This window comes from Chryseobacterium balustinum, assembly GCF_900168205.1.
GTDB lineage: Bacteria > Bacteroidota > Bacteroidia > Flavobacteriales > Weeksellaceae > Chryseobacterium > Chryseobacterium balustinum.
The window spans coordinates 1-57,671 of sequence record NZ_FUZE01000018.1; the positions used below are offsets into that span (position 1 = coordinate 1).

A 57,671-nucleotide genomic window follows, 5' to 3' on the forward strand; every position below is an offset into this window, starting at 1 on the left:
TCGTTTTTCAGTGGGGCAAAAGTAGAACTTTTTAATAACACAATCCTAATTTAATTAAACTTAAGTTTAAGTTTAATTAATATTTAAACTTAAACAACTGGTTACGTGGAACAATCATTTTAAAGGATTAAATAGAAGTTGTTGGAGCGTTGGAGTCTTGGAGCGTTGGTGTGTTGGTGTGTTGGTGTGTTGGTGTGTTGGTGTCGCTCCTACGGAACTCATAATATAATCATATCATTAGGTTACAAGATGCGCTCAATTGTACGAATTACTTTTTCTGCACTGATACTACTTCATACAAAGGGAAAGATATTGTTTGTGTAAAGGGTATTGAGATAATATTTAGAATAAATGAAAGGAGTATAAGAAAATAATGAATAGATCGTATCGCAACGATAGACTAAGATTTATTACAGCATAATCTTTATAAGGTAAACAAGGGGCGCTTCGCTTAACAAACACAAACAAAGGGGGATTTGATAAAGGTTATTCTGTTCTTCGATAATCCTCGTTGGGCAAATATGAAATTTGAATAACACCCAAGGTTTTGATTAAACAATAAAGAGGTTTTTAGAGAAAATACTTTAATGACTATAACTGAAAATTTTGATCAATACCTTCTTTATAATAGACAGGTCGCTCCTCCGGAGCTTAATCTCTTATTTTTGTTACTCCTCCTATTAACTGGTCGCCACTCTGTGGCTTTTGAAAAAATTGAGTGAAAATCAGAGGTGATAAAAAAAAGCTCTAAATAGGTTCTTCTTTACATTGTGGTTAAAATTTGAACTGTAAACTCTGGTATGTTTACTTAGGAACTCTTTCCTAGCCCGGATTGAACGGTATGTTTGAGCTCTTTTTGCATAAAAGGAAAGGCAAGGCGCAAAAAAGCGAGTAGTGAAAGCTGGAAATAGCTACTGAAGAAAAATCTATATATAAGGATAGATGAAATTGTTACAAATCTTTAGGCAAAGCGATATTATTTTGTTTCATATATTCAATAAGCTCATTGTATTTGTCTTCGTAATCATTTGTACCACATTTGTGGGAGATGCTACAGATATCAGATGGTTTTATATCTAGAATGTTTGAAACTTTTGTGAGAATTTCGAGATTGATTTTTACTTTTGAATTTTCGATATCAGAATATGCTTTTTGTGAAATCCCCATTTCAAACGCCATGTATTCCTGAGTAAGGTCACGGTCACGTCTTATTTTTCTGATATTTTGTCCACAAATTTTCATTACACAATAGCTTTAGTAGTTTTCGGTATATTTTAGAAGTATATCTAATAGCCTTAGACAAAGTTAGTAAATACCTTTGTCAAAACATTACACAAGCAGCATGATATTTATTTTCAGGCCCTCGAAAACCTTTATGTAAGGGAGGTTCTGCAAAAAAATATTGTTCGCTGCGAGACACAAGACTTATGGAGACGCAAAAATTTAATTATGACAATAATATTGTCAGAGCATTCCTGTATGCTACAATCGTATTCGGAATTATTGGTTTTATTTTAGGATTAACCGCTGCTTTGATGCTATTTTATCCTGAATTACCTGAATTTTTATTTGGAACTGACGATACGACCATTCAGAGTTTAAGAAGTGGGAATATTCAGGGGCTAGTTAATTCGCAGGGTGCTTTAGGATTTGGAAGGATCAGAATGCTTCATACCAGTGCCGTAATTTTTGCCTTTGTTTGTAATTCTTTCTTCTGCGGTGCTTATTACAGTATGCAGAGACTTTTGAAAACAAGAATGTACAGCGATACTTTATCATGGATCCATTTCTGGACGTGGCAAATTATGATCATTGCGGTTGTCATTACTTTTTTAATGGGGATCAATACTTCAAAAGAATATGCTGAACACGAATGGCCGATCGATATTTTGATCACTTTCTCTTGGGTAATTTTCGGTATCAATATGTTTGGAACGATTGCCAAAAGAAGAGTACGTCATTTATATGTAGCCATTTGGTTTTATATTGCAACTTGGATCGCGGTTGCAATGCTTCATATCTTTAATAATTTAGAAGTTCCATTATCTTTTACAAGCTGGAAATCATATTCTGCTTATGCAGGAGTAAAAGACGCGTTGGTACAATGGTGGTACGGTCATAATGCGGTTGCATTCGTCTTGACGACACCGGTTTTAGGTTTAATGTATTACTTCATGCCTAAAGCTGCAAACCGACCAGTCTTTTCATATAAACTTTCAATTATTCACTTTTGGTCATTGATCTTCGTATATCTTTGGGCAGGACCTCACCATCTTCAATATACGGCTTTACCAGCATGGGCTCAAGCAGTAGGAACAGGTTTCTCAATCATGTTGATCGCTCCGTCTTGGGGTGGAATGCTGAACGGGTTATTAACCTTACGAGGAGCTTGGGATAAAGTAAGAGAAAATCCTATTCTAAAATTCTTTGTCGTTGCTGTAACGTGTTACGGAATGGCAACCTTCGAAGGACCACTTTTAGCAACAAAATCTTTAAATAAAATTGGACACTATACAGATTGGGTAATTGGTCACGTTCACTTAGGAGCTTTAGGCTGGAATGGTTTTATGGCATTCGGAGTTATCTATTATTTGATTCCTATTATGTGGAAAACCGAACTTTGGTCTAAAAAATTAGCCAACTGGCATTTCTGGCTGGGAACTTTAGGAATTATTTTCTATGCCGTACCAATGTATATCGCTGGGTTTACTCAAGGTTTGATGTGGAAACAATTCAACCCGGACGGAACTTTATTGTGGAAAAACTGGCTAGATACCGTTACTGCGATTATTCCATACTTTAAAATGAGATTCTTAGGGGGATTATTTTATCTGAGTGGAGCCATTTTAATGGTTGTCAATGTTTACAAAACAATCAAAGCCGGGTCATTCCAGAAAAATGTTCCTGCAGAAGCACCAGCTTTAGCAAATGTTGGTTCAGGCAGAAAAGAAGGCGAAGGTGTACATCTTTGGCTGGAAAGAACTCCTCACCTATTATCAATATTAGCTTTTGTAGCAATTGCAATCGGTGGATTGGTCGAAATTGTTCCTACGCTAACTGTAAAAAGCAACCTGCCAACAATATCTGCTGTAAAACCCTATTCACCGTTAGAACTTGAAGGTAGAGATCTCTATGTAAGAGAAGGCTGTAACTCGTGTCACTCACAAATGATAAGACCATTCCGTGATGAAGTAACAAGATTTGACGGTAAAAACGGGCAGTATTCTAAAGCTGGGGAATTCGTTTACGACAGACCATTCCTTTGGGGATCAAAAAGAACAGGACCCGATCTTCACAGAGAAGGTGCAAGAAATCCAGATTCATGGCACTTTAAACATATGTACAACCCAAGAATTACTTCTGCAGGTTCTATTATGCCGCGTTTCCCTTGGTTGATTACCAATAGACTGGATCGTTCTCAAATGATTGATAAAATGAAACTGATGAAAAATACTTTTGATGTTCCGTACACCAAAGCACAGATAGACTCAGCAGATCAATGGGCAAATAATCAGTCACAAGCGATTGTAAAAAGAATTTATTCTGAAGCTACCGATGTAAAAGACCAAATGGATAAAGAAAAAATTGCCAAAGGAAACAATTTTGTACCAATGGAGCAAAGAGAAATCATCGCAATGATTGCCTATCTGCAAAGACTGGGGACAGACATCAAAACGACAGATATCAAAACAGCAAGCGTAGATTAATTTTAAATATCAATTAAAATGAAAACGAGAACCCCCATATCTATATATATAGCAATAACGATTGGTATTACCATAATGGCGTTCGAAATGTTCGCACAAGATGCCAATTATTTTTCTACTCCTTTCTTTTGGGCATTGTTGATTATCATCACTATTTTATTGCTCATTATGAATTCTATCGGAGATTTGGTAGAAAACGAAAAATTCGCCAGACTCACCGATGAAGAAAAGCAGGAATATATCACCAACGACACAACCCCATATTTTCAGAAGCTTTGGAATTCGGCTTTTAAAAAACAATCTCAAACTGAAGAAAAAGATATTCTGATCGATCACGGTTTCGATGGAATTACCGAGCTCGACAACTCTTTACCCAAATGGTGGATTGGTCTCTTTTATTTCGGGATGATATTCTGCGCAGTTTATCTTATTGCTTTTGCCTTTACAGATTATGCTCATCCTGAAGCAGAATATGATAAAGAAGCCAAATTACAATTGGCATCTATTGCAGAATACGAAAAAAATGCGCCACCTGTTAATTTAGAAACCGCAAAATACAGTGCAGATTTTGTAGCAGAAGGTGAGCAACTTTTTAAAACCAATTGTGTAACCTGCCATGCAGACGGAGGAAAAGGCGGCATCGGACCAAACCTTACCGATACACACTGGATCAACATCAAAGAGAAAAGTTTGTTTAAAAATGTTTTCTGGATGCTTGAAAACGGCTCCCCCAACAATCCTACAATGCGTCCTTTCATAAAAGACGGAACCATTACCGGAAGAGACGCAGAAAAAATCGCATCCTATATTTATCACATCAATCAGGAAAAATCTCCTATTACAGAAAAACAGGGTGGCGCAGCGCCACAAGGTGAACCTGTAAAATGGCAAGAATAATTAACTCATCTAAATATATATAAACTATGAATTGAATCTCCATCAGATGTATGTCACGGTTGTAACTCAACTAACATCTGAAAACCTATTCACTTTAAATATTCCATAATATTTAATAGCAACCGAGACATACATCAACACAAAAACCTGTTCACTGAGCAGGTTTTTGTATTTAAAAGATACCACATCTTTAGTAAATTTTAACAATTTTACGGTGTTGGCAAACATATTGCTCATGTTTTAAACAAAGCCCTTTCAGCGGGCTTTTTTCAAAAAAAGTAAATCATGGTACAGCTCATCAAATTTCAAATTTTTAAAATTTAAGTTAAAATGCGTATTTTTAAACATCGATGATCAAAACACTCATCAATCAAAAAAAGTATTTATTGGCTAAATCACAGAAATTTTGAAAATAAAATTTAATAAAAGAAAAATTCTCAGAGGTATTGTTATTACAATTATCTCTTTTATCGTTTTAATCATCCTGCTCATCTTAAGTTTAAGACTTCCGGCAGTTCAAAACTTTGTAAAAGATAAACTGATCGTTTACCTCGAGAAAAAAATAAAAACCAAAGTAAGCCTCGAGAAAGTATATATTGGTTTTCCAAATAGTTTGGTGATGGAAAACCTGTATCTGAAAGGTCAAAATATTGACACATTGCTTTCTGCAAGAAAAGTAGACGTAGGTTTAGATATGTGGCAGCTTATGAATTCTAAAGCCGATCTTACTTCGATCGATTTAGAGGGTGTTCGTGCCAATGTGGTTAGAAATCCTCAGGGAAAATTTAATTTCGATTATATTATTGATGCGTTTGCGACTTCAGATAAAGAACAGGAACAAAAACCTTCAAAACCTTTTATTATCTCTCTTGATAAAATTAAATTAAAAGATATTGGGATCACTTTCAACGATCAGCAATCCCGAAATGATATTAAAGTATATTTCAAATCTTTTGATACCCGAGTAAAAACTTTTGACCTTCAAAACAATTCGTATGCAGTCAACGATATTAATCTTGACGGATTAAAATTAAAACTGAAACAAGATTTGGTGAAGGAAGTTGCTGCCAATGTTGAACAAAAGGTAGATTCTCTGAATCAGAAAAAGGCGATGAAATTAGGTTTAAACAAAATAAACCTGACCAATTTTGACATTGACTACGGCGACGACAATACCAAAACTTTTGCAAAAGTTATTTTTAAAGAATTAAGCACGAAGGTTAACAACATTGATCTTGAAAACAATGATTATAATGTTGGAAATGTTTATTTAACTGGAGCAAATATTAATGCCAACTTATTTCTTCCGACTGAAAACGCCAATCCTAAAAATGAAGAAAAACCTGAAGTTTCAAAAAATTCTGCAAAAGAAAAAGCAATGAAAGTTCTTTTGGGGAAACTTCTTTTGGACGATGTGAAAGTTGTTTACAACAATACAGCCATTGCTCCCACAAAAAGCGGAATGGATTTTAACCATCTTAATTTTGCTACATTAAATATTGACGTCCGAGATTTCAAAATGGAAAACAATGGTTTTGCAGGAAGTGTAAAATCAGCAGAAATACAGGAAGCAAGAGGTTTGAATATACAGAAATTCAACACCGATTTTGTGTATGCAGAAAAAGAAGCCTATCTAAAAAATCTTTATTTACAAACTCCGAAAACTATTCTGCGAGACGAAGTTATTTTAAATTACAATTCGATTGATCAATTATCATCTAATCTTGGAGCGGTAAAAATTTCTGCCGACATCCGTGATTCTAAAATTGGTTTTGCTGACATTTTAAATATTGTTCCTACTTTAAAAAACACGGCACCGTTCAACAAATATCCGAATGCTACATTGAATGTAAATGCTTTGGTCAACGGAACAGTGAATGATTTAACAATTCAAAATTTAAAAGTTTCTGGTTTAGACCAATTGAGGGTTTTGGCTTCAGGGAAAATCAAAAATGCGATGAATCCGGATCAGTTGTATTATGATTTAAAAGTAGCAGAACTTGCGTCTTCATCCAAAACCATTTATAATTTAGTTCCAAAAAATACAATTCCGAACAATATTACTCTGCCTTCTTCATTTACAATCCGAGGAACGGCAAAAGGTACAACGAAAGTGGTGGATACCAATTTACGTCTGACTTCCACTTTAGGAAATGCTGCCGTTATTGCTAAAGCCGATATGCGCAGAAAAAACAGAGAAACTTTTGATGTAAAAGCAAACCTGCAGAGTCTTCAAATCGGAAAACTGATTCAAAATAAAGATATAGGAAGCATTACTGCCCAGATCAACGCAAAAGGACAAGGTTTTGATCCGAAAACAATGTCTGCAAATCTTTCGGGTGATGTACAATCTGCAACTTACAACGGCTATACCTATCAGAATCTGAATCTGAAAGGGAAAATAAACCGTGGTGCTTATGATATCGATTTAAACTCAAAAGACCCGAATGCCAATCTACATCTTGCCGCTTCCGGAGTTTATGATGAGAAAAATCCTACCGTAAAAGTTAATGGAAACATCAATAAATTAGATCTTAATAAATTAGGATTCTACAGTTCACCAATGATTATTGCAGGTGGAATTGACGGAGATTTTAAAAGTCTCGATCCTGATAATTTGAACGGTTATCTTAATTTAAAAGATTTTGCCATTTCAGATGCCAAAGAAGTCTACCCTATTCAGGAAGTTAGGCTGAATGCGGTTTCTACGGCAGACTCAACTTTAATTAAATTCAATTCGCAGATTGCAGATGTTGAACTGAACGGTAAATATAAACTTACACAGATTTTCGGAGCTTTAAGCCAGACGATCAATCAGTATTATCAGTTTCAGAAACCCGGCAAAGCGCAGAAAATAGATGCCGGACAATTTTTCACCATCAATGCAACGATTAAAAATGATGATCTGATTAGAAAATTTGTACCAGATCTGAAAAGCTTTGAAACCATCAATATCACAGGAAATTACAACGCAGATTCTCAGAAAATAGAATTGGATGCAAAAATTCCACAGGTTTTGTATGGCGCAAATTCTTTGGAAAATACAAGCTTAAAAATCACTAACGAAAATCAGGCTTTACAATACAATCTTGATGTTGCGGCTTTGAAAAGTGAAAGTTTTGCTATAAATAAAGTGAATATCAATGGTGATGTTGCCAATAACATTATCAATTATAATATCACCACAAAAGATGATAAAGATGCCACGCAATTCCTGATTGCAGGGAATGCCAAATCGTTGAATGATGTTACCGAAATATCGCTGAATCCTAATGGTTTAAAATTAAATTATATGGATTGGACGGTTGCTGAAAACAATAAAATTCAGATTTTCAGTCAGGGAATTGTTGCAGATAATTTTAAACTTTCCAATTCGGGAGCAGAAATTTCTTTGCAGTCTGAAAGCAGCTCACCAACCAGTCCGCTGAATGTTTCTTTAAAAGATTTTAAAATAGAAACGATTACAGAGATCATCAAAAAAGATTCATTGTTGGCTAAAGGAACCATCAACGGAACAGCACAGTTGAGAGATTTAACCAAAAACATGACCTTCACTTCAGACATCAATGTTTCTGATCTGATCGTTTATGGAAGTCCGGTTGGGAATTTAGCGATAAAAGTCAATAACCAATCAGCCAATCTTCTGAACGCCGATATTGCACTTTCCGGGAATAATAATGATGTGAAAATCTTAGGAAGTTACAACACTTCTTCGAGTACGTTTGATTTAAACTTAGATATGAATCAGCTTCAGATGAAAACACTTCAGGGCTTTTCTATGAACGCGATTACAAATACGGAAGGGTATCTTTCGGGAGATCTTAAAATTACCGGAACGACGACTGCACCGAAAATTCTTGGTGATATAAAACTTAATAATGTCGGCTTAATGATTGCTCAAACCGGAAGCGATTTCAGAAACATCAATGATAAAATAGGATTTACCAACCGCGGAATTGAGTTTGACAACTTTAAAATTAAAGACAAAGACGGAAATTCTTTGAATATCGACGGACAGATTTTAACGCAGACCTACAGAGATTTTGCATTTAACTTAGATTTAAAAGCTAAAGACTTCAAGGTCGTAAATTCTGAAAAATCAAATGACGCCATGATGTACGGAATTCTGGCGATCGATGCGGCATTAAAAGTTGGCGGAAATTTAGATTTACCAAAAGTTGACGGAAGGTTATCTGTTTCAGAAGCGACTGATTTTACTTTTGTGCTTCCGCAATCGAGCCCATCGTTACAGGAGAGAGACGGAATTGTGGAATTCATCGATCAGGATCAGGTTGCTTTAAATAAAACCATCAAAGCCGATTCTCTCAATGCGCAAAGCCCAATCAAAGGATTGGATGTAAGTGTGAATATAGAAGTTGATAAAGAAGCAAAAATGTCGATCATTATTGACAAAGCCAATGGAGATTTTGTGAAACTTCAGGGTGAAGCAGATTTGACAGGCGGAATTGATCCTTCGGGAAAAACTACTTTAGTAGGAGTTTATCAGGTAGAAAAAGGAAGTTACGAAATGTCTGTAAGCCTTCTGAAAAGAAAATTTGACATCCAAAAAGGAAGTACTATAACCTGGACTGGTGAACCTACAACCGCCAAACTGGACATTACCGCTATCTACAAAACCAATGCGGCACCTATTGATCTTGTGGAACAGCAGTTTGGAGGTAATCCGGCAGATCTCAATCAGTTTAAACAGAGAATTCCGTTTAACACATTACTGATTCTGAAAGGAGAACTTTTGAAACCTGAAATATCTTTTGATATAACTACAGACGAAAAAAACAATGCGGTATCTTCTACCGTGACAGAAACAATAGACGGAAAACTTGCCCAATTGCGACAAGATGAAAACGAAATGAACAAACAGGTTTTTGCCTTGCTTTTATTGAATCGTTTTATCGGAGAAAATCCTTTTGAAAGCAATTCCGGAGTTTCTGCTGAAACCATGGCGAGACAGAGTGTGAGCAAAATTCTTTCGCAACAGCTTAATAATATTGCCTCGAATCTTATCAAAGGTGTAGACCTGAATTTTGACCTTGAATCTACTGAAGATTATTCTACCGGAACTCAAAATACAAGAACCGATCTGAATATCGACATCAGCAAAAAACTACTGAATGATCGTTTGAAAGTTACTGTAGGAAGTAATTTCGGATTGGAAGGTGAAGCGAGACAAAACGAAAACACGACCAATATTGCCGGAGACGTCACCATAGATTATAGTCTTTCGAGAGATGGCAGATATATGTTGAGAGCGTACCGAAAAAATGATTACCAGGTTGCTTTGCAAGGACAGATTGTAGAAACCGGAGTTGGATTTATCATCACTTTAGATTACGATAAATTCTGTGATATCTTCCGTAAATCTAGAAATAATAGAAACAAGGAAAACAGAGAAAATAAAAGAAAACAAGATAACCAAGTTGTAGAATTTAAATAATGAAGAATAAGTTTAACATATACTGCAAATATTTTTTGGCATCGGGAGTTACGGTGGCTGTTATTTCTTGTAGCAATACCAAATTTCTGAAAGACGGACAAATGCTCTACACCGGAGCCGAAGTGAAAATAGAAAGTGATAGTCTTACAAAAAAAGAAAAAAGCGAATTACAGTCTGCACTCGAAGAAAATCTTACCCCAAAACCTAATTCTACTTTTCTTGGCTTAAGACCCAAATTGTATGCTTACAATACTACGAAAGAACCCAAAAAAGAAAAAGGTTTAAAATATTGGCTGAAATATAAATTTGGTGAAGAACCTGTATTACTAGGAGATGTTGACAGAGAATTTAACAAAGATATTATTGTAAATTATTCTGAAAACAAAGGCTATTTTAATGCAAAAGCAAAATACGACACGGTTTCAAAAAATAAAAAAGCGCAGGTAATTTACACCTTAAATCCTGGAGCAAGATATTTAATCAGTAATGTCAATTTCCCACAAGATTCTACGCTTATTAATACTGAAATTCAGAATTTAAAAACGAAAACTTTACTTAAATCCGGAAATCCTTTTGATCTTGATGTCATCAAAAACGAACGACAAAGAATTGATGATGGTTTAAAAGACAAAGGTTTTTATTATTTTAGTCCGGATAATATTATCGTACAGGCAGACAGTACAGTTACTAAAGAGCCGAAAGTAGAGCTCATTGTAAAATTGAAAGACAACACGCCGAAATTGGCAACCGAGCAGTTTACGATCGACAAAGTTGTCGTTTTCCCTAATTACAATCTTCGTGAGGCTAAAAAAGGAAAATACAATATCCCAATGAATCCTGATTCTTTGAAAGGATATGAGTACAACGATATTTACGTAGTTGATCCTGATAAAAAATTTAAACCTAGAATTTTTGACAGAGCTCTGTACTTTAACAAAGGAGATATTTACAACAGAAAAGACCACAATTTATCGCTTAATAGATTGATAAGTCTCGGTGTTTTTAAATTTGTGAAAAATGACTTTGTTGTATCAGATTCTTTGAATCATAAGTTTGATGCCTATTATGTATTAACTCCAAGAGAGCTTCAATCTTTACGTTTGGAGGCTTTAGGAAGAACCAATTCTGCAAATTATGCTGGAAGTGAATTAAATTTAAACTGGACACAAAGAAACTTTTTCCGTGGCGCGGAACAGTTTAAAGCTTCTGTTTATGGAGCATTTGATGTACAAATCGGAGGTCCTGAAGACGCGGAAAATATTTTCAGAGCAGGAACCAATGTACAATTATCGATTCCGAGAATTGTAGCACCTTTCCGTTTTAATTCTTCGAGTGCTTTTGTACCGAGAACCAATATTAAACTAGGCTATGAGTTTCAGAACAGAACCACTTTATACTCTTTAAATACATTTAATGCATCATTTGGATATCAATGGAAAGAAAATGTAAGAAAAGAACACGAACTTAATGTAATAGATGTTTCTTTAATTCGTCCGGCAGATATTACTGAAAAATTTGTAACTAAATCTCAAGGCAACCCTTACCTTCAAAGAATAACTGATAAGCAACTTATTTTCGGGCCAACCTATTCTTACACCTACTCCACAACAATGCTTCCGAGAAAAAATACATTCTATTATAAAGGAATGTTAGATTTGGCAGGAAATATTACGGGTCTTGTAACCGGAGCCAATAAAAAAGAAGGAAAGGAGAAAACAATTTTCGGAGTTCCTTTCAGCCAATATGCTAAGATTGAAAATGATCTAAGATTCTATCATAAGTTTAATGAAAAAACATCATTCGCTTCACGCTTTATTGCTGGAGCTGCCATTCCGTACGGAAATTCAGAACATATTCCTTTCTCACGACAGTTTTTTGTGGGGGGAAGTAACAGTATCAGAGCATTCAGAGCAAGAACTTTAGGTCCTGGAAGTTACGATCCTAGAGGAGAAGATAATAGCAGAGCTGTTTTTGATCAGTCCGGAGATGTAAAATTAGAATTGAATGCAGAATACAGAGCTAATCTTTATAAATTCTTAAATGTTGCCGCATTTGTTGATGCCGGAAATATCTGGTTGATTAATGATGACATCGATGATAAAGGAGTTAATACAAGACCGGGAGGGAAATTTTCTAAAGAATTTTTAAGTGAAATTGCCGTGGGTGCAGGAGTTGGTTTACGACTTGACTTTTCAATTTTAGTGTTAAGACTTGATTTGGCAATGCCTTTGCGTGTTCCTTATTATGAAAAAGGTGACCGATGGACTTTCGACAGAATCAATTTTGGAGATTCCAGCTGGAGAAAAGATAATCTGATTCTGAATATTGCCATTGGATATCCTTTCTAAAAAGATATGGCAGTTGGCGAATAGTTAATGGCTTATTGCACAAAAAAACAACACAATATTTCAATATCAATAGGAACGGGCTTTAGCCCGTTTTTAGTTTAATACAATTCAACGGTTTTAGCCAATATACTACATTTTTAATTGAAGGAATCAGCAATTCGATTAGATTAAACTGCCATTTACCGATTACCAGGCAAATTTATTTTCTTTTGTATATTGAAATTCACTTAAAGGAATAATCTTTGCGTTAAATTGTGAAACAACAATATTGTCATTTCTTGATTTCAAACTGAGGACAATATTAATATCATCAAACCACATCTATTAATATTCTACTATGCTAAAAGAACTAAAGTTTTTCTGGGAAACCGTCAAAGAAACATTTACAGAATGGAACAACTCCTCCGCTTCCAATGATTCAGCAAGTCTGGCTTATTATGCCATTTTCTCAATCCCGGGTTTACTGATTATCATTATCTGGATTGCAGGATATTTTTTCGGTGAAGAAGCTATCCGCGGACAAATCAGTACACAGATCAGCGGATTGATGGGACAGGATGTTGCCAAAAGTATTCAGGATATGATTGCAGGAGCGCTTATTGATAAAGAAAATATTTTCATGAAAATTGTAGGAATCGGATCATTGGTCTATGGTTCTACTACCCTATTTTTTCAGTTGCAGAAATCGTTGAATAATCTTTGGGATGTAGAAGCAGCTCCCAAAAAAGCTTTGATCAAATTTCTTCTAGATCGTGCCAATTCTTTAGGTATGATTTTAATTTTAGGATTTCTACTGATGATCACGATGGTTTTATCATCATTAATTGGACTTTTTAATAATTTCATCACTACTTATTTTGGGCTAGAAACTTATATCATTGTAGAAATTATTAATTTTACTGTAGGATTTTTAGTTATTGTAGTCCTTTTTGCATTGATGTTTAAAGTACTGCCCGATGTAGAAATCAACTGGAAATCTGTTTGGAAAGGTGCTTTGTTAACCGCCGCTCTGTTTACTTTAGGTAAATTTTTGCTAAGCCTTTACTTCGGACAGTTTAAACCTACCTCAGCATTCGGAACTGCCGGAACGGTGATTTTAATTATGATGTGGATTAATTATTCGTGTATGCTGATTTTCTTCGGCGCAGAATTTACTAAAGTGTATACCTATAAAAGAGGTTATAAAATTGAACCTTCAAAACATGCTAAATGGAGCAGTGCAAAATTGTACAGAGACAGCCAAAATCAAAACGAATCGATTCAAGTTTAAAATAAAAATCCTCCCGAAATTTTCAGGAGGATTTGTTTTTACATTCTGTTTACAGTTCCTATTCCCAGTAAGCTTAATGATTTTTGTATTGTTTTGCCTGTTGCTTCAGATAAATTTAAACGGAATTGTTTTAAATCTTCATCTTCAAGTTTCAGAATCACATTGCTCTGATAAAATGAGTTGTAAGATTTCACCAAATCATATACATAATTGGCAACCAAAGCCGGGCTTAATAATTCTGCTGCTTTCTCAACAACAGTCTTATAGTTTGCTAAAAGTACAATAAGCTCTTTTTCAAATTCATTTAAAGAAACTTCGGCAATATCTTTGTATTCGTAATTTGCCTTCGCTATCAAAGACTGAATACGTGCATAAGTATATTGAATGAAAGGTCCTGTATTTCCGTTAAACTCAATACTTTCAGCCGGATTAAAGAGCATCTTTTTCTTTGGATCTACTTTCAGCATGAAATATTTTAACGCTCCTAAACCAACTGTTTCGTATGAAGATTCTTTTTCTTCAGGAGAAAGAGTTTCAAGCTTTCCTAATTCCTGAGACTTTGCTTTTGCAGTTTCATACATTTCCTGCATCAAATCATCCGCATCTACAACCGTACCTTCACGGGATTTCATTTTCCCTTCCGGAAGTTCAACCATTCCATAAGACAAATGATATAAATGATTTGCCCATTCATATCCTAATTTTCCTAAGATTTTAAATAAAACCTGGAAATGATAATCCTGTTCGTTTCCTACCGTATAAATTAATTTCTGAATATTATTTTCTTTAAAACGCTCAACCGCCGTTCCCAGATCCTGAGTCATATACACAGAAGTTCCGTCTGAACGAAGCAAAAGTTTCTCGTCTAAACCTTCATCCGTTAAATCACACCAAACTGAGCCGTCTTCTTTCTGATACAGCACCCCTTTATCTAAACCTTCCTGAATAAGATCTTTTCCTAAAATATAAGTATTGCTTTCATACTGTACCTGATCGAAATCTACTCCCAATCTTTTATAAGTCTGATTGAAACCTTCATAAACCCAAGAGTTCATTTCAGCCCAAAGATTTCTTACTTTTTCATCGCCATTTTCCCAATCCAAAAGCATTTGTTGGGCTTCTTTCATTAAAGGAGCCTCTTTTTTAGCCTGATCTTCTGTGCTTCCATTCGCAATAAGTTCAGCTATTTCTTTTTTGTATTCCTGGTCAAATTTTACATAGTAGTTTCCTACAAATTTATCTCCTTTCGTTTCTGCATTCGGTGTTTCTCCTTTTCCAAATTTTTCCCAAGCCAACATCGATTTACAGATATGAATTCCTCTATCGTTAATGATCTGACTTTTTATCACATCATAACCCGCTTCTTTAAGAATCTGAGCGACAGAAAAACCTAATAAGTTATTTCTGATATGACCTAAATGCAGCGGTTTGTTGGTATTTGGTGAAGAATATTCCACCATTACGGTCGCATTTTTCTTTTCTACATTTGAAAACTGTTCAGAAACCGTTCTAAACTGATCTACGAAGAATTGGTTTTTAACTTTTACATTTAAAAATCCTTTTACCACATTAAAACTTTCAAGCAATTCAGTTTGAGTTGTTAATCCTTCTCCCAATTCCACCCCGATGCTTTCTGGGTTTTTCTTCAATTGTTTTACCAAAGGAAAGGTAACAATGGTAAAATCTCCCTCAAACTCAGTTTTATTTTCCTGGATTTCAAGTTTTATATCCTTCAACTGATAGACATTAAGGATAACCTCTGCCAGTTTTTGTTCTAATATGTCTTTAATATTCATGAGCTTATATTCATTTTTTAGGATACATAGAAGTAATCCTAATTTCATATCACAATTTTCAAGTACAAATTTAGTGAAATAAAAAAGACTTCGTTAACGAAGCCTTTTAAAAATTGTTAAGGATTGAGACAATTATAGTCCCAACTTCTGCATTCTCTTAATATGGGATTCCAACTTAAACAGCATGCAGGAGCTTGCCCACCTTGAATTTTTCTAAGATCTTTTTTAGAAAGCTTTTTTAAATTTTTCATAAATATTTTATTTTAAATGGTTAGTAAAAGTATCGCTGAATATATTAAAACCGCACTAAGGCGGTTTTAATATGGATGTTAAAAATTAATTAATATCCCAGAAAACTTTTGTTGTCAGTTTATCACCTCCGATTGCTGAGGCTGCTGAATTCCAATTCGCTCCATTTACAGTTTGCTCATTAATAGGGTAAGTTAATCTGGTAGGAACTTTTCCGGCAGCTGCAGCTACTGCATTAGGTGCTGTTAGCACAGGAGAATCTAATCTTCTATAGAAATTCCAAGATTCAAAACCTCTATTATACATTGCAATCCAAGCTTGTTGACCAATTTTAAGTTTCCAATTCGCAGTAGAAAATACAACATCAGGATTTGCTAAATAGGTAGTAATATCCGTAGCAGGTACTCCCCACTGTTCCATTGATCTTTCAATAGCTGTTTGATAATATTGAGCTGCCGAACTTCCTACAGTGTATCCTCTTGCTGCCGCTTCTGCCAAATAGAAATTAACCTCTGCTGCATCAAATAATATTCCTGTCTTATTGGCAACTAATAAATTGTTTGCAATATGAGAATTTGAACCATATCCATTAGTCAATCCGACAGTTCCGCCAACGTATCCACCTCCAGATACTTCAGTGAAATAAAATGGTCTTCTTGGATCATTCAATCCGTTCATTGCATCTACAATACCTTCTTCCGCTACAAAGTCGTTTCTATTACTTGCAATTACTTCTGCATATAAGCGATTAAAATTGGGTGAAGTTCCATCATATTTAAACAACGAATTCTTAGGATTTGTAAGCATCACCCCCCCGTTATAGGCAGCTTCTACAGTTTGTTTAGCTAGTGTAGGATTTACATCAGCAAGATTAATTCCTATTTTAAGCTTTAAACTGTTCGCAAAAACAATCCAATCTCCAACATTTCCATTGTAAATATTATCTCCAGATTCAAAACTTGCATATCCCGAATCTAAAGTAGATAGCGCTGAGTTTATTCTCGTAATTAAATCTTCATAAATTGTTTTAGCATCATCATATTTTGGCAAAACAATAGTTTCTGGTTGTGCAGCTTCCGAATAAGGAACATTCCCAAAACTATCTACTAAAACCTGATAAGTATAAACTTCCATTAAATTGATGATTGCCAATTTATTTGCCTGCTGTTTTTCCCAAGTTGCCTGTGGCATTAAAGGCGGTTTTACTTCCGTCGCTAAAACTTTTTTTGCTTCATCAAGATTTCCGAGAACATCTGTATATAATGCAAGCCACATATTATCAGGAACTTTTCTTGTTCCTGTAAAATTAAATCTGGCATCATTTCTATATATCGTTGTCGCTAAATAATGCTGAAAAAACCTAAATACATTGAGATTAACACTTGGTGTTTCCATCTGATCCATCAGCTCTTTCTGAGCATTTGTAAACAGTGGTTCAGTCGGAACCTCATAAGGCTGACTTTGATTATTATTAAAATCTTCATCTCCGTTTACACATCCTGTGAGAATTGTTAACGAGCTTATAGTAAGTATTGAAAATATCTTTTTCATTTTAATTCGATTTAGAAGTCTAATTTAACATTGAATGAATAAATACGCGTTGTTGGCATTACCCCTGACTGAAACCCTTGAACGTTACCTGAAGAAGTTCCTGCTTCAGGATCTGCATCTGGAAGATTTTTATGAATAATCCATAGATTTTGTCCCATCAGACTCAAAGTCATTCCTTTAATAAAGGTATTTCTAAGTAAATCAGCAGGCAAGCTATAAGAAATTTTAGCCTCTCTTAACTTTACATATGAAGCATCGTAAACAAAAGCTTCTTGAGGTAAACCTGCGTCTGTTCCAAATGCACCACCGGCTGTAGACGCATCAATTCTAACATTATTTGGAGTGCCATCCTGTTTTACACCTGAAAGGACTATACCTCCACCGTTGTCAAGTGTATTTCTAATAGGATTTCCTAAATCATTTAGTCCTGCAGTATATTCATAGATACCTGTATATCCTCCATAAGACTGATCTAAAGAGTAAACACTACCTCCTTTTCGAACATCAATTAAGAAACCAAGAGAAATATTTTTGTATCTAAATGTATTATAAACACCTCCTATCCAATCTGGCTGTATATTTCCTATAACCTTATCGGTAGCAACTAAGTAATAACCATCATCATCCACTACTTTATTACCATTTGCATCGTAAACAAATCCTGTTCCCCTAAATGTTCCGTAGGCTTCACCAACAGTAGCATTTAATGATGTTTCTTGAAAGCTTGCCAACTGCAAATTATCTCGTCCTTGATTAAGAGCTTTAACTATATTTCTATTACGCGACCAGTTCACATTAATATCCCATTGGAAATTTTCACTTTTTAATGGAACTGCCCCTAAAGCAACTTCAATACCTTTGTTTTCTGTTTCTCCAGCATTAATAAGTGAAAAACTGTACTTAGTTGACGGAGATTGGGGTACGCTAAATAATAAATCTTCTGTATTGGTTTTATACAATGAAACATCCAAAGTTACCCTTCTTTTAAACATTGACGTTTCTAAACCAACTTCCCAGCTTTTTTGTCTTTCTGGTTTTAAACTGTTGAAATCAACGTAAGTATTACTAATATCTGCCATTGGATTATTACTTACCGTTCCTCTGTTAAAAAAGAAGCCCGGTCGTCCAAAATCCGTATCCTTACCTACCTCTGCATAACTTAATCTTACCTTTCCAAAATTTAACCAACTTGGTTTAACCAGTTCACTAAATACGAAACTAGAACCCAAAGAGTAATATGTGTAATTATTATTTACTTTTGGAAGTGCACTGGAAGTATCGTTACGAATAGTACCTTCTAAGAATAAAAATTTATTATAATCAAAAGATGCTTGTGCATAAATTCCCGCTTTCTGCCCTCTTATATTTGTTTCAAGAGGAGGAAAATAAGCTCTCGAATTTCCTATTGTATAAAGATTAGGAATAATCAATCCACCTGTAGTAGAATTCTCAATACTTCTCTGATGCTGATCCATAAACTGACCTCCAGCAATAAAAAGAGCATTTACCTTATCCGAAATATTCAAGTTATACCTTCCAATGATATCATAAGTCTGCCTCATGATTGTATCATCATATACCCAATATCCTGAAGTTTCATCAGCCTGAGCCAAACCAAATTCTTCAGCATGGCTTCCTACAGCCTTTCTAAGCTCTTGTTTGCTATTGGTATAATCTATAGTAGCTCTTCCTAAAATATTAAACTTATCTGTAACATCATAAGATAATTCACCTCCGGCAATTAATCTTGTTTTATCATCAGAAGAATAATTTTTGTATCTGTCCCAATAAGGGTTATTCCAAAATGCTGCAGAAAGATCTCCTTCTAACGGTGCATTCATGTTCCATGTATAATTCTGGCCTGTTCTGAAAAACTCATCTCTTAATTCTAAAACATCTACATTTATCGGCCACCATTGTCGGAAACCAGTCATGATATTATCTCCATAGCCTACAGAATTTCTCCCTACTGTTGTTTGATCATTAAATGTCAAAGAAGTACGAGCGGTAAGTTTATCCGAAAATTTACGGCTGTAATTACCACTTAACATATTTTTGTTTAATCTACTGTTTGGCAGAATACCTGTTTCGTAATTATTGCTAAAGGTTAAGTTATAAGTATTGAGTTCGTCTCCTCCATTTAAATTAAAACTATTTACAAATGATAGAGATTTTTGAAAAAATTTAGAAGGATCATTTCTCGCAGCAGTCCAAGGTGTTGCTTTACCAAAATTAGGATTTCCAGGAACAAAAGAATTCCATTGATAAACCATTAAATTAGGATCAAATGCTGCACCATAAGAAGCATCATCGCCGGTTGGTGCGAGAATATCGATAATTCCGTCACCATTTACATCTTCATTAAAAAAACTATCAGCTCCTGAGTATCCTGCTCCGTATAATTTCTGATATTTAGGAAATGTAGACCTATCGATTTCTCCAACAGAAACCGTTGAGTTTATGGTAAGACCCAATGATTTACTTTTTTTACCTTTTTTAGTCGTAATGATTACTGCCCCATTAGAAGCAAGACTTCCATAAAGAGCAGTCGCAGCTGCACCTTTTAATACGTTGATAGACTCAATATTATTGGGATCAATATCAGACGTTGCATTACCAAAATCGAAACCATCACGTCCTTTTGACGCATCACCAGAATTTAGATTACCACTGACAATAGGAACTCCATCTAAAACAATTAATGCTTGATTATCACCGGTTAAACTTTTAGTTCCTCTTAAGACAATGTTACTAGAACCTCCAAAATTTCCGTTGTTTTTAATCTCCATACCGGCAACTTTCCCCGATAGGTTATTAATAAAGTTATTGGTTGGTACAGAATTGACTTTCTCTGCATCGAGAGACTGAGAAGAATATCCTAGAGCTTTTTTTTCTCTTTTAATACCGAGCGCTGTAACGACTACGGTTTCTATTTCTTGTGTTTTTAGGGTATCTCCCGGTTTTGTTTGTTGCGCGTGGGCAACCACAAAAGACGAGGATAGTACTAAGGATAGTACTCCTGCTGTTAACTTCTTCATATTAATATTAATTTTGTGTTAACAAAGTTGTAAAAAGTTCTCTTATAAAACTGTTAAAATTTAAAAAAATTATTATTTTTAACATAACATTTGAGATTTTATAGCATTTTTACAACTCTTAAATGTTAAAATTTATGGATTTATTAAAGAAATGGTCAAATAATTATATCGAAGCAGGTTGCGACGAAGTAGGAAGAGGTTGTTTGTGCGGGCCTGTGGTTGCGGCAGCAGTAATTTTAGATGAAAATTTTGAGCAGAGCCTTATCAACGATTCAAAAAAACTGAATTTTAAAACGAGGATGGATTTGGATAGTTACATTAAAGATAATGTGAAAAGCTTTGCTATTGCTGAACTTCCACCCTCTTTCATTGATGAACATAATATACTGAACGCCAGCATTCACGCAATGCATCTTGCATTAGATAAGCTCTCCATAAGGCCAGAATTAATTTTGGTAGACGGAAATAAATTTCACCCTTATAATTTCATTCCACATCAATGCATTATTAAGGGAGATTCTAAATTTTTATCAATTGCGGCAGCTTCTATTTTAGCCAAAAATTATAGAGATAAATTAATGATTGAGCTCCACGAAGAACATCCTGAGTATGGTTGGAATACTAACTTTGGTTATGCCACAAAAAAACATCAAGAAGCCCTGATAAAGCACGGCATCACAAAATATCACCGACAATCTTTTCGTTTGAAATATGATTAGATATAAGTCCCTGGTGAATTATCATTAAAGAAATAAGCCACTTTTAAATTTAAATTATTTCTAAATAAAAAAGAGAAGCAATAAATTGCTTCTCTTTCTGTTGTATTATGTTAAATATTTATTCAACTCAAATTAATTCTGATTCCAGAATGGAGTTTTTGTATTTTTCGTAAATACCTCATTAGATGAAACACTTGGAACGTTTGAAGGATTTGAAGTATATTCCGTGAAAGGATATACCAATCGATAAGGTTTATTAGCTTGTTGAGCTGTTACAGCCAATGGTGTGTATGGATATCCTGTTCTAAGATATTCAATAAACATTTCTGTAGGATTTACATTGGTTAAAGCAATCCACTTTTGAGTCATAATTGCTTCAATTTTTTGTTCGTTACTACCTGTCCATCCTAAACCTGGTCTTGTATTTGCGTTAGTAATATATGTTGCAATAGCGGTTGAAGTACCACCTACCCAAGCATTATGGCTTGTAATAGCTGAATTGAATTTGTCCCCAGCTGAATAGTATGAAAAAACAGTAGGCCATCTCAAAGCTGCCTCTGCTTGTAATAAATTACTTTCTGCTTTTGACATTAAAACACCTCCTCTTTGATTATTTGCATCAATAATCTGATACCAAGATGTAGTTGCAACCACACTTCCTGCAAAATTCCCTGTAGCAAGTTTAGAAGTATTAACGCTACTCACAGGAGCTCCTGGTTGACCTGGAACAGCACCTTGTCTAACACCTTTAAGGCCTGTATAAGCCGCTCCGTTAAATCTTACACCTCCAGTTACCGCAGTAAACAATCTAGTTCTTCTAGGATCTAGCAAATTATTAAACTTTGTATAATTCGAATCATTAAGATTTAAGTTTCCTTCTAATGCATTAGCCATATGCTCTGAAACCACAACTACCCCATTGTTAGAAACTAGTGTAGATGATGCATTTCTATACCAGTTTAAACCATATGGATTCATTTGATCATCATTAGACGCTGTATATCCCGGATTTACAGTTACTTCTTCTTCAATAAATGCTGTAGTTGGGTCACTTAAAGTCTGTAGCTTAGCATCTCTGTAAGTTGCCAATTCTCCAGTAACTTTAGACATACGCACAAGCATTCTAAGTTTAATGGTATTTGAAAAAGCTTTCCATTTACCCATATTACCGCTGAAAACTATATCTGATGATGGAGCTTCAGCGTTAGGATTCTCAGCATCTATTAAAGCATTTGCCTGTTCCAAGCTAGTAATTAAATTTTTATAAATATCGGCATCATTATCATATTTAGGTGTTAAATTATCTACACCCAAAAACGCTTCACTATAAGGAGCATCACCATATAAATCGACAATATACTGCATATAAAATGCTTTCATAATTTTCGCTATAGCAATATAATTATCTTGCTTATGATCACCGTTTGAATATCTTTCAATCTGAGCAAAATTCGCAATTCTAGGATAAATGTTCCAAATCCCATTATAGAATGTATTATCAACAGTAGCTAAATTAAATTCTCTTGCAAAAGCACCTCCAATACTATAACTATTCGCTCCCCAGCTATTCATCATCAAACCACCAAATTGTACCATCGTGGTGCCTTGTGTTCTATATGCAGAACTAATAGCTCCTGGAAGAATTTGCTTTGGTGTAATAAGCTCTGCCTGAATATTATTTGGATCATCATTAATATTAAGGAAATCATTTGAACAAGAAGTCGTACTCAAACTTAATGCTGATATCAAAAAAGTGATTAAAAATTTATTATTTTTCATTTGTTAATTATTAAAAAGTTAGATTTAAATTAAATCCATAATTTCTTATAGTCGGATACTGGCCTAAAGCAGCATACCCGGCAACATTTCCATTTGTATTTGATGTTTCAGGATCTGCAAAATTTCTGTTATCTTTTGCATAGATCACAAACGGATTTCTTGCATAAACTCCTATTGTAAGCGAATTTACAAATGTATCTTTTAATACTGATCTTGGTATATCATAACTTAATGCAATCTCTCTAACTTTTAAAGCAGTACCATCTATTACATGCTCTTCACCAATTGATTGAAAATTACCTTCTCCGAAGTAGCTATTTACTCCAAAATAAGATGGATCATCCCCTACCGTTGTGGTATTTGGTACATATTGACCATTTACAAGCTGTACCGAATTTGGAATTACATATCCTTGAGATCTGTCGAAATCAGCAGATTTTTCAAGATTACCCGCAAAACCTAATGTACCTTTTGAAAGGGCAATAAAACTATTTCCTGTTCTATAATCAGCAACCGCACTTAATGTAATTCCTTTAAATTTAATAGAAGTACTGAAACCTAATATATAATCTGGATTCACTTTTCCTAATACTTCTGGCGTAGATGTTGCTAATGGATTACCATTTTCATTAACTATGATATTTCCATTAGGATCTCTTTGATACTTAGTTCCTTTTATTAATGGAAAATGATCGCCTACAGCAGCATATATACCAACCGAAGGTCTTGTAGTGGTTGTAAGTGCAGTTTCTAGTGATCCATCAGCAAGAGAAAGTATTTTTGTTTCATAAGTTGAATAAGATCCTCTTACTTTCCATTCGAAGTTTTTACTTTTAAATGGTGTAAACCCTAAGTCTAATTCAAAACCTTGATTTCTACTTGATCCAATATTACCTAAAGTAGAGGTAATACCTGAAGCGGCAGATCTTGCAACCGAAGAAATAAGATTATCTGTATCATTTCTAAAAACCGATCCCTCAAAAGTGATTCTGTCTTTAAAGAAACCTAATTGTAAAGTAGCTTCTTTTGAATTTAGAAATTCTGGTTCAATATTTTGGTCATAAAAAGATGTAGCTGGTAAATAAGATGCTAAGCTACCAAAAGGATACCCTGTAGGTATAATTCCTGTTCTATCTAGGCCAAATACAGGAATTGTCTGTACATTACCAACTCTACTATATGAAGCACTAATCTTTGCATAATTTAGCACATTTCCCTTCAAACCTTCAAATGCTTTTGTAGGAACAAATGATCCTCCAAATGAATAATATGCAAATCCTTTATTACTAAACGGTAAAGCATTTCCTTGAAAATCTACTGGGTTAACACTAATTAATGAACTTTTTTCGTATCTAAAAGTAGAATTAAAAAATAAATAGTCTTTGTAAGACAAATCCATATTTGCAAACCAAGCATAAGATCTTATACGTGTATCTCCCGTGCCAAGTGTTGAAGGTTGATCAGGCTGTAATACGTTTTTGATATGATACCAACCTGGAATTTCAAGGTTTTCACCTCCTACTTGTACAGTTGAGCTTGAGTTGTCTTGAATATTATGACCTACATTTAGCTTAAAATTGATATCATCAGTAAAATTATAATCAAAATTAGCCATTAAATCACCATAATATCTAAAAGTAGAATTTACAGATTTATAATAATTAGATACAATAGCTTCTCTTGCAAAAACACCATCGCTTGGAAAGTGCCCATCTAGGTAAGTTCCTGTACCTCCATATACCCTGTCATAAGCAAATGCATCAAGATGGCTTTCTGAAATAGCCGAACCTGATGTAGCTGAACCAGCATAAGTGAATGAAATATTATCATTAAGCTTATAAGCTAAATTCACCAATCCAGTAAAGGTTCTACTTTTATCATCAAATCTATTGTGATCAATTAGCCAATAAGGATTAGTGATATATATAGAATGTGATGCATCAGGCAAAGAATTTCTGAATTTTCGAATATCTACGTTTGTAGGCGTTTGTAACAATTGTCCATAAAGTCCCGCAGAAGTTTGAGAAGTACGAAGATCTAAATAATTAACGTTTCCATCAATTCTAAATTTCCCAAGTTCCTTACCTGCTTTTAAAATAAAATTATTTCTTTTTAAATTATCTTTTTCAACAACAAAATCATTTTCTGCTCTATTTACAGATAAAAAAACGTACGAATCAGCCCCTCCAGCATTTACAGACACTCCATTTTGCATTAAAACTCCTGTTTTAAAAAAGTTTGCTATATGATTATCTTTTGGTGAAAAAGTATCTCTAAACCAGGTATTGTCAGCTTGGGGCAAACCAACTAATAAATTTTGGCCACCTAACACCGATGAATATGCAGGTCCCCACGCAGAATTTTCATATGGAGTCCAGTTGGTTCCATTATAATCGGTTGTATCAAAAGCATCACCAGGCCAACCTTGCCCATATTGTTTTTGAAATATCGGCAACTTATAAACCGATGAAAAATCGACTGAATTCGTTAAAGTAAATTGCAGCCTTTCAGATTTTGAACCTCTTTTTGTTGTAACCACAATTACACCATTACTACCTTTCTCACCATATAGTGCAGCACCCTGCATCCCTTTAATAACATTCATGTTATCAATAATTTCAGGTGGTAAATTTTGTAAAATTCCTAATGTAGAAATAACGCCATCAATTACAACTAATGCTTGATTATTTCCAGAAATGGATCTGGGACCTCTTAGTACTACCCTTGTGGTAGAGTTAACAGAGTTATTTGTTGTATTGATCTGTAAACCAGAAACCTTTCCGGTCAACGCTTGAATAGCATTTGGATTATTTGCCTGAGTGATCTCCGCATTATTTACGACTTGGTTAGCTGAAGTAACGGCATCTTGTCTTTTCTTAAGACCTAATGCTCCTGTTACCACCACTTCACGGATATCTTGTGTTCTCAAAGAATCTCCTTGTGTCTCCTGAGCACTTACCATTGCAAAAGATGAGGTAAGAACCACAGCAAGAATACTTGTAGTTAATTTATTCATTTAGTAGTATTAATTTTGTGGTCGTAAAGTTGTGAAACTTTTCGTTAATAAACTCTTAAAAATTGAAAAAAAATTAATATTTTTTTAACAATTTCATTATTCGTAATTTATTATCGAATTTTATGCTTTTTTTTATTAATTCATTAAATAATCAATAAAAAAGCACATAAATCAAAAAACACTTCAAAAAAAACCAATCCTAACTAACTAACGTAATTTAATCACAATTTAAAAAAATAACAAATTAACATAAAATTATGCAAAACAACAACCAAAACAAACATCTGAAACTAATTTCATAAGTGATAGAAAGATCATCAAAAACCAATCAATATTTGATGGTAAAAACATATCTTTTTTTTTGTAGCTCAGTATATTTAAAAATAATATTAATGATTTTTTACAAAAAAAGAGAAGCAATAAATTGCTTCTCTTTCTGTTATAATAAGTTACTTTTTCTTGCCTTTCGTCTGCTCCTGCGCTTTCTGGGCGTCCTGAGCCTTTTCCATCATTTCTCTCATTCGTTTTTGGAACTTTCCTTCCGCTTTAGGCTTTTCTTTGTTGGCCTGAATTTGAGCGTGAATTTTCTTTTCATCCAGAATTATGTACTTAATCACAAGGATAATCAAAATATTAATCGCATTCGATACAAAATAATACCAAGATAAACCAGATGCTGAAGTATTCAAGAAGAACAAGAATGTGATAGGGAAAATATACATAATCACTTTCATATTTGGCATCCCTTCTTGTTGTGGTTGCTGCATATTTCCTGAAGTCATTACAGTATAAATTAAAATTACAATCGTACAAGCAATCGCAAAAACACTTAAATGATCTCCTAAGAAAGGAACGTTAAATGGTAATTTAATCAAATCATCATATGCCGTAAGATCTTTTGCAAACCAGAATCCTTGTCCTCTCAAATCGATAAAGTTCGGAAAGAATCTGAATAAGGCATAGAAAATAGGAATCTGTACCAGCGCCGGAAGACATCCCGCCATTTGATTCACCCCTGCTTTTCTGTAAATTTCCATGGTTGCCTGTTGCTTTTTCATAGGATCTGCATCCTTGAATTTTGCATTAGCTTCATCAATTTCAGGACGAATTACTTTCATCATCGCACTCAATTTATGCTGCTTATACATAATTGGCGACAAGATCAATTTCACAATAATTGTCATTAAGAAAATTACCCAACCTGCAGATATTCCCCATCCAGCTATAACACTGTATAACCACATGAAGAAATAACGGTTCATTCCTCCTATGAAAGACCAACCTAATGGTAAAATTTCGTCAAAGTTTTTGTCGTAAGATTTTAATAAAGGTAAATCCAATGGCATAAAATACCATGTAAAATCCTGATTAAATTCTCCTCCGTTCATAGCAACAAAGCCTTCGAAGTTTAATTTTTTTAAATATTCACCTTCTTCTATAGACTCTTGGTTTCCTTTGCTGTTTGTGAAACCTGTTTTAGATTCGATTACAGAAGAGAAAAACTGCTGTTTTACACCAATCCAGTTCAGCGTTTCTTTTTCCTCATTCATATCTGTTCTGCCGTCATAATCATAATCTTTATAATTATTAAACGCATAAGCAAATTCTGAATGTGTTTGTTCTTGAGCTCTACCCTTTTCCAGGTTTCTCACACGATAATCCCAAATAAAATCTGCTTTGTTATCAGAAGTTACTTTCGCTAAGCCTTGAGTTCTAACTTTAAAATCTAAAGTATATTGATCTTTAAGCTCTGCTTTAGGATTATTATTTAAAGTATAAACAAATTGAATTGCTGCACCGCTGTAGTTTGCCGTTAAAGTAACAGAATTACCGTTAACAACCGGTGTAAACACTAAATCTTTGGTATTAACAGTTTTTCCTGATTTATCTTTGAACTGAAAACCGTAGCTCGAGTTATTTTTAGTAATCAGATTAAGCGGAAGATCGGCTTTGTCGGTTTTTTGATCGTAGGCTTTGTACTTTAAAAGCTCAACTTTTGAAACCTGACCTCCTAAACTTGAAAACTCAAGCTTCAGCTCGTTGTTTGCCAAATTGGAAACCTGAATTGCGTTCGGGGTTACATTGGGATTGATATCGGCTGCCGGAGTTGGTTTTACGGGATTTTTTGCTTGTTCTGTTTTCTGCTGCTCAGCTTTCAGCTTTTCTTCTTCCTGTTGATTATTCTGAAAATAAAACATGAATCCGAAAAGGACCAAACATAAAACCGCAAAACTAATAATCTGACTTTTATCGAGTCCTTTGTTCTCTTGCATTTTATTTTTATTAAAATTTTTTAAATATTTTCTACTTTAAATTAACCACAAAAGATTTATTTAATACTTAAGTGTTTTTTTAAGATTATAATAAGACCGCTTAAGTTTTTGAAAATCTTTGATTTTCTTCTTTTGCGAGCTTTTCTTTTCTAAACTATTAAACTTAAAGCAATTAATCTAAATGTTTTAAGTTTAAAGTTTTTGTTTCTTTTATGGCTAGAATCTTTTTTCATTTAAAATGTATATCAAAATGCTATACATTTTAGAGTCGACAAAAATACTGTTTTTTTATCAAAACTCTACAGTATAATGTGTTACTATATAATAAACTCAGACTGATTATTCTCAGTCTGAGTTTATATATAACGTTTATAATTTGATAATTACTTTAGATTCAAACCTTATCGGTTTTAAAAACCTGTAAGTCATCACCATCCAAAAAGTTTTATAAATTAAATTCTTTATTAATTTTTCTCGCAAGCCTTGATAAAAGCTTTGAATAAAGGATGCGGAGTTGCCACCGTACTCTTGTACTCTGGGTGATATTGTACTCCCACGTAGAAAGGATGATCTGTCATTTCAAGCGCTTCAACCAGTCCTGTTTCAGGGTTTGTACCGGTAGCTAAGAAACCATTCTTTTCGAATTCCTGAAGATAATCACTGTTGAATTCATAACGGTGACGGTGTCTTTCAGAAATATTTTTAGCTCCGTAGATTTCATATAACTTAGATGCATTTTTCAATGAACATTTCCAAGCACCAAGACGCATTGTGCCTCCTTTATCTACAACATTTTTCTGCTCTTCCATAATTGAAATTACAGGATCCGGTGTAGAGGTATCAAATTCCATTGAGTTGGCTTTTGAATGCCCTAAAACATTTCTCGCAAATTCAATCGTCATGATCTGCATTCCTAAACAAATTCCTAACATCGGAACTTTATTTTCTCTTGCATACTGAGCAGTAAGAACTTTACCTTCAATTCCTCTGTCACCAAAACCTGGGGCAACAAGAATTCCATCAACACCTTGTAAAGTTTCTTTAATATTTTCAGCAGTAATATCTCCACTGTATACCCATCTTACTTTTACTTCAGTTTCAAGGCTTGCACCTGCATGCTTGAAGGCTTCAGCAATGGAAATATAAGAGTCTTGTAGAGAAACATATTTACCTACTAAAGCAATTTCTATTGTTCTTTTAGGATTTTTGAATTTTTTAAGGAAAGTTTTCCAATCTTTAAGATCAGCTTCTTTATCATTCTTCAGATCTAATTCTTTTAGAACGACATCATCAAAATTTTGTTTTTGAAGGTACATCGGAACTTCATAGATTGTTTCCAGATCTTTACATTCAATTACATTATCTAAAGAAACATTACAGAATTGAGCCAATTTTGCTCTCTGATCTTTTGGAATGGTGTGTTCTGTTCTACATACTAAAACATCTGCCATAATTCCGCTTTCCATCAATTGACGAACAGAATGTTGAGAAGGTTTTGTTTTTAACTCTCCACTTGAAGCCAAATATGGCAACAAAGTAAGGTGAATCACCATAGAATTTTTCTCTCCCAATTCCCACTTCAACTGACGTACAGTTTCAATGTATGGTAAAGACTCAATATCTCCTACAGTTCCACCAATCTCAGTAATGATGATATCGTAGTTCTGCTTAGATAGCATTTTAATTCTACGCTTAATTTCGTTGGTGATATGAGGAATTACCTGTACTGTTTTCCCAAGGAAATCTCCTTTTCTTTCTTTATCAATTACAGTTTGGTAGATTTTCCCAGTGGTAACGTTATTGTTTTGAGAAGTAGGAGCATCAAGATAACGCTCATAGTGCCCTAAATCCAAATCCGTCTCTGCGCCATCTTCGGTTACATAGCATTCTCCGTGTTCATAAGGGTTTAATGTTCCTGGGTCGATGTTAATATAAGGATCCAGTTTTTGGATGGTTACATTAAAGCCGCGTGATTTTAGTAGAAGTCCCAGAGAAGCAGAAACGATTCCCTTTCCCAAAGATGAAGTTACACCTCCTGTCACAAAGATGTACTTTGTATTCTTTTTACTCATTAGATTAGGTTTGTGCAAAGTTAGGGGAAAAAGAAAAGCAAAGCAATTTTGTTTACCTTTTAAATTTTAAAATATTGATTTCATTTACCAAAAACACTATTCCAGACAATAAAAACTAGTATTAAAATTTCTGTTAAAAATAAAAAGGTTTCTCAAAAATAATCTGAGAAACCTTTCACCTAAATCAAATTATATATAAAAATATTATTTCACTAATTCGAAAAATAGACTTACTTCAACATCTTTCGCAACACCTGCTCCTGTTGGGTCATATTTAATATTATAATCTAATCGATTAATTGTAAACTTTGCTTGTAAACCTACAACCTCTTTGCCTTGTTGGTTTTTAGCAATACCACCAAAAGTTACAGGAATACTTATCTCTTTTGCAACATCTTTGATTGTTAATTTACCTTTAAGTGTGTAATTTTTATCTTTTCCTTGTGAAAGAGTTGCTCCTTGAAATGTCATTTCTGGAAATTTTTCTGCGTCAAAAAAATCTGCACTCTTCAAATGTTTATCTCTAGCCTCCACTCCTGTATTGATTGTTTCTGGATAAGCAGTAAAATCAAACCTAGCATTATCTAAATTAGCCCCTGAAGTTTCTACTTTACCTATAAATTTATCAAATCTTCCTTGCACAAAACTAATTCCCATGTGCTTGATGTTGAAATTAATAGATGAATGTGCCGGATCAACCGTCCAAGTAGTTTGGGCAAAAGTAAACATGCTTACCAAAGCAAAAGCAAAGCTTAATAGTATTTTTTTCATTTTTTTAAATTTATAATGACAAATATAGTCAGTATATTTATATTGAGTATTGACCTATGATAAGATAAAAAATTAAAGCATATTTTCATAATTTTACGGCATGGCAAAACTTAAAACAGCATACTTCTGTCAAAACTGTGGTTCGCAATACCCACAATGGACTGGGCAATGTAAAAACTGTCTGGAATGGAATACTTTAGTAGAAGAAGTGGTAGAAAAAACCTCATCAAAAACACCTCCTTTTTCAAAATCAAAACAAAGCGTCATCAATATTATTGAAGTTGAAGCCATTGAAGAACCCAGAATAAAAACACCTTCCGATGAGCTAAACCGTGTTTTAGGTGGCGGAATTGTCTTAGGATCTGTCACCTTAATAGGCGGCGAACCCGGAATTGGTAAATCTACTCTGCTTCTTCAGCTTGCTTTAAAAATGAAAAAGAAAATCTTTTATGTTTCAGGGGAAGAAAGTGCTTCGCAGATTAAAATGAGAGCCGACCGTTTAGCCGATGTCAAAAATCCTAATTGTTTTTTATATACCGAAACTTCTTTAGAAAAAATTCTTCATGAAGCTAAAAAACTGGAACCCGATTTCGTTATTATTGATTCGATTCAAACGCTTCAATCTCAATTGATCGAAAGTTCGCCCGGAACTGTTTCTCAGATCCGTGAATGTTCAAATGAAATTATTAAATATGCCAAAGAAAACAACGTTCCCGTATTTTTGGTAGGGCACATCACAAAAGATGGACAAATTGCAGGACCGAAAGTTTTGGAACACATGGTCGATGTTGTTCTGAATTTCGATGGGGATAGAAACCATCTTTTCAGATTGTTGAGAGCCAATAAAAACCGTTTCGGATCTACCGCAGAAATTGGAATTTACGAAATGGTTTCACAAGGTTTAAAAGAAATAAAAAACCCTTCTGAAATTTTAATCACCAAAAAGTTTGAAGAGCTTTCCGGAAATTCAGTAGCAGTAACTTTGGAAGGAAACCGACCAATGCTTTTGGAAATTCAGGCATTGGTAAGTACCGCAGTTTATGGAACTCCGCAAAGAAGCTGCACAGGTTTTGATTCTAAAAGATTAAATATGCTTTTGGCTGTTCTTGAAAAAAGAGCAGGTTTTCAGTTAGGTGCAAAGGATGTTTTCCTAAATATTACTGGGGGAATTAAGACTGATGACCCTGCTTTAGATTTAGCTGTTGTCGCTTCAATTCTTTCCTCGAATGAAGATATTGCCATTTCTGAACATTTTTGTTTTGCTGGAGAAATTGGGTTAAGCGGAGAAATTCGTCCAATTGCACAAGCAGAACAAAGAATTACGGAAGCCGAAAAATTGGGTTATGAGACCATTTTTATTTCTAATCTTAATAAACTTCCAAAGAAAAAGTTCGGAATTAAGATTGAAGAAGTGAGTAAAGTTGAGGATTTTCATGAGCGATTGTTTTCATGACAGATGTTTACTTAAAAATTTCTATATTCGTTTATGAACTTTCTCGCCCACTCTTTTCTCACTTTCAATGACGGACAAATTGTCGGGCAGTTTCTCGAAGATTTTATCCGTAACAAAGACCGCTATTCATTTCCGAAAGATATTCAGGATGGAATTACTTTACATCGTTCGATTGATACATTTACAGATTCTCATCCCGCCATTCACGAGGCAAAAAAAGTTTTTAGTCCGCTTGTAAGGCTTTACGCGGGAGCTTTTGTAGATGTTTCGATGGATTATTTTCTGGCGAAAGATCTTAGTTTACATTCGTTGAAAGGTTGGAAAGAACATTCATTGAGGGTTTATAGAGTGTTGAATGAAAATGAGCAATTTCTTTCTGAAAATTTCAAAAAAATGCTTGCAAAAATGGAGCACGATGATTGGTTGTACAATTACCGGGAAGATTGGGGCATCAAATTCAGCATTCAGAATGTTTTGAATAAAGCGAAATATTTGGATAAAGACATTCCGGTTTTTCAGGCTTTCTTAGACAATAAAGAAGCTTTGCAGAAATGCTACGATGATTTTTTTCCTGACCTTTTAGCTCATGCAAAAGCTGAAAATGCTCTTTTACAACTTCAAAAATAATTTCAATTAAAACTGCTGAAATAAATATCGATTCGGATACGTCAGTTTTTCACTTTTACGATTTCCATTAACGATAATATGAACTAAGTTGATTTGGTCATCAAATAAATTATACAGAAAACTCACTGCTGCTTCCACTTTTTTGGGATTTTCTACTTTTTCAGATTCCAGATAAACATTTACCGATTCGCTGTCTTCTTCGTAGCCGATGTAATTGATTTTTAAAAACTGATTATCTGTTTTGAGTTTAAAATATTCAGCGCTGTAATTTTTTAAAGCTTCATTAATTTGAACTTTATATTTTGTGTCATTAAAATGAAAAGGTTTTCCGTATTTTTTAGCAAGTCCATTTTCTAAATCATCTAAGAAAAATCTTCCGGTCACCTCAAAAGTTTTTGATTTTGAATTGTAATTGACTTCTACCGAACCGACGTGATAAGGATGTTTTTTTTCTGTAAAAGAATAAAGAATAAACAAAATAGAGAAAAAGAAAAGTGTTTTTTTCATTTTAGTAAATCGAGAATTTTTTGTGGATCATGTCTCATATCAAAGAATAGTAAGATAATAATTTTAGTTTCTTTTTCTTTTCTGAAAAATATTCTTACATGCTTTTTGCCTATTAAGGCACTTCTTGTATTTTTTATTGATTTTGAAACTGTTGATACTTTTCATGTTCTAAATCATTTACAATCTTTTTTACATCTTCAAGAAAAATTACAATTTCACGATTTATCCAAACCTTTTTGAGAAATTCTACATTTTCAATTAAAGTTTGTTCTGCTATTTTTGAGAATTCAACTTGCATATTTCCTCATCAATCAGGTTAAAGAAATCTTTTTTTGAAATTAAATCTTCTTCTTTTAAAGATTCACCATATTTTTCAACCTCTTCAAAAACGTGAGCTGGTAGACCTTCAATAGTTTCGTACTCGTTTTGTACGATTTTCACACCTTTTAATCTTTCTAAAAGTTCTTTTATAAAAGGATAGTCTTCTTTATTTTCTATTTCTATTGTAAGGTGCATCACTTCAATTTTATACAAAGTTAAAATAAATTTTGTATCATCGCATTTCAAAAAAAAATCGGAAAATGCAGGACTTTTTATTTTATTTAAAACTCGGTTGGGAACACATTATTTCATTAGATGCGCTTGATCATCAGCTTTTTGTTTTGGCTTTAATTGCTGTTTACACCTTCAAAGAATGGAAAAAAATTCTGATCTTGGTAACCGCATTTACCATCGGACATTCTATAACATTGGCTTTAAGTATTCTCGATGTTGTAAGACTTCCTTCAGATTGGGTTGAATTTTTGATTCCTTTGACGATTGTTTTAACCGCTGCCGGAAATATTATAATGAAAAATAAAAAACAGGCGCAGAATAAAACCAATTATTATTTAGCACTCTTTTTCGGACTCATTCACGGGTTAGGATTTGCCAATACCGCAAGAGTGATGATCGCTAAAAGCCAGAGCATTGCCGTTCCGCTTTTAGGTTTTAATATTGGTTTGGAAGCTGGCCAAATTGTTATTGTTTTTGCTATTTTGATTTTGCTTTTTATTCTTTTAAATCTATTCAAAGTAAACAAAAAAGACTGGATTTTGTTTGTATCGTCAGGAGTTTTCGCTTTAGCTTTAAAAATGACCTTAGAGAGAATTCCTTTTTAATCTAAAAAAGGAAATTAAAAATATACTTATCGTAATCAATAATAAAAAAATCATTATGCAGGTTGCCATAAAGTATCCATCATCAAAACTAAAGTAGACCCTGCCCACCAAACTTACCCCAAATCCTATAGAAATTTGTTGTATAGTCAAATAAACTCCGGATGCAAGAGAAGTAATTGAAACAGGTAATTTTCTCATTGCATTGGTAAACATAGATGGCAAAACGATTCCGCATCCTATTCCGTAAAAGAATAATACAGCGCAAATAATTGGTAAGTTAACTGTTGAGGTACTAACGGCGTAAATATGTCCTACAAGTCCTAAAACCATGATTAGTAAACCGAAAACAATAAATTTCTCCTGATATTTATTTAAAAACCTAACGGATAATAAAGATGCTAAAACATAACCAATTCCTTGGCAAGCAAACAATAATCCTGTTTTTGTAGAGCTCAAATGATGATGTTCTTCAAAAAAATTGGCATTGATAAAAAAATAAGAATCCTGAACCAGATAATAAGTTATGGCTGCTAAAAGTGCTATTTTAAAACTTGGATATAAAAAAGGTTTCATATTGATTAAAACCTCTTTTCCCTTTTTAAATTTCCTTTTTTGATTTAAAATGAAAAGAATCAAACCGGTTAAAGATGAAAGCAGTAACAGAATATTGTTTGTCCTCCAACCTTCTTCACCACTGATGACAATTGCATACATCAAAACAATCAGGAGAATAATCAATGTTATTTGTGGAAAGATTTGTATGGATTCTTTTGTATTAATTTCAACTTCTTTAAGATATTTATTAGCCAAAATAATGACCAAAAGTGCAATTGGAATATTAATAAAGAAAACAAGTCGCCATGCATCAAAACTCAAATGAAGATCGGGGATTATTCCGCCTAAAACCTGTCCTATAACCGAAGCAATTCCTGCAATCGCACCGTAAATACCTAAAGCTTTTACCCTTTCTTCTTCAATTGTAAAAACATTGGATATTAAAGCAACGCCCTGCGGAACCATAAAAGCAGCCGAAATACCTTGAAAAAGTCTGCTTACATTCAATGCTGTTGCAGAAGTAGAATTTCCACAAAAAAATGAAAACACCATAAAGCTGAACATGGAAACAATAAAGGTTTTCCTATGCCCATATTTGTTCCCTATTTTACTTCCCGTAATCAGAAAAGCACCGTAGCCGATAATATAAAAGACGATTATAAACTGTGTTTCGGCAGTACTTGCGTTGATAGAATTTTTGATGGATGGTATTGCAATATTGACAATGAAAAGATCCAGAACACATAAAAAAATCGACATCGAAATGACAATTAAACTCAGCCATTTGTTAAACTCTTGAAAATTTCTCATTTTTATTGATAATATTTTAACTTTACGGCATCAAAAGTAAGAACCTCAAATCCTGCTGTCAAGTAGGTGAAAAAAACATACTCAGTATGAATTTTAATACTAATTCTGATAATGAAACCGTTAGCTGTACAGAAAATTTTCTTTTTCTGGCAAATAATTGCTACGCAGAGCACGCTTTGAAGATGATTAATGGAAAATGGAAGATTTCTCTGATAAAAATTATTGCTAATGAATGCCCAAAAAGATTCGGAGTTCTGAAGCGGGAATTAGATAATTTAGCACAGGGAACATTAACCACGATTTTAAAAGAATTGGAAAATGACGGTCTTATTTTGAGAATTGCTTATGCTGAAATTCCTCCGAGAGTAGAATATAAATTAACAGAAAAAGGGATTGCCTTTTTGCCTATTATAAAATCAATGGAAGACTGGTGGTTAGCTTTTCCTGAAAACAATTAAAAATATTAGCTATGAAATTTAAAGTTGCTGCACTTTCAGTTCTATTTTATACCGGCGCTTTTGCTCAGAATATTCAAAATAATCCGGGTAGCAACCACGGAAACAGATTTGAACAGTTGGGAACTATTCTTCCTACACCAAACGTTTACAGAACAGCTTCAGGAGCTCCGGGACAGGCATACTGGCAAAACAGGGCAGATTACGACATCACTGCATATTTGGATGAAGATAAAAGAAATCTGAAAGGTTCTGAAACGGTTACGTATCACAACAATTCATCCGATGATTTAGATTATATTTGGCTTCAGCTAGATGAAAACCAACAATCAACGTTAAATAAAGCAGATTATCAGTTCTCTTCTACCCTCCCAAAATCTTTAAATGACCAGCAATTAAAGACGACTGATCTTCCCGCAAAAGATAATGGACACGGCGTAAATCTGGAAAAAGTAACTGATGCTTCAGGAAATCCGTTGAAATATACCGTCAACAAAACCATGATGCGTATTGATTTGCCTAAAGTGTTGAAAAAAGGCGAAAAATTCATCTTTAAAATCGATTGGAATTACAATATTCCGAACCGTATAAAAATGGGCGGTCGTGGTGGTTACGAAAATTTCGCAGAAGACGGAAATGATTTGTACACCATTACACAATGGTTTCCTAGAATGTGCGTTTACAGTGATTTTCAGGGATGGCAGAATCATCAGTTCACAGGAAGAGGCGAATTTGCTTTAGTTTTTGGAAATTATAAAGTTTCGATGAACGTTCCGGCGGATCATATTATTGGCGGAACCGGAGAATGTAAAAATTATGAACAGGTTCTTTCATCAGAACAATTATCAAGGTACAAAAAGTCTCAAACCTCAGCTGAGCCTGTAGAAATTGTGACTTTGGATGAAGCTAAAAAAGCAGAAAAAAATCATTCAAAGCAAAGAAAAACTTGGGTTTTTGAAGCGAAAGACGTGAGAGATTTTGCCTGGACCTCTTCAAGAAAATTTGTTTGGGATGCCATGGGCGTTACCATTCCTGAAAACAACAATAAAGTAATGGCGATGAGTTTCTACCCAAAAGAAGCTTATGGTTTGTATAGAAAATATTCAACAAAAGCTATTGCTCATACAATTAAAACGTATTCAGAATTTACAATTCCGTATCCTTATCCGGTAGCTCAATCTGTGGAAGCTTCCAACGGAATGGAATATCCGATGATCTGTTTCAACTTTGGAAGAACAGAAAAAGACGGAACCTATTCTGAAGGTACAAAAAACGGAATGATTGGTGTGATTATTCATGAAGTTGGACACAACTTTTTCCCGATGATCATCAATTCAGACGAAAGACAATGGAGCTGGATGGATGAAGGTTTAAATACCTTTACAGAATATTTAACCGAAGAAAAATGGGATAATAAATTCCCGTCAAAACGTGGTCCGGCTTGGACGATTGTTGATTACATGAAACTTCCGAAAGATCAATTGGAGCCAATTATGAGTAATTCCGAAAACATTATTCAGTTTGGTCCGAATGCTTATTCAAAACCAGCAACAGGACTGAATATTCTTCGTGAAACGATTATGGGAAGAGAGCTTTTCGACAAAGCTTTTAAAACCTATTCTAAAAGATGGGCTTTCAAACATCCTGAGCCTGCAGATTTTTTCAGAACAATGGAAGATGCCAGCGGCGAAGACTTAGATTGGTTCTGGAGAGGATGGTTTTACGGAACAGATCCTGTAGACATTGCTATTGATAAAGTGACCATGGCAAGTCCGGATTTCAGCACTGTAAAAGAAGCTAATGAAACTAAATACAAAGTAGAAGAACCTTTACAAAATCCTTTTGAAGATATTTCAAAAATCCGAAATAAAGAAGATAAAACGATTGCATTTGAAGTAGATAAAGATAAAGATTTACAAGATTTTTATTACCGCTATGACCGTGGTCAGGAAAAAGTAGATATCAATAAAGAATACACTTTAAAAACAGAAGGAAATATAGCTTTAGACAAAAAAGAACAGGAAAAGCTTAAAAACATCAATGCTTATCAAATTGACTTTGTAAATAAAGGAGGTTTGGTAATGCCGGTTATTCTTGAATTTACATTTGAAGATGGCTCAAAATTAAGAGATAAGTCTTCGGCTCAAATCTGGAGACACAATGAAAAGAAAATTTCAAAAACGTTTTATTTTGACAAAAAATTAAAATCTATTCAGCTTGATCCGATGCGAGAAACAGCAGATATTGACACTTCAAATAACTTTTGGAGCAATGACGGAACAAGTTCTGAAACTTCAAAATTCCAGGTTTTCAAAGAAAAGCAAAACGGAACAGTAAGAGGTGGCGCCAATGGAAAAGTAAACCCAATGCAGGCTGCAGGAAAGAAAAACTAAAATTTAGTAAAAAAGTTCACTTATAACAAGTGAACTTTTTTTCTGCCAAAATTTCACATCTTCAAAAAAAATCTGCCAAAAATCTACTTCCAGCCTATTGGCACGCATTTAGAGAATTACAACACAGAAATAATTAAAAAATAAAATATATTATGTCAGTAAACTTTAAACCCTTAGCAGACAGAGTTTTGATAGAGCCAATCGCTGCAGAAACTAAAACAGCTTCAGGTATTATTATTCCAGACACCGCAAAAGAAAAACCTCAAGAAGGTACTGTAGTAGCGGTAGGTCCTGGTAAAAAAGATGAGCCTACAACTGTACAGGTAGGTGACAAAGTTCTTTATGGAAAATATTCAGGTTCTGAATTAAAATTAGACGGAAAAGATTTCTTAATCGTTAAGGAAGCTGATCTACTAGGAATAATTGGCTAATGGCTTTTTGCTTCTAGCTTTTTGCAATTAAGTTCAAGCTAATACTATGAGAGATTTTAAGAAATTTGAAGTTTGGCAATTGAGCCATCAATTAACTTTAAAAATTTATAATTCAACCAAGAGTTTTCCTAAAGAAGAGATTTTTGGATTGACCTCTCAAATCAGAAGATCATTTGCCTCAATCGGATATAATATTTCGGAAGGAAGCGGAAGAAATTCAGATAAAGAATTTGCTAATTTCATCAATATTGCACTAGGCTCGTCAAATGAAGCTGAAAACCAATTAATACTTTCTAAAGATTTAAATTACATCAACGAAATTGATTATCAAAATCTTTCAGAAGAACTTATAATATTAAAAAAGAAGCTTGTAACACTTTGGAACAGGCTCAATGGAAAATAGCTTTTAGCAAATCGCTGATAGCTCAAAAAAAATCAAATTATAAATTAAAACCGCGAATTGCTAAAGCCAAAAGCTAAAAGCAAATCGCCAAAAGCTAAACAACATGGCAAAAGAAATAAAATTCGATATCGAGTCAAGAGACGCTCTAAAAAGAGGGGTTGATGCATTGGCTAATGCAGTAAAAGTAACTTTAGGACCAAAAGGTAGAAACGTAGTGATCGAAAAATCTTTCGGTGCACCTCACGTTACTAAAGATGGTGTTTCTGTAGCAAAAGAAATCGAACTTGAAGACAGAGTAGAAAATATGGGAGCGCAAATGGTAAAAGAAGTTGCTTCCAAAACTAATGATATCGCAGGAGACGGTACTACTACCGCTACTGTTTTGGCACAGGCTATCGTAAGAGAAGGTCTTAAGAACGTAGCTGCAGGTGCAAACCCAATGGATTTGAAAAGAGGGATCGACAAAGCAGTAACTGCAGTTGTTGAAAACCTTAAATCTCAATCTAAAACAGTTGGTGATTCTACAGAAATGGTGAAGCAAGTTGCTTCAGTTTCTGCTAACAACGACGAAACAATCGGTGCTTTAATCGCTGAAGCTTTCGGAAAAGTTGGTAAAGAAGGAGTTATCACAGTAGAAGAAGCTAAAGGTATCGACACAACAGTTGATGTTGTAGAAGGTATGCAGTTTGACAGAGGTTACCAGTCGCCATATTTCGTGACTAACCCTGAGAAAATGTTAGTTGAACTAGAAAATCCTTACATCCTTTTAGTGGAGAAAAAGATTTCTTCAATGAAAGAATTGCTTCCGGTTCTTGAGCCAATCGCTCAAGGAGGTAAATCTTTATTGATTATCTCTGAAGAAGTTGAAGGTGAAGCTTTGGCAACTTTAGTGGTAAACAAATTGAGAGGTTCTCTTAAAATTGCTGCTGTAAAAGCTCCAGGATTTGGAGACAGAAGAAAAGCAATGTTGGAAGATATCGCAATCCTTACAGGAGGAACAGTGATCTCTGAAGAGCAAGGTTTCACAATGGAAAACATTACCATTGATATGTTGGGAACTGCTGAGAAAGTATCTATCGACAAAGACAACACAACAGTTGTAAACGGTGGTGGTGAAGAAAGCAAGATCAAAGGAAGAGTTGCTCAGATCAAAGCTCAGATGGAAACGACTACTTCTGACTACGACAGAGAAAAACTACAGGAGAGATTGGCTAAATTAGCTGGTGGTGTTGCCGTACTTTACGTAGGTGCAGCTTCTGAAGTTGAAATGAAAGAGAAAAAAGACAGAGTTGATGATGCACTTCACGCTACAAGAGCAGCAGTTGAAGAAGGTATTGTTGCAGGTGGTGGTGTTGCTTTCGTAAGAGCTATTTCTGCTTTAGAAAATCTTCAAGGGATCAATGCTGACGAAACTACAGGGATCAAGATCGTAAAAAGAGCAATCGAAGAGCCATTGAGACAAATCGTTGCTAACGCAGGAGGTGAAGGTTCTGTAATCGTTGCTAAAGTTGCAGAAGGAACTGGAGATTTCGGTTACAATGCTAAAACTGACGAGTATGTAAACATGCTTGAAGCAGGTATCATCGACCCTACAAAAGTAACAAGAGTTGCCCTTGAAAATGCAGCTTCTGTTTCTGGAATGCTATTGACAACTGAATGTGTGATCACTGAAGTGAAAAGCGCAGAACCAGCTATGCCAATGGGAGGTGGAATGCCGGGAATGATGTAACGGTCATCGACCGAGGCAATATAAATTTAAACCGTTCAGATTTTTCTGAGCGGTTTTTTATTTTCAAATAACTAAAATACGGTTTTCCGTAATGAGAAATTATTTTAATATTTTAAATTAGTCCAAAATATATTTTATCAATACAATTACAACAATAATATAACAATTAATCACAGTAACTTTTCTCAAAATATCTCATTATCATTACAGATTCTGTGTATATTTGAGATATATCATCAATATTTACACAAATTATGGCAAAAACAGTAGATAAAGCATTTAGTGAATTTAATACAGAAACCGTGAATTTAAACCCAGATAGAACATCAAAAGCCAAGTCGAGTCGTGATTGGTTATGGGGTCAATTAAATGCATTGGATTCTAAAGAAGGTTTAGAGTTTCCTTTCAAAAATCATTATAAACATATAAAATTTGGATCTTTCGCAAGGAAAACAAAAATTCGAGAACTTGATGATATTGATATAATGTTTTGTTTTACTGCAAATGATGCAACTTACTCACAATCTGGTAATACATATTATATACAGACTATAAATGCTGGTGAAAGACTAAAAAAATTATCAGATAATAACATTTTAAATTCAAAAAAGGTTGTAAATAAAGTAAAAAATTCTCTTTCAGAAATTGAACATTACAAATCTGCAGAAATTCACTCAAGAGGTGAAGCCGCTACACTAAGCCTTCAAAGTTATGAGTGGGTTTTCGATATTGTTCCTTGTTTTTATACAGACACTAATCTTTATCTTATTCCAGATGGTAATGGAAATTGGAAGTCTACTGATCCTCGAATTGATCAAGATTTAATCACATCTACAAATCAGAATTATGATGGCAAATTATTACAACTAATTAGAACTTTAAAATATTGGAATAAACATAATTCTTCTTATATTATTGGATCATATCTTTTTGAACAGTTTGTAATTAATTTTGCAAAAACAAAAGCAGAATTATCTAAATGGATAGATTTTGATATTAGAGATTTTTTTTATTATCTAAAAAATCATATTTATAATAATGTTAACGATCCAAAAGGTATTCAAGGAAACTTGAATAATCTTACCTTTGAACAAAAATATTCAATATCAAACAAAGCTAATTGGGCTTATGATAAAGCTGTAGAGGCTATAAATGCAGAAACAAAGGATTCACATCAAGAAAAAGCTATAAATAAGTGGCGTGAAATATTTGGAACTAAATTTCCAATTTATGAATAAAGGAAAAGATATATTCAATAGACAAAATTTAGCTATAAACATTGATAAACTTCTTGCTCAAAGAAGATTATACTCTAATGCAAAAAAGGTAAATTACTTTCTTATTTGTCTCACGGTGATTATACCCATAATTATTTCATTAATAACTAATCTTACAATAATTGAAATTAATGACAAACATTGGATTTATGTTTTATTCACTGTCTTTGCAATTATTTTAGAAAAAATTTTTGAAATTTATATAGATAGATGCAAAAAAACGGCCGCTTCAATTCAAGAAGATTTTGATACAACAATTTTTCCACTTCCTGAAAATGAATTGCTAAATACTACATATGTTGATGCAGATATAATTAGATATTACTCAAAGAAAGATAAAAACAACAATAAAAAGGTTGAAAAGGTAACCAGTTGGTATTCGAAAGAAATTAAAAATATTGATACAAACATTGCTATATTATTTTGTCAAAGAATGAATATTTGCTATGATCAAAATATTAAAAAGAAATACAATATACTTCTTATCATACTGTCAATTTTGACATTTCTTATTTTATTAAGTTTTTCACTATCAAATAATTTTTCTTTAATGAAGTTTATGATAGAAGTAGTTTTACCTTCAATTCCAATATTTAATTTCACATATAAAGAATTTAACACCAACTTAGAATCAGTTGATAATCTTCAAAAACTCAGAGAAATTATTGAAGAAAATTTGAACTCAATTTCTCTGAACGACTCTATTAGTACTGAAGAACTTCGTAGAATACAAGATAGAATTTATCAAAATAGAATATTAAGTCCTTTAATTCCTGACTTCATTTATAGTTTTTTATGGAGCAAATTAGAAGATCAAATGAATTATTCTGTTAAAACTAAAATAGAAGAAATTAGCTAAATAACCTCCCAACTGCGCAAAGTCTCATGACTTTGTGCAATAATGATAAAACAAAACCGCTCCCATCTGAGCGGTTTTTCCATATCAAAACGAATTCAAGATCTCATATTTCCAATCCTCCATTTTTTCCTATCTTTAAAACCAAATCCCCCTCGCTCCGCAAAGTCTCCCGACTTTGAGGCAGTAAAACAAATTCCAAAACATGATCAAATACCCGATGTCGCGGATTTGGAATCTGTGACTTTCCCAATGCTGGTGTAAACGTCTCGCTCATACTCAAAAACACAAAAACCGCTCCATCCGAGCGGTTTTCACTTTTCAATATAATCTATAAATAGAAAACTACACTTTTTGCCTGGAATTCCAGCCTAATTGCTTGATCGTCGAACCTTTTAGGTTAGAAGTTCACCCTTTTTGCTCGGAATTTCAGCCTAATTGCCTGGTCGTTGAACCTTTTAGACTGGAAAACTACCCTTTTAGGTTCAAATTCCACCCTTTTTGCATGGAATTCCAATCATATTGATTCGTCATTGAACGATTTTGACTGATTAATAAGATTACATTAAAGAAATTATATTTGTAGAATGGTTTTTCCATTTCAAAACAAAGTCGATATCTCACACTTCCAATCCACCACTTTTCCCTATATTTAAAACATATTTTCCTACACAGAGAATCAATTAGACCAAACCTCAACGCCCTTGAAAACAAAATCATTTCTCCTTTCACTTTTCGGTTTATGCTTAGTCAATGCACAAACCCTAAATTTTAAACATCTCGCGGATATGTCTATGAAAAGAGGAGCGATAAGCAGTACCATTGCAGATGACAATATCTATGTGAGCAATGGCTATAAAGATACGGATGGTAATGCCACTATTATTGAAAAATACAGTATTAAAGATAACCGTTGGAGTGTAATCAATTCTAGTCTGGTTCCTAAAAGATTCGCCAATTCGGAGACTTACAATAATAAAATCTATATTTTTAACGGTTGGGGAAACAGCAATCTTGAAATTATAGACCTTGAAACGCATAAAAAGACAAAGGGAGCAGTTAATCATGCCTACACAGGAAATGCAGGTTCTGCCATTCATAACGGAAAAATATATACGTTCGGAGGAAGTGGGCTAAACAATGCCGCCACCACCGTATTTTCTGATAGATTCCAATATTATGACATTGCTTCAGACACATGGCATCGTTTACCGGATATGCCAACAGCCAGAGAAGCAAGGGGCAAAATTGTGAATGATAAGCTTTATGTTATTGGTGGCTTTAACGGAACCTCATCCCGTCTGGTGAATGTTTACGATATCAACAAAAATATGTGGACAGAGCAATATACGATGCCTGCTGCGATATCCGGTCATTCATTAGCGGTGTCCGGTAATAAGATCTTTATTGCAGGCGGTTATAATAATCAAAATTTTCTGGCCTATTTTGATACAGAAACCAATAAATTACATAAGTTATCATCCAATATGATTCCCAGACGACACGCTGCTGCAGAAATATATAATAATAAATTATACATCATGGGTGGAAGTACAGCATCTTCAACCAAATCATCTATTAAAAGCATTCAGGTTGCAGATATTAGCGAAGGAGCACTTTCCGCTAAATAAATATTCCACCGCTGCCACACAGATCCCCTCGTGTGGCTTTGTGAAAATTATTCCGTTAAGTCTCCCTACTTTGTCGATGTGTTAAAAACAAATTCCATCTAATGATCAAACAAATTCTTTCAACTTTAATTTTATCTCTCTTCCTCATCAACTGTAAAACCCCAGAAACCATAAAATACGTCGTCGGTCAGGAGTGGAATTACAAAACCCGCACAGGTGAGGAAAAATCCACGCTGAAAATTTTAAAAATAGAAGATTATCCAAAACACGGAAAGGTGATTCACATCTCAATTGGTGGATTGAAGGTGGGAGATCCTGATGTAGAAAAAGGTTTTGCAAAGGAATTCACACACATTCCAATTACTGAGGAAGCATTAGATAAAAGTGTTACTAAATTAAAAAACGAAAAAGTAAAACTTCCCAGTAAAATAGACGGCTACGATTATTGGAAAGAAGAATTTGACCAAGGAATCGCTGGAGTATTTTCAATCCCAGTCTCTGAAATTGTAGATTTAATGGAAGAATCAATCATCACCGGAAATGGCGTTGTGGAATAGATCACATTATTTTAATGTCCTCGCTGTCGCAGATTTGCAATCCGTGACTTTTAATATAGAGCATAAATTATAAATCCACACTATCCAAAATATTATAAACCTTTCCCATTTCCAGAACGGTTTTTTGTTAATTTTACAGTCAACAATAAATTATGAGTTATATAGAAACGAAAATTGATGAAGCATTCATTACGACTTTCCTGCTTCCGAGAGAAAAGGTAGTGACCGATTTTTTAGTGGATGTGTTGAGTTCTCAATATCAATTTAGAGAAGATGACAGAAAAATCGAAGTAATTAGTTTGTATTATTATGCTGCCAATCCTTTGGCTTTTCTATTTGCTTTGCCCAATTATGAATATTACGCTCCAGATAAAACCACGCAGATCGCAGAATTGCATTTGAAAAATCATTCTTTGGAAGACTACTCCTATTTTGATGTTCAGGAATTGTGTAAAACAGTTTTGAATGAAAATAATATCGATTATTCAGCCTATCTCAATGATGAAAATCACTTGGATTTTGCCAATTATTGGGAAAATCAAAACGGTTTGGAAATTGACTTCATTAAAAACTGCTGGAAAAAAGCAAAAGAAAATACCCGCTCAAAAATGATTGGATTTTTAGAATCATCAGACAATTCAGCAGGAATATTTGATTTGGATAATGGTTTTGAACTTCCATTTGAAATAGAAATTGATGAATATTTACAATCCAGAGGTTTTCTAATTAATAAAGAAATTTAAATTTGATAAAGTGAAAACAATCACGAAAGAGACTCTCCCACTTCCGTACAATTGCATCCTGCAGCTTATCTAAAAAATCAAAACCGCTCAATTCCCAGAGTGTTTTTTTCATTTCAAAACAAATTCTTAAGTTTACAGGTTCTGCAAACCTAAAAAATCCTTTCGTAATGGAAAACAAAAAAGATGAACAAATTCTGGATAACGGTCCGTTCTACCACGGTACAAAAGCCGATTTACAAATTGGTGATCTGCTCAATCCCGGATTCGAGTCGAATTACTATCCCGAGATCATTATGAATCACATCTATTTTACGGCATTACAAAACGGCGCCGGATTAGCTGCTGCGCTCGCAAAAGGTGATGGCTGTGAAAGAATTTATATCGTAGAACCAACAGGAACATTTGAAAATGACCCCAACGTAACCGATAAAAAATTTCCGGGAAACCCTACCCGCTCTTATCGAAGTACAGAACCTTTAAAGATTATTGGCGAGGTCACCGAATGGATTAAACTAACAGATGAAGAACTTCAAAACTGGAAGGAAAGAATTGCAAAACTTCGGGAAAATCCTGATGCTGAGATTATTAATTAAAACATAAATCTATTTATAAATAAAGAAATTACAATGAATGTTATATTGGCGAAAATCGGAGTTAAACATCAAGTTAAAACTCTCATTAATTACCATCTGTGCCAATAGTAACAATCAATATTTCTGAGTAAAAAATCACCAAATCATAAAAATAAAATGAACCTTCCACCATACAATAAATTTCCGGAAATTGATTCCGAAACCATTATTTTGAGAGAAATTAAAGATGATGATATCAAAGATGTTGTTGAAATATCTTTCTATGATGCAATGCCTGCTTCTACTGTTGAAAATGCAAAAGAAATGCAGAATAGAATCAATCAGGATTACCAAAACGGCACATCAATTCATTGGGGAATAGCCAATAAACAAACCAATCAAATTATGGGTACCTTAGGCTATTATCGTGGTTTTGATAATGGAATTGGAGAATTGGGTTGTGTATTAAAACCTGAATTTTATGGAAAAGGTTTTATGACAACAGCGATGAAACTGGCTGCCGAATTTGGACTTAATCATATGGGTCTTACAAAAGTAATTGCGATTACAGACAAAAATAATAACAGCGCAATAAAACTTTTCAACAGAGTTGGCTTTGTTAAAACGGCAGATCTTGAAGAAAATGAAATTGAATATCAATTTGTAAATAAATTTTAACCGCGAAGTTCACGTAAAAGCACAATTTGTTTTAATTAAAAAAAACATTATTAACGACGCACTTCCCTATCCTATCTAATGAAAATTTAACTCCACCTCGAAGGATTTTTCTTGTTCTATTAAACCAATGTATGTATTATTGTAAAAAAAAATAATCATGCTCATTCAGGTTTCCCAGGATTTTAAGAAAAAGACCAAGGCGGCAGTTTCTTCTATCATCATATTTGTTTTTGTTTATATTCTTATTTTTCTTTTCACGATTGTTTTAGCTTTAGCCTGTATTGGTGGCGGAATTTGGCTCATCATTGCAAAACCTATGTTTCTTACCCTTATGGTTGGTGCAGGTTTAGCAGGAACAGGAATTTTTGTATTCTTTTTTATCATCAAATTTTTATTTAAAAAACACATCAACGATAGAAGTTATCTCACCGAAATCAAAAGATTAGACGAGCCAGAACTCTTTAAAATGATTGACGAAATCGTAAAAGAAGCAGAGACTAACTTTCCGAAAAAGGTCTATTTATCTTATGATGTGAATGCAAGTGTATTCTACGATTCCAGTTTTTGGAGTATGTTTTTTCCTATTCAGAAAAATCTTACGATTGGAGTCGGACTTATCAATACCACCACAAAGCAAGAACTTAAAGCAATCCTATCTCACGAATTTGGACATTTCTCACAACGCTCAATGAAGGTTGGAAGTTATGTTTATAATGTAAATCAGATTATTTTTAATTTGGTGAATGACGATGCATCTTACCGGAATTCTATAGAAAAGTTTGCCAGTTTCAGCGGTTATTTTTCAATTTTTGCATCACTTGCTATTTTTTTCACTTCAAAAATACAATGGGTTCTTGCCAAGATGTATTCTTACGTCAACATCCGTCATATGGCACTTTCCAGAGAAATGGAATTTCATGCAGATGAAATTGCGGCCAATATTTCGGGTTCTATTTCTTTAGAAGAATCACTTTTGAGATTAGAGCTTGCCAGTAATTCTTACAATAATGTGATTAATTTTTATGAAGCGAGAATTTCTAAAAATCAGTCGAGTAAAAACATTTACAGAGAACAGTTTTTTGTTATGAATTTTCTTGCAGAGCAAAGCGAGCTGGAAACGAAATACAATCTTCCTTATGTGAAACTTACAGAATCTGGCTTGTTTAATAAATCAAAATTGAATATAGAAAACCAGTGGGCATCACATCCTTCCACCGAAGACCGAGTTGCAAAACTCAGACAGCTCAATATCGTAAAGGAAACCGACAATCAACCGGCAAAAGAATTATTTAGAGATTTTGAGAAAACCGAAGAAAAACTGACCGCAAAACTTTTCTCAAACGTAAAATACAAACATGGCAGAACGGATTTAGAGTTTGAAAATTTTAAATCTGAATTTGAAGCACAATATCAAAACGATTCTTTCGATAAAATTTTTAATAATTATTACGATAACAAAAACCCAAATTCTGAAGCTAAAGAAAATGCTTTATCAGAAAACATTCAGTTCGAAAATCTTTACGACAACGAAAAAGTAGAACTTGTCTACACATTAATCGCTTTGGAAAATGATAAAAAAACCATCGAAGCTATTGCCAATAAAGAATTTATTTTAAAAACATTCGACTACGACGGAAGAAAATACAAAGCCACGGAAGCTAAGAAGCTCATCCCGGCAATTGACAAATCTATCGTGGAAAATAAAAATCTGATTGCTAAAAATGATTCCGACATTTACAATTATTTCCTAAAAGTTGCAGAAAACCAGAATAGAAAATCAGGATTTATAAGCCTTTATCAGGCTTTTGTAGATTATGATAAGCAATACGAAGATCAATATAAACTGTATATAGATCTTGTAAATGCTACTGCTTTTATCAGTACAAGAACACCGTTCGAGCAAATAAAAAATAATTTTATTACTCTTAAAACTCTTGAAGAAAAATTAAAATATGAAATAAGGTTTCATCTTCAGAATTCACTTTTAACTAAAGATTTGAGCGAACAAGAAGTGAAAGATTTAGAATACTATATAGAAAAAGAACATATATATTTCAATAATGAAGAGTATTTTGATCATAATTTACAAATACTCATGAATGCAATCAATACTTTGCCGTACTTCCTTCATCGAAAGTATTTTTTAAAGAAAAAAGATTTGCTTACTCTAATGAAAGAGCTGGAAGAAAGTCAGCATGTAGAAAAAGTTTCTTAAGAATTTTTATAAGCCGTTCAGATTTCTGGGCGGTTTTTTTGTAATTTAATGCCTAACAGTTGCCCCAACCTATTAAACCAACTCATTATGAAAGCCAGAGAAGAAAAATTAAAATCAATCATTAATTGGTCAGAAAACAACGAAGATGTAAAAGTAGTTTTGCTTACAAGCTCACTCGCAAATCCTTTAGCCCCTGTTGATGAATTTAGCGATTTAGATATTGAACTTATTTTTGAAAATAATACCCAGTATATTTCAGACAAGAATTGGACGCATTACTTTGGAAATCCAATTGCCATGATTGAAGAAGATGAAAATAGCTTTGATGGAAAACATGCAATGAAAATGATTTTGTATGATGATCATGTAAAAGTTGATTTCAAACTATTCAGCAAAGACAAGTTTTTGGAAGAGGTAAGATTAAAAGAATTACCTAAAGATTGGGATATTGGCTATAAAATTCTGATCGACAAAGAAGGTATTACACAGGAAATGCAAAAACCTAGTTTTCAGGTTTCCATCATCAAAAGACCATCAAAAGAAGAGTTCCAGCTTATTCTCAATGACTTTTGGTGGGATACAACGTACGTCGCAAAATCTCTTGCGAGAGATGAGATATTCTATGCGAAATTTATGTCGGAAACCAATATCCGAACCGAATATTTAATTCCTCTCATTGAATGGTATATCGCAAGTGAACACAACTGGAAGATAACAACCAATAAATACGGACGGCTATTTAAAAAAGGCACTAACATATAATGTTACACCGGTTTTAGTTAATAAAAAAGAGAGCAATAAATTATTGCTCTCTAATTTTGTGTAATTAGTTAAAATTTCCCAAAAGTTTGGTCACGTTCGGGATATTTCGTATATTTGCATCGAAAAATATCTAATCAGAATCGAGCTCTGAAAAGATAAATACTCCACAGGTAAAAGGTATGTCCGTGGACTAAGTAGTAGTCATACCTGTAACCCAAATACTAATAAGCATGGCAACAACAATGTTAATCATTGCGATACTAGGATTAGCACTTAACGTATATAATACGTGGGCTAAGAAATAGTACATTACTACATCACGTAGTTATTTAGACTGGATGAAGCTTCATTTGCACGAACATCTTCATTACTGACCTGATAAGTTTTCCCCTTATCGGGTCATTTTCTTTTGCAAAGATACAACATATATATCTTATATACCAATTACACAATAATGTATTTCAGTAGTTAATGTCTATACTTATCTATTGGTTTTATCAATGACAGCTTTAATACCTTTATCAATAGCGTTATTAGCACCTCTATCTCTAACTTTACTACTAATATAAGAAACATATCTCTTTTCTTTTTATATTTGTAGTTCAAATTTTAACGACAAAACAAAGCGTTTGCTTTTTATACTACCTTACAGGAATCTGGTAAATTCAAAAATTAGGAGTAGATAAATAAGCGAAATGCTCATGCCATAGGGCGTGGGCTTTCCTGTTTATTTCCTAATGGCTTACCAGAGCCTCTGTAAGAATAGATAGTGCAAAGTCCCACGCTTTTCTATTTAATAATCTCACTTTGGGACTGAGTGATTAAAAATTCACTTATGAAAAAGTTTATCATTATTGCAACGCTTTTAACAGGAGTCTTTTGTTTTTCCCAAACCGCAACTAAAAAGTACAATTCAATCTACAAGCGATATGAATATTTTGATTCTAGCGGAAATATGACTGGTTATGAAAAGTATAACAGCTTCTCAAAACAATGGGAATATTATAGTACAAATAATTCTCAGTCTCGACAACCTACACAATATAGTTCACCTCAACAATTAGATATTTCTGGATTGGGTAATGCGATGACAACAAAGCAAAACAGATATAATAAAGCTCAAGCTACGATTGATGATATTACATCTCAAATAAAATCTATGAATATATCAAATGAGCGTAAAACCAAAATATTAAATGCTTTTAATAAAACAGTTGAAATGAATATTAGAAGAATTTCTAATGGTGATGTTAATTGGCTTTATGAAGTTACAAATCTAATTATCGAGAGTGACGATTAATTTGTATATTTAGAAAAACTTTTAATTTATGAATCCAAAAAAAGCTACACAAGCACAATTAGAAAAACTTAAAGAATTAAGAACTCAATTAATATCGCCATCAATAGATATTAGGATTGGAATACTTGTACATATTGACCAAATTCTGAAAGATATTGATTTTATCAGCAGTTTTCACTCAAATCTGTCAACTGATTTAGTTATATACAAAATGCAAAGAGAAAAGTTTAATTTTGACTCTATAGTGCAAACTGTAAATCATGCAATTAATTACTACGAAGAACTGAAATAATCTCTTTAAAATTACTTTTTAAAGATTCAAAATCACTACTGAATTTAGATATAGTTTCTAAAATTCGTATTCTTTGTTCAGTAACCTGAAAAGAATGTTTTCGATTTTGTTTTTCTATTTTTAATTTTAATTTTTCCATAATATTATTAAATATTAAAGCCCCTAATTGGGGCTTTTTGGTTGTATTTTAATCAATTGTTGGATGAGCCTCTCAAACTCGATATCTACTATTGATTCTTTGTCTTTTTTTATTTTTTTGTTCAATTTTTTAAACTCTATGTAGTCTTTAGATAATTCAAGTAATGCACAAATTCGTATAGTTCTAAGTAGAATAGATTCGTTTTCAAGATAATCTAAAGGTTTAATTTTTTCTAAGTCTCTACCATTCTTATTTAGTTCTTGAAGTATATCACTATCTTTAATTGTGTCAAGTACATACGTTTTAAAGAATTCATTCAAAAGACTATTGTCTTTAAATTTCTTGTCATATTGCTTTTTGAATTCTTGAAATACTCTTTCTTTCATGTCTTCGCTGTTAACGATTGCCAAGTTAATCTTTTTTGTTGAGTTTTTTCTAAGTACATTTCAAATCTTTTATCAGTAAGCAGTTCTTTTGTGTTGTATCTAAACGTCATTTCATTAAGATATAACTGTAAATGTCTCTTACTCGTTTTGTAATAAACTCCAATAATTGAACGCTTCAAATGTGACCAAAAGCATTCTATTGCATTAGTTGTTGTTCCTTCATCTGCATATTGTTTCTTTGCATGGTCAACATATGTATGAGTGTGGAAATAGTTTCCTATGTTTTTGTAAGCATGCCATTCATCAGTCATTACATGAGAATCTCGATTGATATGTTGATACAATAAAGGTTTAATTGTTCTTCCTTTTGTATCTGAAACAACTATTGCTTTTACCCATCCTGTTGATTCTTCTATTGCTCCGAATACAGGAACTTTATCCTTGAAACTTCTACCTTGTGACTGAGGAACCTTTTTGTCTTTGTGGCGGTTTTTGTTTTTACCACCGACAAAAGTTTCATCACATTGTACAACCCCTTCGAATTCTTTCTGAAATGATTCATGTTCAGTTGCGTATCTTAATCTCTGTAATATAAACCATGCCGTTTTTTGAGTCACTGCTAAATCACGGGCTAATTGATAACTACTAATACCTCGCTTATGAGAAGTATACAGATATATACCAATAAACCAATTTTGTAATGATATTTTAGAGCCTTCAAAAATAGTATTTGTCCTTGCATTAAAATACTTTCCTGTATTTTTACATTTGTATCTGTTATCCTTACATACATAAACTTTTGAAGTAGTATCAAATGGGCTTACAACTCCATTTTTCCAGCGAAGTTGTGTAAGATAATCAATACAAGACTGTTCATTAGGAAAAGCCCTAATTAGGTCTAAAATACTCGAAAATTTAAGCATTGGGATTTGTTAGTAAGAGATATAAATTTACGAAAAAATTACGATATATGCAAGTTTTGTTGAGTGATAAATGAATATTTAACAATATTACGTATCGATTTTAACATTTAGTGTAAAGTAGTATATCAGTGCCTTAAAAAATATCTAACCCCTGAAATGTGGATAAAAACCGAGCAAACATTTTCAGGAAGCAATATAAAAGATAATTGGACAGCTTTATTGGCAATGGCTGATTTAGTTTCAGAAATCGGAACTGAATTAGCAGAAAAATTAGATTATGAATATCCTTTTAAATTAGAAAAAGATATCCGAAAGTATTTATATGAGCTTCAAATAAAGTAGAATTATTTTAAATTTAATAAGTAAGCTGAACTCCACGACTTTTTTCTAAACAATATTTTCCTATCAGGCATTTTGTTTAATTTAGTTCGATTGAAAAAACATTGGCTCAGATTGAGAATTAAAACTACAATCGTAAAAACACAAGCTTATAACTATAATTCATAAACTGACTACACAAAATGAAATTTAGATTATTACTTTTAATTGTACTCGTTTCTCAAATTTGTTTTTCTCAAATTGAAAAAATTGATGCCCATAAAGTAGCTAACATCAACTATGTTATTGATTTATTTAAACAGAAAAATATTGAAGACATTTCACAAAACGTAAATTATCCTCTAAGAAGAGAATATCCGATTCCTGAAATTAAAAATAGAGAACAATTTAAACAACGTTTCACTGAAGTTTTTGATGAAGTACTTATTAACAATATTGCTAATTCAAAACTCAAACAATGGTCAGAAATGGGTTGGAGAGGAATTATGCTGGACAACGGAACTATATGGATAGACAGTGATGAAGGAAAAATAATTGCAGTAAACTATCAAAGTGATTTTGAAAAAAAGCTAAAAGAAAATTTAATAAATAAGGAAAAAGAAAATGTACACGTTTCGTTAAAAACTTTCGAAAGCCCTACGTATAAAATAAAAACTAAAAATTATCTGATTAGAATTGACGAATTAGAAAACAAAAAATACAGATATGCTTCCTGGAAAATAAGCAAAAAAGAATCTTCAAAACCCGACCTCATTCTTAATAATGGAGAATTGGATTTTCAGGGAAGCGGCGGAAATCACGTTATTATTTTCACCAATGGAAATTACATCTATAAGGTCTATAGAAATATTATTGGAGAAGAAAGTACACCCGACATCACCCTTGAAATCGAAGAAAATGGAAAAATAATTTTACATCAAAACGGAATATTAATAAGAGAGTAAAAAATATGAAAACCACACCTGAACATAATGAGAGAATTGCAAAAATGACCTTTTCATCCGTCTATCCACACTATCTTACAAAAGTAGAAAGCAAAGGCAGAACCATTGAAGAATTACATCAGGTGATAGAATGGTTAACAGGTTTTGATGCTCAAAAACTGCAGGAACTCATTGACGAAAAAGCAACATTCGAAACATTTTTTAAGAACGCAAAACTAAATCCTAATGCTCATCTTATAACAGGAGTAATCTGTGGCTATCGAATTGAAGAAATTGAAAATCCGTTGACAAAACAGGCAAGATATTTAGATAAATTAGTAGACGAATTGGCAAAAGGAAGAAAGATGGAAAAGATTTTAAGACAGTAATCTCAAACGAAATTATGGCAAAAACAAAGACAACGTACACCGAAATAGACGTAAAATATTTTTTAGATTCTTATGTTGACAATGAGCATAAAAGAACCGACAGTTTGCAATTGATAGAATTGATGAAGGAATGGTCTGATTCTGAACCAAAAATGTGGGGACCTTCGATTATAGGATTTGGAAATTATCATTATAAATATGCAAGCGGACACGAAGGCGATGCACCGGTTATTGGGTTTTCACCAAGAAAAGCCGCATTTTCACTCTACGTTTATTCCGACACGGAAAAAAGTAAATTATTATTGCCAGATCTTGGAAAATTTAAAATGAGCAAAGCCTGTATCTATATAAAAAAACTTTCTGATATTAACATTCCTATTTTGAAGGAACTCTGTATGGAATCAATTCAATACATCAGCGAGCATCATGAATGTTCTTGCAGAGCCAAATAATAGGATTAAAAATAATTTGTAAATTAGAATTTCACAAAAACTTCAAATTAAATTTTCACTTTTCACAATGACCGTTCAAGAGCAAATAGAAGAATACATCACAAGTCACAAAGAACCAAAACGCAGTGATTTAGAAAGTCTACATCAGATTATTCTTGAGCTTATGCCAAAATGTAAATTATGGTTTTTAGACGGCAAAAATGATGAAAACAAAACCATTTCCAATCCAAATATAGGATATGGACTTCATATCATGAAATATGCTGATGGAAAAACCAGAGACTTTTACAAAATCGGATTGAGCGCCAATACAACCAGAATTTCTGTTTATATCATGGGAGTTGAAGATAAAAAATATTTAGCCCATATATTTGGAGAAAAAATAGGCAAAGCCAGCGTGACGAGCTATTGCATAAAATTCAAAAAACTGGATGATATTAATATTGAAGTTTTGAAAGAAGCAATACAAGCTGCGCTTTAAAATTCAATTTCTAAAAACGAAATATTCTTATTAAAACCTCTTCTCTATTTCAAAAAACTTCCCGAAATTTACAGTCTGTGCGTTAAACAAAAAAATTAATGAATTAAAGAACAATTAAAACAAACATACAGTAAAACTTAGCATAAGTTTTCTTCGGGGCAGGGTGCAATTCCCTACCGGCGGTTATAGTCCGCGACTCCTTTTTTACGAAAGGACTGATTTGGTGAAATTCCAAAACCGACAGTTACAGTCTGGATGAGAGAAGAAAATGAAACAATCAATAAGACTATTTTGATAGACTTATTGTGTTGTATTTCATTTCCATGTACCGAAGTGTATTTTAACTTAAAATTAAAATAACATGGAAAAATTATTAGAAAAATTCGGAGCTACTTCGAGAGAACGTGTAGAAAATGCACTTCTAAAATTACAACAAGGAAAAGGCATCCTTTTAGTAGATGATGAAAACCGCGAAAACGAAGGCGATATCATCTTTCCCGCCTCCACCATTACAGAAAAAGACATGGCACTTTTAATTCGCGAATGCAGCGGAATCGTTTGTCTGTGCATTTCAGAAGAGAAAAGTAAACATCTTAATCTTCGTCCGATGGTGGAAGCCAACAATTCAAAAAATCAAACAGCATTTACCATTTCTATTGAAGCTAAAGAAGGGGTTGAATCTGGTGTGTCTGCGAAAGACCGAGTTACAACGATCAGAACAGCTATTGACGAAAATGCTTTGGCAGAACACATCGCAAGTCCGGGACATGTTTTCCCTTTAATTGCCAGAAAAAATGGGGTTTTCGAAAGAAGAGGTCATACAGAAGGAAGTGTAGATTTAGTAAAAATGGCAAATCTTGGCGATGATGCCGTTCTTTGTGAATTGACCAACGAAGACGGAAGCATGGCAAGGCTTCCCGAAATTGTAGATTTTGCAGAAAAAAGAAATATGACCGTAGTGACTATAGAAGATATTTACGCTTATCGTAAAATGATTTTGAGTAACTAAAAACATAGGTTTAACGCACATCAACAGTCCACTTAAGATTACTTAAGTGGACTGTTTCATTCAGAATCAAATAATTATGTAAAATATTTCACAAATAATATATCTTTATTAAAAATAAAAAATGAAAAAAACTCTACTTATTTTAATTTCTTCAACAGGTTTCTTATCTGCTCAAACTACAATTACAAAAGCATTTAATGACCCTATTATCGGTGAAACAATCAACAATGTTAATATCAACGGAACGGTTGATAATTCTTCAACAGGTAATAATGTGACCTTT

45 protein-coding genes, 2 pseudogenes and 1 riboswitch (1 of these 48 running past the window's edge) are annotated in these 57,671 nt (G+C 33.5%); of the genes and pseudogenes, 32 read left to right on the forward strand and 15 right to left on the reverse strand.

Annotated features, from left to right (window positions below):
- Positions 1-951 precede the first annotated feature (951 nt).
- Positions 952-1,242 (reverse strand): helix-turn-helix domain-containing protein, encoded by a 291-nt coding sequence (locus B5X64_RS16655; protein WP_079466319.1) that lies wholly within the window; start codon positions 1,240-1,242, stop codon positions 952-954.
- 185 nt (positions 1,243-1,427) lie between these two features.
- On the opposite strand from B5X64_RS16655, the gene ccoN reads away from it, so the two are divergent.
- The 5 genes from ccoN to B5X64_RS16680 all read left to right on the forward strand — a co-directional run bounded on the left by ccoN (position 1,428) and on the right by B5X64_RS16680 (position 13,677).
- Positions 1,428-3,707, forward strand: coding sequence for a cytochrome-c oxidase, cbb3-type subunit I (ccoN, locus tag B5X64_RS16660; RefSeq protein ID WP_079466320.1), 2,280 nt, complete (start codon positions 1,428-1,430; stop codon positions 3,705-3,707).
- An 18-nt stretch (positions 3,708-3,725) separates the two neighbouring features.
- Complete coding sequence (locus tag B5X64_RS16665) at positions 3,726-4,604, forward strand: cbb3-type cytochrome c oxidase N-terminal domain-containing protein (RefSeq protein WP_079466321.1); 879 nt, start codon at positions 3,726-3,728, stop codon at positions 4,602-4,604.
- 406 nt (positions 4,605-5,010) lie between these two features.
- Positions 5,011-10,059: a translocation/assembly module TamB domain-containing protein gene (locus tag B5X64_RS16670; protein ID WP_079466322.1), complete on the forward strand. Its 5,049-nt coding sequence runs from the start codon at positions 5,011-5,013 to the stop codon at positions 10,057-10,059.
- Positions 10,059-12,407, forward strand: a complete 2,349-nt coding sequence (tamL, locus tag B5X64_RS16675) for a translocation and assembly module lipoprotein TamL (RefSeq protein ID WP_079466323.1) — start codon at positions 10,059-10,061, stop codon at positions 12,405-12,407. Before B5X64_RS16670 ends, tamL begins: the two co-directional genes overlap by 1 nt.
- Positions 12,408-12,744: 337 nt before the next feature.
- On the forward strand, positions 12,745-13,677 hold the full coding sequence (locus B5X64_RS16680) for a YihY/virulence factor BrkB family protein (protein ID WP_079466324.1): 933 nt from the start codon (positions 12,745-12,747) through the stop codon (positions 13,675-13,677).
- Between the two features lie 38 nt (positions 13,678-13,715).
- Here B5X64_RS16680 and argS read toward each other — a convergent pair whose 3' ends face one another.
- From argS to B5X64_RS16695, 4 genes are all read right to left on the reverse strand, one after another.
- Positions 13,716-15,473, reverse strand: coding sequence for an arginine--tRNA ligase (gene argS, locus B5X64_RS16685; protein ID WP_079466390.1), 1,758 nt, complete (start codon positions 15,471-15,473; stop codon positions 13,716-13,718).
- 116 nt (positions 15,474-15,589) lie between these two features.
- Positions 15,590-15,724: a bacteriocin-like protein gene (locus tag B5X64_RS23380; RefSeq protein ID WP_115950253.1), complete on the reverse strand. Its 135-nt coding sequence runs from the start codon at positions 15,722-15,724 to the stop codon at positions 15,590-15,592.
- Between the two features lie 85 nt (positions 15,725-15,809).
- Positions 15,810-17,273, reverse strand: a complete 1,464-nt coding sequence (locus B5X64_RS16690) for a SusD/RagB family nutrient-binding outer membrane lipoprotein (RefSeq protein WP_079466325.1) — start codon at positions 17,271-17,273, stop codon at positions 15,810-15,812.
- An 11-nt stretch (positions 17,274-17,284) separates the two neighbouring features.
- Entirely contained in the window at positions 17,285-20,311 is a 3,027-nt protein-coding gene (locus B5X64_RS16695) for a SusC/RagA family TonB-linked outer membrane protein (protein WP_079466326.1), read from the reverse strand.
- Positions 20,312-20,445: 134 nt separating this feature from the next.
- Between B5X64_RS16695 and B5X64_RS16700 the strand changes: the two genes are divergently transcribed.
- Positions 20,446-21,030 carry a ribonuclease HII gene (locus B5X64_RS16700; protein WP_079466391.1) on the forward strand — a complete coding sequence of 195 codons (585 nt, stop codon included), beginning with the start codon at positions 20,446-20,448 and terminating at the stop codon, positions 21,028-21,030.
- 132 nt (positions 21,031-21,162) lie between these two features.
- Here the strand turns inward: B5X64_RS16700 and B5X64_RS16705 are convergent, their stop codons facing one another.
- From B5X64_RS16705 to B5X64_RS16725, 5 genes are all read right to left on the reverse strand, one after another.
- Entirely contained in the window at positions 21,163-22,809 is a 1,647-nt protein-coding gene (locus tag B5X64_RS16705; RefSeq protein WP_079466327.1) for a SusD/RagB family nutrient-binding outer membrane lipoprotein, read from the reverse strand.
- 10 nt (positions 22,810-22,819) lie between these two features.
- Complete coding sequence (locus tag B5X64_RS16710) at positions 22,820-25,825, reverse strand: SusC/RagA family TonB-linked outer membrane protein (protein ID WP_079466328.1); 3,006 nt, start codon at positions 25,823-25,825, stop codon at positions 22,820-22,822.
- Positions 25,826-26,274: 449 nt separating this feature from the next.
- Positions 26,275-28,098: a membrane protein insertase YidC gene (yidC, locus tag B5X64_RS16715; protein WP_079466329.1), complete on the reverse strand. Its 1,824-nt coding sequence runs from the start codon at positions 28,096-28,098 to the stop codon at positions 26,275-26,277.
- A gap of 464 nt (positions 28,099-28,562) precedes the next feature.
- Positions 28,563-30,170, reverse strand: coding sequence for a CTP synthase (locus B5X64_RS16720; RefSeq protein WP_079466330.1), 1,608 nt, complete (start codon positions 30,168-30,170; stop codon positions 28,563-28,565).
- A gap of 204 nt (positions 30,171-30,374) precedes the next feature.
- Positions 30,375-30,941 carry a YceI family protein gene (locus tag B5X64_RS16725; RefSeq protein WP_079466331.1) on the reverse strand — a complete coding sequence of 189 codons (567 nt, stop codon included), beginning with the start codon at positions 30,939-30,941 and terminating at the stop codon, positions 30,375-30,377.
- 100 nt (positions 30,942-31,041) lie between these two features.
- On the opposite strand from B5X64_RS16725, the gene radA reads away from it, so the two are divergent.
- Both radA and B5X64_RS16735 read left to right on the forward strand, forming a co-directional pair.
- Positions 31,042-32,394, forward strand: a complete 1,353-nt coding sequence (radA, locus tag B5X64_RS16730; protein ID WP_079466332.1) for a DNA repair protein RadA — start codon at positions 31,042-31,044, stop codon at positions 32,392-32,394.
- A gap of 33 nt (positions 32,395-32,427) precedes the next feature.
- A complete protein-coding gene (locus B5X64_RS16735; RefSeq protein WP_079466333.1) occupies positions 32,428-33,021 on the forward strand; it encodes an acyl carrier protein phosphodiesterase in 594 nt (197 codons plus the stop codon).
- 6 nt (positions 33,022-33,027) lie between these two features.
- Here B5X64_RS16735 and B5X64_RS16740 read toward each other — a convergent pair whose 3' ends face one another.
- Positions 33,028-33,528 carry a DUF6702 family protein gene (locus B5X64_RS16740; protein ID WP_079466334.1) on the reverse strand — a complete coding sequence of 167 codons (501 nt, stop codon included), beginning with the start codon at positions 33,526-33,528 and terminating at the stop codon, positions 33,028-33,030.
- Between the two features lie 273 nt (positions 33,529-33,801).
- Complete coding sequence (locus B5X64_RS16745; RefSeq protein ID WP_123920981.1) at positions 33,802-34,044, reverse strand: hypothetical protein; 243 nt, start codon at positions 34,042-34,044, stop codon at positions 33,802-33,804.
- A gap of 65 nt (positions 34,045-34,109) precedes the next feature.
- On the opposite strand from B5X64_RS16745, the gene B5X64_RS16750 reads away from it, so the two are divergent.
- A complete protein-coding gene (locus B5X64_RS16750) occupies positions 34,110-34,688 on the forward strand; it encodes a HupE/UreJ family protein (protein ID WP_079466336.1) in 579 nt (192 codons plus the stop codon).
- Here the strand turns inward: B5X64_RS16750 and B5X64_RS16755 are convergent.
- A complete protein-coding gene (locus B5X64_RS16755; protein WP_079466337.1) occupies positions 34,668-36,053 on the reverse strand; it encodes an MFS transporter in 1,386 nt (461 codons plus the stop codon). The two genes, B5X64_RS16750 and B5X64_RS16755, sit on opposite strands and share 21 nt — an antisense overlap.
- Positions 36,054-36,139: 86 nt before the next feature.
- Between B5X64_RS16755 and B5X64_RS16760 the strand changes: the two genes are divergently transcribed.
- The 16 genes and pseudogenes from B5X64_RS16760 to B5X64_RS16840 all read left to right on the forward strand — a co-directional run bounded on the left by B5X64_RS16760 (position 36,140) and on the right by B5X64_RS16840 (position 52,347).
- Entirely contained in the window at positions 36,140-36,511 is a 372-nt protein-coding gene (locus B5X64_RS16760) for a winged helix-turn-helix transcriptional regulator (RefSeq protein WP_066681811.1), read from the forward strand.
- An 11-nt stretch (positions 36,512-36,522) separates the two neighbouring features.
- Positions 36,523-38,901 (forward strand): M1 family metallopeptidase, encoded by a 2,379-nt coding sequence (locus tag B5X64_RS16765; RefSeq protein ID WP_079466338.1) that lies wholly within the window; start codon positions 36,523-36,525, stop codon positions 38,899-38,901.
- A 152-nt stretch (positions 38,902-39,053) separates the two neighbouring features.
- Complete coding sequence (locus B5X64_RS16770) at positions 39,054-39,332, forward strand: co-chaperone GroES (protein ID WP_066681821.1); 279 nt, start codon at positions 39,054-39,056, stop codon at positions 39,330-39,332.
- 46 nt (positions 39,333-39,378) lie between these two features.
- Complete coding sequence (locus B5X64_RS16775) at positions 39,379-39,735, forward strand: four helix bundle protein (RefSeq protein WP_079466339.1); 357 nt, start codon at positions 39,379-39,381, stop codon at positions 39,733-39,735.
- Between the two features lie 103 nt (positions 39,736-39,838).
- The gene (gene groL, locus B5X64_RS16780) at positions 39,839-41,464 is read left to right on the forward strand and encodes a chaperonin GroEL (RefSeq protein WP_079466340.1); all 1,626 of its coding nucleotides are present in this window, start codon (positions 39,839-39,841) and stop codon (positions 41,462-41,464) included.
- 254 nt (positions 41,465-41,718) lie between these two features.
- Positions 41,719-42,702, forward strand: a complete 984-nt coding sequence (locus B5X64_RS16785) for an SMODS domain-containing nucleotidyltransferase (protein WP_079466341.1) — start codon at positions 41,719-41,721, stop codon at positions 42,700-42,702.
- Positions 42,695-43,600 (forward strand): S-4TM family putative pore-forming effector, encoded by a 906-nt coding sequence (locus tag B5X64_RS16790; protein ID WP_079466342.1) that lies wholly within the window; start codon positions 42,695-42,697, stop codon positions 43,598-43,600. The genes B5X64_RS16785 and B5X64_RS16790 overlap by 8 nt, the downstream gene beginning before the upstream one ends.
- 785 nt (positions 43,601-44,385) lie before the next feature.
- On the forward strand, positions 44,386-45,228 hold the full coding sequence (locus tag B5X64_RS16800; protein ID WP_079466344.1) for a Kelch repeat-containing protein: 843 nt from the start codon (positions 44,386-44,388) through the stop codon (positions 45,226-45,228).
- A gap of 101 nt (positions 45,229-45,329) precedes the next feature.
- Positions 45,330-45,785, forward strand: coding sequence for a hypothetical protein (locus B5X64_RS16805; protein ID WP_079466345.1), 456 nt, complete (start codon positions 45,330-45,332; stop codon positions 45,783-45,785).
- Between the two features lie 152 nt (positions 45,786-45,937).
- The gene (locus B5X64_RS16810) at positions 45,938-46,528 is read left to right on the forward strand and encodes a hypothetical protein (protein ID WP_079466346.1); all 591 of its coding nucleotides are present in this window, start codon (positions 45,938-45,940) and stop codon (positions 46,526-46,528) included.
- Positions 46,529-46,695: 167 nt separating this feature from the next.
- Positions 46,696-47,121: an NAD(+)--rifampin ADP-ribosyltransferase gene (gene arr, locus B5X64_RS16815; protein ID WP_079466347.1), complete on the forward strand. Its 426-nt coding sequence runs from the start codon at positions 46,696-46,698 to the stop codon at positions 47,119-47,121.
- Between the two features lie 156 nt (positions 47,122-47,277).
- Positions 47,278-47,778 (forward strand): GNAT family N-acetyltransferase, encoded by a 501-nt coding sequence (locus B5X64_RS16820; protein ID WP_079466348.1) that lies wholly within the window; start codon positions 47,278-47,280, stop codon positions 47,776-47,778.
- Between the two features lie 157 nt (positions 47,779-47,935).
- The gene (locus B5X64_RS16825; RefSeq protein ID WP_079466349.1) at positions 47,936-49,993 is read left to right on the forward strand and encodes a M48 family metalloprotease; all 2,058 of its coding nucleotides are present in this window, start codon (positions 47,936-47,938) and stop codon (positions 49,991-49,993) included.
- Between the two features lie 87 nt (positions 49,994-50,080).
- Positions 50,081-50,749: pseudogene (locus B5X64_RS16830) on the forward strand (aminoglycoside 6-adenylyltransferase); the annotation flags it as partial.
- Between the two features lie 841 nt (positions 50,750-51,590).
- Entirely contained in the window at positions 51,591-52,055 is a 465-nt protein-coding gene (locus B5X64_RS16835) for a hypothetical protein (protein ID WP_079466351.1), read from the forward strand.
- Between the two features lie 28 nt (positions 52,056-52,083).
- Positions 52,084-52,347 (forward strand): hypothetical protein, encoded by a 264-nt coding sequence (locus tag B5X64_RS16840; RefSeq protein ID WP_079466352.1) that lies wholly within the window; start codon positions 52,084-52,086, stop codon positions 52,345-52,347.
- 162 nt (positions 52,348-52,509) lie between these two features.
- Here B5X64_RS16840 and B5X64_RS16845 read toward each other — a convergent pair whose 3' ends face one another.
- Positions 52,510-52,872, reverse strand: coding sequence for a hypothetical protein (locus tag B5X64_RS16845; protein WP_079466353.1), 363 nt, complete (start codon positions 52,870-52,872; stop codon positions 52,510-52,512).
- Entirely contained in the window at positions 52,869-53,795 is a 927-nt protein-coding gene (locus B5X64_RS16850; protein WP_079466354.1) for an IS1595 family transposase, read from the reverse strand. Before B5X64_RS16850 ends, B5X64_RS16845 begins: the two co-directional genes overlap by 4 nt.
- A gap of 135 nt (positions 53,796-53,930) precedes the next feature.
- On the opposite strand from B5X64_RS16850, the pseudogene B5X64_RS16855 reads away from it, so the two are divergent.
- From B5X64_RS16855 to B5X64_RS16885, 7 genes and pseudogenes are all read left to right on the forward strand, one after another.
- Positions 53,931-54,137 (forward strand): annotated as a pseudogene (locus B5X64_RS16855) (aminoglycoside 6-adenylyltransferase); the annotation flags it as partial.
- A gap of 179 nt (positions 54,138-54,316) precedes the next feature.
- Positions 54,317-55,078 (forward strand): hypothetical protein, encoded by a 762-nt coding sequence (locus B5X64_RS16860; RefSeq protein WP_079466356.1) that lies wholly within the window; start codon positions 54,317-54,319, stop codon positions 55,076-55,078.
- A 5-nt stretch (positions 55,079-55,083) separates the two neighbouring features.
- On the forward strand, positions 55,084-55,446 hold the full coding sequence (locus tag B5X64_RS16865) for a DUF2200 domain-containing protein (RefSeq protein ID WP_079466357.1): 363 nt from the start codon (positions 55,084-55,086) through the stop codon (positions 55,444-55,446).
- A gap of 14 nt (positions 55,447-55,460) precedes the next feature.
- Positions 55,461-55,898, forward strand: coding sequence for a DUF1801 domain-containing protein (locus B5X64_RS16870; protein WP_079466358.1), 438 nt, complete (start codon positions 55,461-55,463; stop codon positions 55,896-55,898).
- 67 nt (positions 55,899-55,965) lie between these two features.
- Positions 55,966-56,379, forward strand: coding sequence for a DUF1801 domain-containing protein (locus B5X64_RS16875; RefSeq protein WP_079466359.1), 414 nt, complete (start codon positions 55,966-55,968; stop codon positions 56,377-56,379).
- A gap of 145 nt (positions 56,380-56,524) precedes the next feature.
- Positions 56,525-56,650: riboswitch (FMN riboswitch) on the forward strand.
- A 90-nt stretch (positions 56,651-56,740) separates the two neighbouring features.
- Entirely contained in the window at positions 56,741-57,388 is a 648-nt protein-coding gene (gene ribB, locus B5X64_RS16880) for a 3,4-dihydroxy-2-butanone-4-phosphate synthase (protein ID WP_079466360.1), read from the forward strand.
- 121 nt (positions 57,389-57,509) lie between these two features.
- Positions 57,510-57,671, forward strand: the 5' end (the start) of a protein-coding gene (locus B5X64_RS16885) for a T9SS type A sorting domain-containing protein (RefSeq protein WP_079466361.1). Its footprint extends 813 nt past the window's final position; only the first 162 of its 975 coding nucleotides appear in the window; it begins with the start codon at positions 57,510-57,512; its stop codon lies beyond the right edge, outside the window.

Excerpts from the sequence above, each read along its gene's own strand:
- B5X64_RS16655 (WP_079466319.1), bottom strand. The coding sequence starts at position 1,242 with ATGAAAATTTGTGGACAAAATATCAGAAAAATAAGACGTGACCGTGAC.
- ccoN (WP_079466320.1), top strand. The coding sequence starts at position 1,428 with ATGGAGACGCAAAAATTTAATTATGACAATAATATTGTCAGAGCATTC.
- B5X64_RS16665 (WP_079466321.1), top strand. The coding sequence starts at position 3,726 with ATGAAAACGAGAACCCCCATATCTATATATATAGCAATAACGATTGGT.
- tamL (WP_079466323.1), top strand. The coding sequence starts at position 10,059 with ATGAAGAATAAGTTTAACATATACTGCAAATATTTTTTGGCATCGGGA.
- B5X64_RS16680 (WP_079466324.1), top strand. The coding sequence starts at position 12,745 with ATGCTAAAAGAACTAAAGTTTTTCTGGGAAACCGTCAAAGAAACATTT.
- argS (WP_079466390.1), bottom strand. The coding sequence starts at position 15,473 with ATGAATATTAAAGACATATTAGAACAAAAACTGGCAGAGGTTATCCTT.
- B5X64_RS23380 (WP_115950253.1), bottom strand. The coding sequence starts at position 15,724 with ATGAAAAATTTAAAAAAGCTTTCTAAAAAAGATCTTAGAAAAATTCAA.
- B5X64_RS16690 (WP_079466325.1), bottom strand. The coding sequence starts at position 17,273 with ATGAAAAAGATATTTTCAATACTTACTATAAGCTCGTTAACAATTCTC.
- B5X64_RS16695 (WP_079466326.1), bottom strand. The coding sequence starts at position 20,311 with ATGAAGAAGTTAACAGCAGGAGTACTATCCTTAGTACTATCCTCGTCT.
- B5X64_RS16700 (WP_079466391.1), top strand. The coding sequence starts at position 20,446 with ATGGATTTATTAAAGAAATGGTCAAATAATTATATCGAAGCAGGTTGC.
- B5X64_RS16705 (WP_079466327.1), bottom strand. The coding sequence starts at position 22,809 with ATGAAAAATAATAAATTTTTAATCACTTTTTTGATATCAGCATTAAGT.
- B5X64_RS16710 (WP_079466328.1), bottom strand. The coding sequence starts at position 25,825 with ATGAATAAATTAACTACAAGTATTCTTGCTGTGGTTCTTACCTCATCT.
- yidC (WP_079466329.1), bottom strand. The coding sequence starts at position 28,098 with ATGCAAGAGAACAAAGGACTCGATAAAAGTCAGATTATTAGTTTTGCG.
- B5X64_RS16720 (WP_079466330.1), bottom strand. The coding sequence starts at position 30,170 with ATGAGTAAAAAGAATACAAAGTACATCTTTGTGACAGGAGGTGTAACT.
- B5X64_RS16725 (WP_079466331.1), bottom strand. The coding sequence starts at position 30,941 with ATGAAAAAAATACTATTAAGCTTTGCTTTTGCTTTGGTAAGCATGTTT.
- radA (WP_079466332.1), top strand. The coding sequence starts at position 31,042 with ATGGCAAAACTTAAAACAGCATACTTCTGTCAAAACTGTGGTTCGCAA.
- B5X64_RS16735 (WP_079466333.1), top strand. The coding sequence starts at position 32,428 with ATGAACTTTCTCGCCCACTCTTTTCTCACTTTCAATGACGGACAAATT.
- B5X64_RS16740 (WP_079466334.1), bottom strand. The coding sequence starts at position 33,528 with ATGAAAAAAACACTTTTCTTTTTCTCTATTTTGTTTATTCTTTATTCT.
- B5X64_RS16745 (WP_123920981.1), bottom strand. The coding sequence starts at position 34,044 with ATGCACCTTACAATAGAAATAGAAAATAAAGAAGACTATCCTTTTATA.
- B5X64_RS16750 (WP_079466336.1), top strand. The coding sequence starts at position 34,110 with ATGCAGGACTTTTTATTTTATTTAAAACTCGGTTGGGAACACATTATT.
- B5X64_RS16755 (WP_079466337.1), bottom strand. The coding sequence starts at position 36,053 with ATGAGAAATTTTCAAGAGTTTAACAAATGGCTGAGTTTAATTGTCATT.
- B5X64_RS16760 (WP_066681811.1), top strand. The coding sequence starts at position 36,140 with ATGAATTTTAATACTAATTCTGATAATGAAACCGTTAGCTGTACAGAA.
- B5X64_RS16765 (WP_079466338.1), top strand. The coding sequence starts at position 36,523 with ATGAAATTTAAAGTTGCTGCACTTTCAGTTCTATTTTATACCGGCGCT.
- B5X64_RS16770 (WP_066681821.1), top strand. The coding sequence starts at position 39,054 with ATGTCAGTAAACTTTAAACCCTTAGCAGACAGAGTTTTGATAGAGCCA.
- B5X64_RS16775 (WP_079466339.1), top strand. The coding sequence starts at position 39,379 with ATGAGAGATTTTAAGAAATTTGAAGTTTGGCAATTGAGCCATCAATTA.
- groL (WP_079466340.1), top strand. The coding sequence starts at position 39,839 with ATGGCAAAAGAAATAAAATTCGATATCGAGTCAAGAGACGCTCTAAAA.
- B5X64_RS16785 (WP_079466341.1), top strand. The coding sequence starts at position 41,719 with ATGGCAAAAACAGTAGATAAAGCATTTAGTGAATTTAATACAGAAACC.
- B5X64_RS16790 (WP_079466342.1), top strand. The coding sequence starts at position 42,695 with ATGAATAAAGGAAAAGATATATTCAATAGACAAAATTTAGCTATAAAC.
- B5X64_RS16800 (WP_079466344.1), top strand. The coding sequence starts at position 44,386 with ATGTCTATGAAAAGAGGAGCGATAAGCAGTACCATTGCAGATGACAAT.
- B5X64_RS16805 (WP_079466345.1), top strand. The coding sequence starts at position 45,330 with ATGATCAAACAAATTCTTTCAACTTTAATTTTATCTCTCTTCCTCATC.
- B5X64_RS16810 (WP_079466346.1), top strand. The coding sequence starts at position 45,938 with ATGAGTTATATAGAAACGAAAATTGATGAAGCATTCATTACGACTTTC.
- arr (WP_079466347.1), top strand. The coding sequence starts at position 46,696 with ATGGAAAACAAAAAAGATGAACAAATTCTGGATAACGGTCCGTTCTAC.
- B5X64_RS16820 (WP_079466348.1), top strand. The coding sequence starts at position 47,278 with ATGAACCTTCCACCATACAATAAATTTCCGGAAATTGATTCCGAAACC.
- B5X64_RS16825 (WP_079466349.1), top strand. The coding sequence starts at position 47,936 with ATGCTCATTCAGGTTTCCCAGGATTTTAAGAAAAAGACCAAGGCGGCA.
- B5X64_RS16835 (WP_079466351.1), top strand. The coding sequence starts at position 51,591 with ATGAAAAAGTTTATCATTATTGCAACGCTTTTAACAGGAGTCTTTTGT.
- B5X64_RS16840 (WP_079466352.1), top strand. The coding sequence starts at position 52,084 with ATGAATCCAAAAAAAGCTACACAAGCACAATTAGAAAAACTTAAAGAA.
- B5X64_RS16845 (WP_079466353.1), bottom strand. The coding sequence starts at position 52,872 with ATGAAAGAAAGAGTATTTCAAGAATTCAAAAAGCAATATGACAAGAAA.
- B5X64_RS16850 (WP_079466354.1), bottom strand. The coding sequence starts at position 53,795 with ATGCTTAAATTTTCGAGTATTTTAGACCTAATTAGGGCTTTTCCTAAT.
- B5X64_RS16860 (WP_079466356.1), top strand. The coding sequence starts at position 54,317 with ATGAAATTTAGATTATTACTTTTAATTGTACTCGTTTCTCAAATTTGT.
- B5X64_RS16865 (WP_079466357.1), top strand. The coding sequence starts at position 55,084 with ATGAAAACCACACCTGAACATAATGAGAGAATTGCAAAAATGACCTTT.
- B5X64_RS16870 (WP_079466358.1), top strand. The coding sequence starts at position 55,461 with ATGGCAAAAACAAAGACAACGTACACCGAAATAGACGTAAAATATTTT.
- B5X64_RS16875 (WP_079466359.1), top strand. The coding sequence starts at position 55,966 with ATGACCGTTCAAGAGCAAATAGAAGAATACATCACAAGTCACAAAGAA.
- ribB (WP_079466360.1), top strand. The coding sequence starts at position 56,741 with ATGGAAAAATTATTAGAAAAATTCGGAGCTACTTCGAGAGAACGTGTA.